Annotated in this window: 37 protein-coding genes; 20 read left to right on the forward strand and 17 right to left on the reverse strand. The window is 48.8% G+C overall.

Features of this window, described 5'->3' with window-relative positions:
- From NG795_RS20695 to NG795_RS20715, 5 genes are all read left to right on the forward strand, one after another.
- On the forward strand, positions 1-2305 hold a 2305-nt coding region (locus NG795_RS20695), incomplete at its 5' end, for a CHAT domain-containing protein (RefSeq protein WP_367290538.1).
- Positions 2306-2802: 497 nt separating this feature from the next.
- Positions 2803-3219 carry an element excision factor XisH family protein gene (locus NG795_RS20700; protein ID WP_367290539.1) on the forward strand — a complete coding sequence of 139 codons (417 nt, stop codon included), beginning with the start codon at positions 2803-2805 and terminating at the stop codon, positions 3217-3219.
- Complete coding sequence (locus NG795_RS20705; RefSeq protein ID WP_367290540.1) at positions 3207-3542, forward strand: XisI protein; 336 nt, start codon at positions 3207-3209, stop codon at positions 3540-3542. Before NG795_RS20700 ends, NG795_RS20705 begins: the two co-directional genes overlap by 13 nt.
- A 47-nt stretch (positions 3543-3589) precedes the next feature.
- Positions 3590-3940 (forward strand): hypothetical protein, encoded by a 351-nt coding sequence (locus tag NG795_RS20710; protein ID WP_367290541.1) that lies wholly within the window; start codon positions 3590-3592, stop codon positions 3938-3940.
- A complete protein-coding gene (locus NG795_RS20715; RefSeq protein WP_367290542.1) occupies positions 3937-5445 on the forward strand; it encodes a hypothetical protein in 1509 nt (502 codons plus the stop codon). Before NG795_RS20710 ends, NG795_RS20715 begins: the two co-directional genes overlap by 4 nt.
- 23 nt (positions 5446-5468) lie before the next feature.
- On the opposite strand, the gene NG795_RS20720 is transcribed toward NG795_RS20715, so the two are convergent.
- The 4 genes from NG795_RS20720 to NG795_RS20735 form a co-directional block, all read right to left on the reverse strand.
- Positions 5469-7613, reverse strand: a complete 2145-nt coding sequence (locus tag NG795_RS20720; protein WP_367290543.1) for a protein kinase domain-containing protein — start codon at positions 7611-7613, stop codon at positions 5469-5471.
- 136 nt (positions 7614-7749) lie between these two features.
- Positions 7750-10461, reverse strand: coding sequence for a putative bifunctional diguanylate cyclase/phosphodiesterase (locus NG795_RS20725; protein ID WP_367290544.1), 2712 nt, complete (start codon positions 10459-10461; stop codon positions 7750-7752).
- Entirely contained in the window at positions 10446-11252 is an 807-nt protein-coding gene (locus NG795_RS20730; RefSeq protein WP_367290545.1) for an alpha/beta fold hydrolase, read from the reverse strand. The genes NG795_RS20725 and NG795_RS20730 overlap by 16 nt, the downstream gene beginning before the upstream one ends.
- A 387-nt stretch (positions 11253-11639) precedes the next feature.
- Positions 11640-11906, reverse strand: a complete 267-nt coding sequence (locus NG795_RS20735; RefSeq protein WP_254565843.1) for a DUF6737 family protein — start codon at positions 11904-11906, stop codon at positions 11640-11642.
- A 45-nt stretch (positions 11907-11951) separates the two neighbouring features.
- Between NG795_RS20735 and NG795_RS20740 the strand changes: the two genes are divergently transcribed.
- Entirely contained in the window at positions 11952-12332 is a 381-nt protein-coding gene (locus NG795_RS20740) for a VOC family protein (RefSeq protein ID WP_367290546.1), read from the forward strand.
- A gap of 136 nt (positions 12333-12468) precedes the next feature.
- Positions 12469-13764, forward strand: a complete 1296-nt coding sequence (locus NG795_RS20745; protein WP_367290547.1) for a recombinase family protein — start codon at positions 12469-12471, stop codon at positions 13762-13764.
- Between the two features lie 95 nt (positions 13765-13859).
- Here NG795_RS20745 and NG795_RS20750 read toward each other — a convergent pair whose 3' ends face one another.
- Both NG795_RS20750 and NG795_RS20755 read right to left on the reverse strand, forming a co-directional pair.
- Positions 13860-14870, reverse strand: a complete 1011-nt coding sequence (locus tag NG795_RS20750) for a sensor histidine kinase (protein WP_367290548.1) — start codon at positions 14868-14870, stop codon at positions 13860-13862.
- 365 nt (positions 14871-15235) lie between these two features.
- Entirely contained in the window at positions 15236-16750 is a 1515-nt protein-coding gene (locus NG795_RS20755; protein WP_367290549.1) for a hypothetical protein, read from the reverse strand.
- 665 nt (positions 16751-17415) lie between these two features.
- Here NG795_RS20755 and NG795_RS20760 point away from each other — a divergent pair.
- Complete coding sequence (locus NG795_RS20760) at positions 17416-19044, forward strand: ArnT family glycosyltransferase (protein WP_367290550.1); 1629 nt, start codon at positions 17416-17418, stop codon at positions 19042-19044.
- Here the strand turns inward: NG795_RS20760 and NG795_RS20765 are convergent.
- The 4 genes from NG795_RS20765 to NG795_RS20780 all read right to left on the reverse strand — a co-directional run bounded on the left by NG795_RS20765 (position 19021) and on the right by NG795_RS20780 (position 21400).
- Entirely contained in the window at positions 19021-19149 is a 129-nt protein-coding gene (locus tag NG795_RS20765; RefSeq protein ID WP_367290551.1) for a hypothetical protein, read from the reverse strand. The genes NG795_RS20760 and NG795_RS20765 overlap by 24 nt on opposite strands.
- The gene (locus NG795_RS20770) at positions 19146-19424 is read right to left on the reverse strand and encodes a hypothetical protein (RefSeq protein ID WP_261197478.1); all 279 of its coding nucleotides are present in this window, start codon (positions 19422-19424) and stop codon (positions 19146-19148) included. Before NG795_RS20770 ends, NG795_RS20765 begins: the two co-directional genes overlap by 4 nt.
- Positions 19425-20021: 597 nt before the next feature.
- Positions 20022-20819, reverse strand: a complete 798-nt coding sequence (gene surE, locus NG795_RS20775) for a 5'/3'-nucleotidase SurE (RefSeq protein WP_367290552.1) — start codon at positions 20817-20819, stop codon at positions 20022-20024.
- 182 nt (positions 20820-21001) lie between these two features.
- Positions 21002-21400, reverse strand: a complete 399-nt coding sequence (locus tag NG795_RS20780; protein WP_367290553.1) for a hypothetical protein — start codon at positions 21398-21400, stop codon at positions 21002-21004.
- A gap of 472 nt (positions 21401-21872) precedes the next feature.
- Here NG795_RS20780 and pheS point away from each other — a divergent pair, with 472 nt between their 5' ends.
- Entirely contained in the window at positions 21873-22877 is a 1005-nt protein-coding gene (gene pheS, locus NG795_RS20785; protein WP_367290554.1) for a phenylalanine--tRNA ligase subunit alpha, read from the forward strand.
- A gap of 147 nt (positions 22878-23024) precedes the next feature.
- On the opposite strand, the gene NG795_RS20790 is transcribed toward pheS, so the two are convergent.
- Entirely contained in the window at positions 23025-24047 is a 1023-nt protein-coding gene (locus NG795_RS20790; RefSeq protein WP_367290555.1) for a hypothetical protein, read from the reverse strand.
- A 162-nt stretch (positions 24048-24209) separates the two neighbouring features.
- Between NG795_RS20790 and NG795_RS20795 the strand changes: the two genes are divergently transcribed.
- Positions 24210-25481 carry a hypothetical protein gene (locus NG795_RS20795; protein WP_367290556.1) on the forward strand — a complete coding sequence of 424 codons (1272 nt, stop codon included), beginning with the start codon at positions 24210-24212 and terminating at the stop codon, positions 25479-25481.
- Between the two features lie 639 nt (positions 25482-26120).
- Positions 26121-28241, forward strand: coding sequence for a catalase (locus NG795_RS20800; RefSeq protein WP_367290557.1), 2121 nt, complete (start codon positions 26121-26123; stop codon positions 28239-28241).
- A gap of 194 nt (positions 28242-28435) precedes the next feature.
- Here the strand turns inward: NG795_RS20800 and NG795_RS20805 are convergent, their stop codons facing one another.
- Positions 28436-32788, reverse strand: a complete 4353-nt coding sequence (locus NG795_RS20805) for an EAL domain-containing protein (protein ID WP_367290558.1) — start codon at positions 32786-32788, stop codon at positions 28436-28438.
- A gap of 1136 nt (positions 32789-33924) precedes the next feature.
- Here NG795_RS20805 and NG795_RS20810 point away from each other — a divergent pair.
- Both NG795_RS20810 and moaA read left to right on the forward strand, forming a co-directional pair.
- Positions 33925-34506: an Npun_F5749 family FMN-dependent PPOX-type flavoprotein gene (locus tag NG795_RS20810; protein ID WP_367290559.1), complete on the forward strand. Its 582-nt coding sequence runs from the start codon at positions 33925-33927 to the stop codon at positions 34504-34506.
- A 122-nt stretch (positions 34507-34628) separates the two neighbouring features.
- Complete coding sequence (gene moaA, locus NG795_RS20815; protein WP_367290560.1) at positions 34629-35705, forward strand: GTP 3',8-cyclase MoaA; 1077 nt, start codon at positions 34629-34631, stop codon at positions 35703-35705.
- A 471-nt stretch (positions 35706-36176) separates the two neighbouring features.
- Here moaA and rpsD read toward each other — a convergent pair whose 3' ends face one another.
- Positions 36177-36785 carry a 30S ribosomal protein S4 gene (gene rpsD, locus NG795_RS20820; protein WP_261207760.1) on the reverse strand — a complete coding sequence of 203 codons (609 nt, stop codon included), beginning with the start codon at positions 36783-36785 and terminating at the stop codon, positions 36177-36179.
- 156 nt (positions 36786-36941) lie between these two features.
- On the opposite strand from rpsD, the gene NG795_RS20825 reads away from it, so the two are divergent.
- On the forward strand, positions 36942-37541 hold the full coding sequence (locus NG795_RS20825; protein WP_367290561.1) for a hypothetical protein: 600 nt from the start codon (positions 36942-36944) through the stop codon (positions 37539-37541).
- Between the two features lie 77 nt (positions 37542-37618).
- Here the strand turns inward: NG795_RS20825 and NG795_RS20830 are convergent, their stop codons facing one another.
- The gene (locus tag NG795_RS20830; protein ID WP_367290562.1) at positions 37619-37786 is read right to left on the reverse strand and encodes a metallothionein; all 168 of its coding nucleotides are present in this window, start codon (positions 37784-37786) and stop codon (positions 37619-37621) included.
- Positions 37787-38784: 998 nt separating this feature from the next.
- Between NG795_RS20830 and NG795_RS20835 the strand changes: the two genes are divergently transcribed.
- Positions 38785-40323 (forward strand): slr1306 family protein, encoded by a 1539-nt coding sequence (locus NG795_RS20835; protein WP_367290563.1) that lies wholly within the window; start codon positions 38785-38787, stop codon positions 40321-40323.
- A 31-nt stretch (positions 40324-40354) separates the two neighbouring features.
- Positions 40355-41785 (forward strand): GTP-binding protein, encoded by a 1431-nt coding sequence (locus NG795_RS20840; RefSeq protein WP_367290574.1) that lies wholly within the window; start codon positions 40355-40357, stop codon positions 41783-41785.
- Positions 41786-41954: 169 nt separating this feature from the next.
- Here NG795_RS20840 and NG795_RS20845 read toward each other — a convergent pair whose 3' ends face one another.
- Positions 41955-42545, reverse strand: a complete 591-nt coding sequence (locus tag NG795_RS20845; protein WP_367290564.1) for a Uma2 family endonuclease — start codon at positions 42543-42545, stop codon at positions 41955-41957.
- Positions 42546-42600: 55 nt separating this feature from the next.
- Complete coding sequence (locus tag NG795_RS20850) at positions 42601-43191, reverse strand: Uma2 family endonuclease (RefSeq protein WP_367290565.1); 591 nt, start codon at positions 43189-43191, stop codon at positions 42601-42603.
- Between the two features lie 165 nt (positions 43192-43356).
- On the opposite strand from NG795_RS20850, the gene NG795_RS20855 reads away from it, so the two are divergent.
- The 4 genes from NG795_RS20855 (at position 43357) to NG795_RS20870 (ending at position 46384) form a co-directional block, all read left to right on the forward strand.
- Entirely contained in the window at positions 43357-43548 is a 192-nt protein-coding gene (locus tag NG795_RS20855) for a hypothetical protein (protein WP_367290566.1), read from the forward strand.
- Positions 43549-43723: 175 nt separating this feature from the next.
- On the forward strand, positions 43724-43909 hold the full coding sequence (locus NG795_RS20860; RefSeq protein WP_367290567.1) for a formyltransferase family protein: 186 nt from the start codon (positions 43724-43726) through the stop codon (positions 43907-43909).
- Positions 43910-44054: 145 nt separating this feature from the next.
- On the forward strand, positions 44055-45488 hold the full coding sequence (locus tag NG795_RS20865; RefSeq protein ID WP_367290568.1) for a BCD family MFS transporter: 1434 nt from the start codon (positions 44055-44057) through the stop codon (positions 45486-45488).
- Positions 45489-45577: 89 nt separating this feature from the next.
- A complete protein-coding gene (locus NG795_RS20870) occupies positions 45578-46384 on the forward strand; it encodes an inositol monophosphatase family protein (protein WP_367290569.1) in 807 nt (268 codons plus the stop codon).
- A 114-nt stretch (positions 46385-46498) separates the two neighbouring features.
- Here the strand turns inward: NG795_RS20870 and NG795_RS20875 are convergent.
- The coding region (locus NG795_RS20875; protein ID WP_367290570.1) for a ChaN family lipoprotein at positions 46499-46960 on the reverse strand (462 nt) is incomplete at its 5' end.

Raw genomic sequence — 46960 nt, forward strand, 5'->3', positions numbered from 1 at the left:
TGCCTACCAAACCCGCATCCGGGGAGAGCGAGGGGAGAACCTAGAGCGGGCAATTGGCTGCTACGAAGCCGCTTTAACCGTCTATACCCCCAGCGCCTATCCCGAAGATTGGGCAATGACGCAAAATAACTTGGCTTCTGCCTACAGTAACCGCATCCGGGGAGAGCGAGGGGAGAACCTAGAGCGGGCGATCGCCTGCTACGAAGCCGCTTTAACAGTCAGAACCCGCAGCGCCTATCCCGAAAAATGGGCAATGACGCAAAATAACTTGGCAGTTGCCTACGGTGACCGCATCCGGGGAGAGCGAGGGGAGAACCTAGAGCGGGCGATTCGCTGCTACGAAGCCGCTTTATCCGTCTATACCCCCAGCGCCTATCCCGAAGATTGGGCAACCACGCAAAATAACTTGGCAATTGCTTACGAGGAACAAGGGCAAGCCGCAGCAGCAATTCACTGCTACAAAGCCGCCCTCGAAATCCTTACCCCCTCCTGCTTCCCCCTCGACTGCCTCGGAACCGGACGCAACCTCGGCGACTTCGCCTACCACCGCCAAGACTGGGAAAACGCCATCCACGGCTACGACAACGCCATCCGCGCCGTGGAACAGAGTCGCGACTGGGCTACCTCCCCCCAGACTAAACAACAACTCCTCGCCAATGCCCTCCCCCTCTATGGGCGGATGATTGAAGCCTGCCTCCACCTGGAACGCTACGAACAAGCCCTGCTCACCGTCGAACGCAGCAAAGCCCGCACTTTCATCGAACTGCTCCACAACGCCAACCGCCTCCCGGAAAACGCCACCCCGGAACAACTGGAACGCTACGACCAACTCAACCGGGAAATCGCCGCCCTGCAATATGCCCTGGACGAGCAACCCCAACCCGACCCCAGCAACCCCCAACCGGGTCAGCGCAGCCTCGACCTGCCCAAAAGCGCCCCGCAAACCACCCCCCTCACCGACCTCCTCGCCCAACGCCAAGCCCTCCTCGCCGAAATCAACGACCCCACTTTTAACGAATTTGAAACCGTTAAACCGGAACTCCCCGACTTCAGCCAACTCCTCACCCCCACCAGCGCCATCCTGGAATGGTTCCTCCCTCAAGACCCCGACCTGGGAGCCTACGCCTTCCTGATCACCCGCAGCCAGGGCCAAACCCACATCCACCCCCACCGCTACAGCCCGGACCAACGCCGCGCCCTGGATGAATTCAACCAAACCTATAACCACGACTACCGCGCCGCCAGTTGGTACGATGCCCTAGAAGCACGCCTCGACCACCTCGCCCAACTTCTCGACCTCCCCCAACTGCTCACCCACTGCCCCAACCCCTGCGATCATCTCATCCTCATCCCCCACCTCTACCTCCACCTCTTCCCCCTCCACGCCCTCACCGTCCGCACCCAACCCGTAGGGGCGCAATGCTTGCGCCCTCCGGAATGGGGCGCAAGCATTGCGCCCCTACAGGATTGTTTTACCCAGGGGGTGCGGTATGCCCCCAGTTGCCAAATTCTCGCGTACCTCCTGCGCCGCCCCCGCACCGCCCCCACTGCCCCTTTCTTCGCGGTTCAAAACCCCACCCAAGACCTCGACTACGCCGATGTCGAAATTGACCTGATCCGTCCCCGCTTCCTCCCCAACCCCTACATCCTCAAACACAGGAAAGCCAACAAAGCCGTCTTCGAGGAATCCACCACCCGCGCCCAACTCCACAACAGCGCCATTGTCCATTTCGCCTGTCATGGCAAATTCAACAGCGCCAACCCCCTCAACTCTGTCCTCATCCTCGCCGGAGACAAACCTCTCCCCCCGAATGATGACCGCACCCGCACCCTCCGGGATGGTCGCCGCTTCGACACGGAACACCAGGGCCTCACCGCTGCGGAAATCTACCGCAATCTCAAACTCACCTGCCGCCTGGTCATCCTCTCCGCCTGCGAAACGGGCCGCCTCGATAGCGGCATCACCGATGAATATATCGGCCTCGCTAACGCCCTCCTCTACGCCGGGAGTGGCACCGTGGTGGATACCCGTTGGTGCGTGGATGATTTTTCCACCGCTTTTCTCACGATCCGCTTTTACCAAGAACTCAGCCAGAATATCCCCATCCCCCAAGCCTTAAAAGCGGCACAGACTTGGTTTCGCCAGGTCACAAAAGCCGATTTTTTGGGCTGGTGTGCTGAAAGTCTGGAAATGTCCCCTGATGATATGGGGGAATGTCGGCTGTTGCTGATAGATTATGATCAAGATCCGCCCTTTGCTCAAAGACGATACTGGTCAGCCTTTGGGGTGACTGGACTGCCCTAACGAAATGTTTTTCGTTTCCCTCACCCTAAATCCCTCTCCCAGAACGGGAGAGGGACTTTGAAATAAAGACCCACAGGCTGAAGGACTGAAGTTGATTAAAGGGAGATCTTGCACCATTCTCAACAACCGGCGGGGGATAAATCCCCCGCCTCATAGCTAAAGTCGTCTAAAGACGACTGCAAGTCTGATACGGTGGTGTTTTCAGTCGGTTTCAACTGACATCTTGCACCAGTGGCAACACCCGGCGGGGGTTAAAACGATTGGCGGCCTAATAGCTAAAGTCGTCTAAAGACGACTGCAAGCCTTATACAGTGGTGTTTTCAGTCGGTTTCAACCGACTTGATTCTGTTAGGCGGGGGTTTTAACCCCCGCCGGTTGTTGAGAATGGTGCAAGATGTCGGTTTCAACCGACTTAAGCTATTAGGCCGCCAATCGTTTTAACCCCCGCCGGGTGTTGAGAATGGTAATCACACTAGCTTAGGAAAAGCTATTAATCGATGTCTGCTAAAGATCAGTTTCATGAGATTGTTAAATCTGCTTTAATTGAAACAGGATGGACCATTACCCATGATCCGCTGTACTTGGAGTTTGATAACACTTCGGTTAAAATCGATTTGGCGGGTCAACAATTGATGGCGGCGGAACTGGGACTGACTAAAATTGCGGTAGAAGTGAAAAGTTTTCTTTCTCCTTCGACAATCTATGATTTTCATCTGGCGGTGGGTCAATCTGTGTGCTATCGCGTGGCCCTCAGAAAGCAAGACCCTGAGCGCACCCTGTATTTAGCTGTTCCCATTTTTGTCTATCAAGACTTTTTCCGTCGCCCTTTTGCCCAAGAAGTCATTCAAGAAGCCCAAATTAACCTATTGACATTTGAACCGGGTCAGGAGAGTGTTTTACAATGGATAAACTAGCAAATTATCGGCCAATCATCCAATCGGTTTTACAGCAGCACGCCCAATCCAAACCCTCCCACGGCGAAATTGAGGTTTATACGGCTTTTGATGAGCAACAGGATCACTATCAAGTGGTTCACGCGGGCTGGAGTGGCACTACTCGGGTTTTTGGCCCTCTGATTCATATTGATTTAATCAATGATAAAATCTGGATTCAGTATGATGGTACGGAGGTCGGAGTGGCGAATCAATTGGTGGATTTGGGCGTTCCCAAGACGGATATTGTATTGGCCTATCATGCGCCAATCATGCGCCAATATGATGGGTTTGCTATGGCTTAATTGACCTGATTTAACTTTATTATTAAACTTTGAAGGAGTGAATCCCGATGCCGAACTATATGCCCTCCCGTGCTGCTAAAACCGTTAATAATTTCTTACAGGTATTAGCTCACCTCAAACCGGATGCTGCCCTGAATGCAGAACTTCAGTCTAATCTACCGGAACTGGAACAAATTCTTACCCAGACGGCTGATAATCCCCTAGAATTAGCTATCTGTATTAAGGAATGGTGCAAACGTCATCACTTTGATTTACCGAGCCTAAAAACTCGGCTAGAAATTGGTGAAGATGATGATACGGATAATTCATTAGAAGGGGATAATCCTGATTGTGTGATTAATAAAGATGTGATTATTAAGGCCATTAAAACCACCCAATCGGATGAGCAGCCCCAATGAACAGTTCTTCAGAGTTAAAGATTTACGCGCCGAGTCTGTATTGGTTTTGCTATCACCTTCATCAAGGATTAGTGGTGGAAATTGAGATGGATAATCAGGCCGATTCTCAGGTTGAACCCGAGCCGCCTATTGATTTAGCCTGGGTGGAAACTGAATATCAACGCATTTTCAAGGCGTTTAACCTGAAGTGCCCGCTTGACCTCGTGAATCCCCAAAGTCCCCAAGGGTACAATCTCTTAAAATCTCATTATCCGACGAAACCCGCTCAAAAACGGAAACGGCAACAAAATTTCACAACATCCGATGGGTTGAAGGGATTTATTTATCCTCAAGTCATTAATGATACTTATGCCTTGAATTTACGGATTGCTTTTCCCGAAAAATATGGGGAAGATGAATATTTATGCAAAGATTTATCCAGGCTTAATCCTGAAAACTGTTTTCAAGGGAATCGCTACAGCCGAGAAGAGTTTTTAGGGCAAACCCTGTTACTGACGATTTATTTAAACCAACCCTGTCCAGTTAATCCTCGCGATTTAGATGAACCCGCCAAAAACTGCTGGTTAGCATTTTTCAAGCTCAAGGATGAGGCGGATTTTCCCCGGTTATATCGGGTGTCCCCTTGCTGCAATGGCTATCTCTACGAGTTTGGCAATCCCCGAGAAACTCTCGCTCAAAATCCCTACGGTCATTTGGTGGTTTGGTTCATGTTTGACTCATCCACTACGAAGATTTTGAACAAATTTTATTGGTCTCTCCCGGAATTCTTTCTCTATAGACATAAAATCAGCAAAAATTTTAGAAAGAGCCGCTACTTTTATTACAAAGCGGATCGGATTGTGCAGAGGAATGAGACTAGCTTAAACCAGTTAAACCAAAGCTATCTGAAGCGGGAAGAAATTACTCTGTTAACAGAAGAGGCGCTGCAAGTGTTCAAAAACCAACTCAAAACTCTCTTAAAATTATCTCTGTCCTATTCCCAGCAATTGCGAAATCTGGAATATGCTCACAATACGATCGCCATTAATCAGAAAAACTATCTCGCGATTCTGGACCAGATGGAACAATTGGCGCAAATGCCTCTAGGGGGGTTGCGGGTGTTTGGGGAGAAGGAGGCAGTCGCTTTTCAAGACCAAATAACTGCCGATCTCAACTATTTCCGCCACGGTTCCGGGTTGCTGGATACGGCGATCGCCTCGATTCGGGGTTTAGTGGAAATTGACCAGGCGGAACGCGATCGCCTCCTGCAAGACCAAAACCAAACCCTCCAAGACAACATTCAATCCATCGGTGTGGGGATTGCTGTGGGAGCAATTATCGCCTCGACTTCGGGATTAGTCTTGCAGTATCAACCGATGACGTTTCCCTGGGAGGACAATTATGGCGATCGCCTTCATCCGTTTGTGATTGCGATCGCCGTGAGTTTTGCCTTTAGCTGGATCGCCTGGAGGGGGATGAAATGCTTGCTCACTCGCAAGCGACGGCAAGATAAAAAGCTCACTTAGGAGGCGATCACACCCACGTTATCTTACTCCGAAGTGACGCGATCGGCGGCGAGGTTGAGTTGATATGAAATTCGTTCTCTGGCATTGGATATCACAATAATTTCATAGTAACCCGATTCGGGTAAAACTCCACTCCATGACTGTTGGTCAGAATCTTCCAGGAGTGGGTTGCTTGTACTATTGGGCGGATAGAGGGAGATCCGAACACCTTGACTCGCGTATAAAGATAAGCGCAGAATTTGACCCTCCGATAGATACGCAGTATAGGCTTTCCCCTCACCGGGTCCCAGGTTATTTCTCACTTGATGTCGAAATTGACCTCGGGAAAATTGAATGGGTTCGAGGGTTTTCCCTTGTTGTAAGGAGGTGAGTTGATCGGCAACGATCGCGTGCCAAATTTGGCCGATGGGTTGGTTGATAAAATCGACCCCTTGCTGTTCGGGAAACTGATGGAAAAACTGAGCATCGGCTAAATCATACAGGGCGCGACGACTGAGTTGCAATCGATTCACGGCCATTGTTAAGCGATCGCGTTGTTGGTAGTCATAAGTCCCCAAACCTTGGCGCGCTTGGTCGCTTAAAGTTGCCAGATAATCCAACAGTTCAGAGGCCAATTTATCCCACCGCGATCGCCACAGTTCATCGGCCGGTTCATGACTCAGGAGAATCCCCCGTTGGCTGGGATACCGTTCGTAAAAAACTTCATTCACCAAATCCACATAAAACTCATAGGAAATCCCCAGTTGCTCTCGGCGATCGCCCAGGGCTTCTTTCCGCTGAAATTCCTCTAGGGAATAACGAGAAGAAAATTCCGCTAAATCCGGATCAACATCTTCAAATAAATCCGGTTTCTCACCCGAACCTGTCGGTTGCATAGGATTATATTTAACCCACTGTCTGCCTCCCCACCAACCGGCACTTCCCGCCCCGACGACTAACATTACCACCAACAAGAACGTACCCCACCAAGGGAGTCCCCCCTGTCGAGACTGGGGAATTCCGGTCACGGCAGCAGTCCCTGTAATTTCTCCCACGGATGCAGGAAAGGGGGATAATGACCCCGAGTTGACATTTTTCGATGCCGCAATGCTCTCCGGGGGGAGTTGGGTGGGAAACACTGTCCCGGGTAGGGAAGAATTGGGCAGAGGTGGGGGGGCCGGGGGTTGAGACCGAGGGGCTAGGGTGCCAGTGGATTGGACCTCGGCGATCGCCTGTAGGACCTCTGTGGCGCTTTGGAAGCGATCGCCCACCCGACGGGCCAACATTTTTTTCAGGACCTGTTGCCAACCCGGTGGAATCTCCCCAAGTCCATCCTTCCCCCAATTCAACTCTTGGGGTTCAAAAAAGGGCTGGGGTTCTTCCCCAGTCAACAAAACCAACAGGGTCACCCCAAGGGCGTAAAAATCACTGTGGGGATACACCTGTCCTAACATCATCTGTTCTTCCGGTGCATATCCCACCTTACCCAGGCGGGTTGCCACAGGCATGGGAGGACTGGTAACCGGCGATGTGATCACCTGGGACTCCACCTGGGCCGCCACTTGTTTGACCCCACCAAAATCAATCAAAACCGGCAACTGGTCCCGATTTCTGAAAATGAGATTATCGGGGGAGATATCGCGATGAATCACCCCGCGCGAGTGGATGTAGTCCAAAACGGGTAAAAGTTGTTGCAGTAACTGGGTTACCTCGGCAACGGTAAATTTCTGCCCTTGCTGACGGCGTTGGGAGAGTAATGCCCGGTAGTTTTGCCCCTCGACATAATCTTGCACTAAAAACAACCGACTGCGACCCTCAACGGGCGATCGGCATAGTTCCCGGAATTTGGGAATCTGCGGGTGTTGGAGTTGATAGAGAACACCGGCTTCCCTGGCGAACAGTTCCTCTGCCTTTTGCTGGGCATAGGTGCCTTGAACCTTGGGGGCAAATTCTTTGAGAACGCACTGTTCGTTAAAACGGTTGATATCTTCAGCCAGATAAGTGCGTCCGAAGCCCCCATGACCGAGTTCTCGCACCAGTCGGTAGCGATCGCCCACAATGGTTCCCGCAGAAATGGCTCCTATTGAGATTCCCTGATCGCCGGGTCCCTTTAACGGTTCGCCACAGGACTGGCAAAAGCGACTTCCGGGGAAATTATCATGTCCTTTACTGCAAAAGAGGGGCTTCATCTGGGTTTCGCTCTCCCACAGGGGGTCCGTATTGCTATAACAATTCACCCTTGATTGTACAAAGTGTTTCCTTATAGAAGCTACCCAGATTCAATTCTTTTTTAAACTTTTACCTTCTTCTTTACTCGGTTCCCCTTTATCCTCCGGAAGGGCATTGACAAGGAGGAAGGGATATGCACTCTAAACTTTGGGGGGTGACATTTTGTGCCAGAAGCGTAGATGCGGCATGGGAGTCTAGGGGTTTGGAGAACAAATACCCCTGTCCAAATTCGCAGTTTAGGGATTGTAACTGTTCTAATTGGGCGATGGTTTCAATGCCTTCGCAAATGGTATTAATATTTGTATGCTGCGCTAAAAGCACAATGGCTTCTACAATCGCGACTCCCTTGGGATCTCGGCTCATTTGGTTAATAAAAGAGCGGTCAATTTTTAAGGTATCAATGGGAAACTGATGCAGGCGACTCAAAGAAGAATATCCGGTGCCAAAATCATCGATCGCCAACTGAAATCCCATTGCCTTGAGCTGGTTGAGAATCGTCCCTAAAGCCGGAGTTTCCTTTAAGGAAGATTCCGTAATTTCTAGCTTAATCGATGAAGCAGCTACCCCGACTTCTTGCAAAATCCGGTCCACACGCTCGACCATCCCTAATTGTTCTAGCTGCTTGCCTGAGAGATTAATGCTCATCGTCAAGGTTTGATAATGCGGGAATCGCAATTGCCACTCCCGTAACTGGCAGCAAGCTTGATGAAAAATCCACCAACTCATCGATGTAATTAGGCCGGTTTGTTCAGCGATGGGAATAAATTCAGCGGGAGAAACCAACCCGCGTTGGGGATGATTCCAGCGGACTAATGCCTCAAATCCGACAATTTCACCATTAATTAGAGAGACGATCGGCTGATAGTGCAAGCAAAATTCTTCTCGCTCAAGGGCAAGGTGTAAATCTTTTTCCACTTGCATAATCGCCAGCGATCGGTCTTGCATTTTGCGATCAAATACCACATACCGATCGCGCCCTCGACTCTTGGCGTAATACAAAGCTTCATCCGCAGCAGCAATTAGTTCATCAGGGCTTGTATCCAGTCGCGGGATTAGAGTCGCAATCCCTTGGCTCAGACTGACGATTTCTCGTACCGTAGAGGTCCGATGTTCCAGATTTGCTTCTGCCACCGCTAGGCGAATTTCTTCCGCCACTCGCACCGCCCCCGGGACATCTGTTGCCGGTAAGATCACCACAAATTCTTCCCCGCCATAGCGGGCGACTAAATCCCCTTGACGTTTCACCACTGAAGCGACTGCCTGGGCAATTTTCTTGAGGCATTCATCCCCGACTTGATGTCCATAGGTATCGTTATAACGTTTGAAAAAGTCTACATCAATCAAAATTACAGATAGGGGAGATTGCGATCGCATTAATCGCTTCCATTCCTGTGCCAACACCGTATCAAAAATCCGCCGATTGGCAATCTGAGTTAATCCGTCTGTGGTCGCTAATTTTTCCAGTTCCGCATTGGCGATTCTCAATTGTCGATACAGCAAGGATTGTTGGATCGCCGCTTCATGAAGGCCTTCATTCGCTTCAGATAACTCCTGAGAGCGGTCGAGTAATGCTTGCTGTAACCAGTAGCGATCGGTGATATCATCAATTACCCACAGCCGACCCGGAACATTGCGAATCCGAGTAGCGGTAATGGATATGCTCAACACTTTACGCTCAGGTTTTGTAAAGACCCACTGCCAATTCCGAATCTCCATCCCCGGGTCTTGGAACAGTTTAGCCGCTTGAACACAGAGGGCTTCCTGATTATCCGCATTTGTTCGCAGATTGGCCATTGCTAGGGCGATTTCTAAGGGTTTAACCTCTCCATGCTGCAAATCCAGGTGTTGCGCTGCACTCGGATTCACCCAACTTTGTTCCCCCTGATCATCGACAAAAATCACCCCTTGGGGAATCGTTTCCAGAATCGCCCCGAGGCGGATTGTCGTCCGTTCCAGTCGCAAGGTAGTGTCTTGAAACTGGAGTAACATTCGCAGTTCCCCACGCAGGGATTCCAGACAGCGCTTCAGGTCCGGAGTGAGGGTAACGTTGCGAGACCAAATGATTAAAATGCCCCCGCAGAGGCCCTCCGCCCCCTCCCTCATCGTAGGTTGCAAGGGCAAAACGGCCAAAGACTTTGTACCCGCAGCGATTAAACTGCGAATTGCCCCCGGGTGGTGGGGATAGTCCTGATAGTACAAGCAGCGATTCAAGGCGACTGCCTCGGCAAACAGTTGGGGAGAGGTGAATTTGTCTGATAACACCCTCTGAGGCAGACAGACGACGGCCTCAGCGGTAACTTCATCCACTTGTCGCAAGGCGATCGCCGCATCTGCATCCACCAGCTTCATCAGCAAGCTCAAGGTATGACTCAGAACCGTTTCGGGAGTCCCTAGCGCTTGATCGTCCGCCAATTGAAGTTGCATCGATTGCAACCCTAACTGCCACTCCACCTGGCGCAAAAATTTCCCCAGTCCTACCCCTAGAAAGGCCACCCCCGCTAAGGCTACACCATAGCTATAAACCCACATCCCCTCACCGGGTTGGAGGTCTAACAGGGACAATAAAGTGATTCCCATGATTGAGACCGGAACAATCCACACCGGGCGGAAAATTCCCACCATCACTAGGGTCAAGGCGACAGGCCAAACCGGGGTCCATCGGAGTAGCCATCCCACCAGCAACAGGACCAGAATCGACTCAAAAATTCTGGGTGCAAACCGGGGGAAGCAGTCTGGACGCAGTTGTTCGGGTTGAGAAAACTGAGTAAACTGCCGAAATTGAGTAAACCGAGTCAATTGGACAAACATGATGCGATCGCCCTCGATACAGCCTCTGGTGTACTTAAGTGGGGGAAGTGTCCCTCTGACTTGATGGGAATCAGTCTACTATTCGCGATTTTTTCAGCCATGTACTCCCCGACTGCTGCCGGTACTGCCGGATCATGGGTGGATTGGAGAATTACCGTGGGAACTTGCAACCGAGATAAGTCTCCCCGGTGGTCCGACTGAAAGATTGTTTTGGCAATACTTAATGCAATATCCGGACGCATCGCTAAGAGGGTTTTGGCAAAACCGATTCCTAATTCCGGTTTGTCCAAGTTCCCCATCATCAACTGGGCAAACCCGCTGGCCCAAGCATGATAATTTGAGGACATCGCCTGATACACTCCATCGAGATCCGATTGCTCAAATCCCCCCACATATCCTTGATCGTTCAGATAGCGTGGAGATGGATTTAATAAAATCAGTTGTCTAAAGCGTTTCGGTTCTGATAAGGCCGCCAGTACCCCTACCATCCCACTGACGGAATGACCCACAAAAATACAGTCTTGGAGTTTGAGCTCGTGGCACAAATCTAGTAGGTCCTCAGCATAGCTGTGCAAACTGCTGTACCGACGCGGACTATAGGCGGATAAATCCGAGTTCCCACAGCCGACTAAATCAAATAATACAATTCGATAATTTGGCTCAAATACCTTGACCAGGTTGCGCCACGCGGTTTGATCCGTTCCAAAACCGTGGGCAAAAATCATGGTTTCACTGCCCTGACCCCGCAGATTCACGTTATTTCGAGCAAGGATGCTAGTCGTAAGCAACATATATCTGTTTCCTTCACTGTTCTGACCTTTGAGGGAGTCCTCGTAGATGCACACTTCGCGTTCTCCAAGCCACTCGCCTGGGAAATCAGACTCCTACACTCACTGCGACAAAATCTCTCTATAAATTATTAAAACAAAATTAAGACCGCTAGAAAGTTAAGATAAATGTATTGAAGGCGACCGCATCTACTCCCCACTCCTTAGATAATTTTTCCCTTTTTTTTAGCCCTGATCACTTCTGCGATTGAGAGATTGGGGCCATTTATCAAAGGCCCCTCTATACCATTGGGTACAGACCCCCACCTCGGGCGATCGGCCAAACTAATCCCCTATAAGTATTGACAAAACTCTAATTTTATGATAAAGAGTTTAAAAACTTGACTCCCGTTATCCCTCCTTCTCCCCCGTTCCCCCTTCCCTGAACTGGGCCTCGTAACGGTCCAAAATCCCACTTTCAATCATCAACCTCGGCCAAACTAATAAGAAAAACCCCATCCAAGCCACCAAAGGGACTGCAACGATTGCCGTTACCCAAAGTTTGTGAAACACCAGCCAACTGCCCACAATCAAGGTAATCCCCGTTAACAAAATTGACCAAGGCTGACACCACCAGGGTTTATAATTCCAAGGATTCAAAGTCGGTTCTTGTGACATAAACCTCTAAAATCAACAACAAACTCACTTTGTTTTATCATAAATATGGAAATTACCCCTTATCTTCATACCGCAATCTTAGTTTCTGACCTAAATCGGGCCGAACAGTTTTATAGTAACGTCCTCGGACTGGAAAAAGTCGATCGCCCCTTTAGCTATGCCGGAGTCTGGTATCAAATTGGGCCGGTTCAACTGCATTTAATTGTCGATGAAACCCTCAATTTTGTCCCAACTAATCCCGAAAAACTCGGCCGCAATCCTCATTTTGCCCTGGGAGTCACTAACTTAGAAGCCGCCAAAGCGCATTTACTCGCCCATAACTGTTTAATTCAAATGAGTGCCTCCGGACGGGCTGCATTATTTACCCAAGACCCCGATGGCAATGTGATTGAATTGACTCAGGTGGAAGGAGATTCCCAAAAATAAATTATCCCAATTTCGCCCTTAAAGATTAACTGTACTCTTCAGCCTGCGGAGGCAGGCTTCTGCTGAGCTTGTCGAAGTGCGTATAGCCCCACCCTTTAGGGTGCGGGCGTTGGCATTATTTTGTGGATTTCCCTAAATGAAAATTATTGCCTATTTATATAGTGACCCGCTGTTAGAATCGCCTAGTGACCCAGCGATTTGGGGGTGGGAAGTCGATCGCGTGTATCGAGATTTAGGAACTCGCACCCATCTGCAACAACTCCTCAACGATTGTCAACAGGAAACCGCCGATTATTTATTAATTCGGCGCATCGAAGAATTGGGCGACTCCGTTCGAGAAGTCTGCGATCGCATGGCAGAATTGGAAGAACGCCAAATCCAAATTGTTGCCACCGAAAATGCCACCGCCACCCTAGATACCCCCCTCACCCGCAGCGAACTGTTGAAACTCCTCTCAGAAATTGAAAGCGTCCAACGGTCCCGGCAAATTCGCAAAGGGCACGCTAAAAATCGCCTGCAATCCATTCCCCCACCGGGAAAAGCACCCTTTGGGTATCGACGCGGTAAGGACCGCTATGCCCTCGATCGCGCTGCTGCGGCTATGGTTAAAGACTTTTTTGAACAATTTCTCCTCTACGGGTCCTTGCGCGGTGCCGTGCGCTATTTAGAGCGAAAACATAGCAAAAAAATTTCTGTAACAACCGGCAGGCGATGGTTAACGAATCCCACCTATCGGGGAGATTTAGCTTATAAAAATGGGTTAGTGCTGTCTAATACTCATGTCGCAATTATCTCCCGAGAGGAAGCGGCACAAGTCGATCGCCTCCTGCGCCGGAATCAACGAATGCCGCCTCGAACTGCTAGCGCATCCCGTTCTTTAGCCGGTTTAGTTGTCTGTGGGGAATGCCATTGTTCAATGGCAGTTTCCCAAGCAAAGGCACATCAGGGGAAGCGGGAATATTTATATTTGCGTCCCACAAACTGTGTACGACAACCGAAATGTAAAGCGATTCCTTATGAAGCGATTTTACAGCAGGCGATCGCTCAAGTGTGCCAGGAGTTGCCTCGCGCCGTTGCGGGATTAGAAATGGGACAAATTGGGGGAGTTAAACAGCAGATTCAAGAGGCGATCGGCACCAAGGAACAGATTCTCACCCAACTGCCACAACTGCGCCAAGACGGTATCTTAGATGCAGAGACAGCGGATTTGCGTCGTTACAAACTCAGCACAGAAATTTCCGCACTTCAAAGTCAACTGGCGCAACTCCCCCCCGTCAACCTGCGCGAAACCGCCCAAGCTGTTTCTCTGCCTCAATTTTGGCTTGATTTATCCGAAACCGAACGGCGATTCTACTTTCGGGAATTCATTCGCAAAATTGAAATCTACCGCCAAGGTAAAGCATGGCAGTTGAAAATTATCTTTATTTTCTAGGGGTTCGGGTGGGATGAAAGGGGAGAAAAAATAGGGTTCAATGAATTAATATTTCATAAACAAACCCGGTTTTTAACCGTTACTCAACCAACCACCTAAACCTGAACCGCCGGTTTTTCTGACTCCGCCCCATCTTCAGATGCCTTGGGTTGAGAAACGGGCAGTTCTATCCGAAAGGTACTGCCTTCGGTGGGTTGGGAAGTACAGACAATCTTGCCGTGATGGTTTTCTTCAATAATTTTCTTAGAAATCGATAATCCCAATCCCGTTCCCACTCCCATTGCTTTCGTGGTGAAAAATGGCTCAAAAACCCGAGTTTCGACATCCGGCAGCATTCCCGGACCATTATCGGAAATGGTAATCGCAACTCGGTTATTTTCTAAGGCTTCCGTGGTAATAAAAATTTTTCGTTTTCCTGGTTTTCGTTCGAGCTTTTCTCCCCCAGCAGTTGCGGAATTATCGGTTTCTTCCAGAGCATCGATCGCATTATTAATCAAGTTCATGAAAACCTGATTCAGTTGATTAATATAACATTCTATTTTAGGAAGTTTTCCAAATTCGCAAACTACCTCAATGTTTTGTTTATAGCGATTATTCAGCAGGACTAAGGTACTTTCCAATCCTTCTTGGATATCCGCAACTTTCATATCCGGTTCATCCAGGCGATAGAAATTACGCAGGGTCAGCACCAAATCCCGAATCCGTTCTGCACCCACTTTGAGAGAACCCATAATCCGAGGCAAATCTTCCAGAACGTAATCCAGTTCAACCTCTTCTAAGATTTCTTCTACTGCTTCGGCATTGTCCGGGTATCCTTCTTGATACGCTTCTAAAACCTTAAATAAATCTTCGACGTGTTCTTCGACATAAGGTAAGTTTCCATAAATAAAGTTAATTGGATTATTAATTTCATGAGAAATTCCCGAGACCATTTGCCCCAGCATCGACATTTTTTCCATTTGTAGCAAATGTTGTTGCAGTCGATGCAGTTCTTGTAAACTATCTTGGAGCTGTTGATCTTGGTCCGTTAATTGTTGAGTCAGTTGAGCGACTTTTTGCTCTAATTCACGGTTGCGGTCTTCTAGTTCTTCAATGCGATCGGTCATTATGGACAGCCCCCTGTCACATCAACACTCCAAATTATATCAATTTTTACCCTCCTATTTTGTTGGCAAGGGAGAGTCACAGGGAAGGAATCCCGAAGAACGTTTGTAGTAACCCCTTCAGGGGTTGCCTCTTAAGTTTGTAGTAACCCCTTGATGGGGTTGCCTCTTGAGTTTGCAGTAACCCCTTGATGGAGTTGCCTCTGGAGGAGGACTGAAGTCCCGGAGTAGGGGAAAGCAGTGGGGAATCCAACCGAGGATGGCACCGATGCACCCTCGGTTGGATTCCCCGGGATGGGAGTTGGGGATGGTGCCAGGGCCAAAAAAAGAGCGGAGGTTTGAACCTCCGCTCTTTTGCACCAATGCTTTTACAGCGATCGCGACGAGTGATCATCGGTGGGATACGATCCTTTCCCGGCATTGCGAACATTCACAATCTTACCCATGAGATCAAACCAAAAACTTGACCCCATCGAAATTGCGAGCCCACTGAGTAACCATCCCGCCAATTGCTTGACAAAGGGAACCCGCCAGTGGAGATTTTGAGTCTGTTGTTCTCTGACTGTGACTTCACTCCACCCAATGGGTAAAGAGATATCCTCAAGGGATTTTCTGAGTTCTTTCTTGACTTGCTCTAAATCGTCAGCGGATTGAATCGGTTGAGCATTAACAATACTCTGAGCATTTTGAGTCACGGTTGCCCGTAAAACTGGGTCTTTTGATAAGCTACTCACAATATAGATGGTATCAGCATTGGCGATCGCAGCGACCAAACATCCGATAATAATTGCAATCCCTCTGGCATTGCGTTTGTACACACCCGAGGAGCGTTCCATCGAGCGATCGAACCATATTTCGATTTCTTGCTGAAATGTATTCAGCGTATCTTGAGCCCCATCGTTCTTCTGTTGAGCGCGTTTAGCTAAGACTCGTAAACTGTCCTTGAGAGATTCGGGTAATAAGTCGATGACTTTCTCTAACTCTTTGAATGCCGATTCAATCCCTTGATAAGCCGGACTATTTTTATCTTCAAAGACGTCCTGAATCTCCAGATAAACTTCTCGATACCGGGGCAGACTCGCAATAATCTCTCTCGGATCAGGCTTCAAATTTTTTAACAAAACCTTCTTGCCTGCCTCTCCATAAATGCGCTTGGCGACTGCGCTGATTCGCTCCAGCAAAAATTCCGGACTTTCCCCTTCCCCTTGTGCGGCCAAAGCTAGTCGCAAGTTGTCCACAAATAATCTAAACCGTTCTTCCATTAATTCAACGAACATAGCTAACGTAATTTCTTCTTGAGAATATTTCGTCACCACTTCATTGAAATTCTGCCCGCACTCTCTTAGCTCTTTGTTGAAAATCCCCGTATGGACTTCACTTAGGTTGGCAGATTGACTTAAATTAAAAATCTCTTTTAACTGCTCTTGCTTAAATTTTTCTATCCGGGCAATACTGATAGCATGAGAAACTTTTTCAACCCCTAAAATATCCATAAGAGTCACCGCAAAAAAGTCTGGACGGATGTAAGAAGGTCCTCCTTCATTCTCTCCAAACACATTCTCGGTATGGGTCATTTTTTGATAAATTTTCAACAATCCAGAACTGATTGTTCTGAATCCTTGGGCCATAGCTCCTTTGGCCTCTTGATTGAGGTCTTTGATTAAGGGGTGAGCATACAGTGCATTGGCAAGAAGTCGAGCCTTTCGGCTTTCTTCGCTTTCTTTAGTGCCTCCCACCATCACTTCAATGGATTTTTTTAAATGATCGGCTCTCCACTGCAGCAGGGTGGTGATTAGCTCTTGAATTTCTGAAGCCAATAAACTCAAAATCAAATAAACAAAAATTAGCCCGATCGCAAGGTCTAAAACAAAAGGAATGTTCATGATGAATTATCATTCAGGTAAATGCAGGACTGACTCAACTGGTTTAAAGTTGGTCATCGATTACTATACGGACTGACTCTTAAAAAATCGGGCAATTTACAAAAATATCAAGATATTTTAGGGGGAGATGCAGAAGTTCAAGGTCCCGACTTCAGTCGTTCTTAATGTTCGTAGTAACGACTTCAGTCGTTGCTCGCGTGTCACGGCTTTAGCCGTGACACGCACAATTGGCGGCTTAAGCACCTGCTTAGGCACTGGAGGTAGACCATTCAAAGTGGCGTGACGAAAGCTGAAGCTTTCGTCACGAGGCAACGACTGAAGTCGTTACTACGAACGGGGGAAACTACTGAAGTCGTTACTACGAACGGGGGAAACTACTGAAGTCGGGAGGTTGAACTTTCGGCGTCATCTCCCCCTCGGGACTCTTGACAAATTTTTAAAATCCGGTTGGGGATGTTAGATTTGCGAGTAGGGATGGGGAACTCTGAAAGCAGTTGACCCGGACCCTCGGGACCCATAAAAATCCGTTAAAATTCTCTAAGCCTTGCACGGTTTGGAGAGGGTCCGCTTCTGAAGGGTTAGAACAGCTCAACGGGATTGCTCCCGGTTGCCACTACCCCCAACTGCCGAAACGCCGTATTTGCTCTGGTTGCTCTTAAAACACCATGTACCAGGAAATTTTCACCCTGCACGAGTCAAATGAGAAAACAATTCGGACCCGACATTGGGGCGAACAGCTCTGGGTCCTCCTGCTCCTAATCGCTGCGATTCTCCTCTATCAGATGGATCTCGGTATTCTGCCGTTACGAGACTGGGATGAAGGCATTGTTGCCGGGGTTGCCCGGGATATTTACGAAGGGTCGTTAGATTGGCTCTATCCGACGAGTGCGGGAGAACCCTATTTTAATAAACCTCCCCTCCTCCATTTGCTGATTGCCTGGGCTTATTTTTTCGGTGGGGTGAATGAATGGACGACGCGCTTACCAGGGGCGATGCTATCGGCGTTATCGGTGCCGTTGCTGTATGGAATTGCGCGGGAAGTGTTTCGTCTGCGATCGCCTGCTATTTTCTCGGCTTTGGTCTATCTCACCCTCTTGCCGGTGCTCCGCCACGGACGTCTCGCCATGCTGGATGGGGGGGTGCAATGCTTTTTCTTATTAATGCTCTGGTGTCTGTTGCGATCGCGCCGGAATTTGCGCTGGGGCCTCGGGGTCGGCATCGGTTTAGGTCTGATTTGCATGACAAAAGGCATGATGGGGGTCTTACTCGGGACCATCGCCTTTGCCTTTACCCTCTGGGATACCCCTCGCCTCCTCCGTTCTTGGTACCTGTGGATTGGTATCGCCTTGGGAATGACCCCCGTTACGCTCTGGTATCTGGCGCAATGGCAGCATTATGGGGATGCCTTTCTTTCTGCCCATTTTGGCATCCAGTCTTTACAACGGGTTTGGGAACCTGTGGAGAGCAATGCGGGCCCGCCTTGGTACTATCTCTTAGAATTGTTGAAATATTCCTGGCCTTGGTTCTTGTTTTTACCCCAAGGGTTACAGTTAGCTTGGGAAAATCGCACCCTGAGTTGGGCCAAATTAATCGGAGTTTGGACCAGTATCTATTTTGTGGCGATCACGGTGATGGGGACTAAATTGCCTTGGTATGTTTTCCCCCTTTATCCAGCAGTTGCGATCGCCTGTGGGGCAAAACTGGCTCAAGTCTGGGCCGATCGCAAAACCACGGAACCGTTCACCCGTGACCCCCTGTATCCGGTAGCTTGGATTGGGATTCTCGGCACGATCGCCGTTGTATTGTGGGGGTCAAGCTTTTATTTCGGCATCATGGAACCCACCTATGGGACCTATTTGCCGGTGTTGTTAATTGCTGTGGCGTTAACCCTGAGTCTCTCAGCGTTGCTGATTTATCACCAGGACCGACAATTTGTGCTGATTTTGTTCTGGGGGATGTTTGTTTCGCTCTGTTTATTCGTGAGCTCTCCCCATTGGATTTGGGAACTGAATGAAGCTTATCCGGTGAAACCTGTGGCAGAGGCGATCGCCCAACAGACTCCCCCCGGTCAAAAGATTTACACCTCGTTCCCCTATAATCGGCCTTCGTTAAATTTTTATAGCGATCGCCAAGTGATTCCCGCTACCCCAGAGCAACTCCAACAGTATTGGCGAGAACAGGAACAGCCCTATTTCCTGGTGGAGCGCCCGACCCTAGAGGCTCTCAACCTCGGTCCGAGCCAAATTCAGAATGCCAATGAAGGTTGGCTATTAGTCTCCCGCGAGTCTTTGTAAGGCAATCCGCAGAAAATAGTCGCCCCAAACTCTGAATCTTGGGGCGATCGCTGTGGTGGTGAAGCCGGGGAGTTGTTCTGGACCCATCCCCAAAACCGAACTCATTCTCCAGACTCGGGCAATGAGTCCCTGACCTCCCCACTTTCTTCCATAAACTGCCCGAAGGGAGGGCGATCGCCGCTCCAATTTTCTAAGCTGGCAAAGGTTACACTCGCCACCACTAGGCCCGCCAACACCGCCCAAATCGAAGGGCGTTTTTTAATTCCCACATCCCTGAGAATACGAGCCACTGGGCTGCTCTGACGTCGCAACAGCCGCGACACGGACAATTGTTTAAAGGTGAAGGGGTCTCTAACGTAATGACCGCTCCAACTAATCACTAATCGAGCTTGACAATGCGGGCAGGTATAGAGTCCGCCTAAAATCTCCCCTGGATTTCTTTGTCCAGAGCGATTGCATACGGGGCACAAGACAGAGTGACTCTCGAAGATATGCGCGTTCATTCGACTTTCCCGTTTTCCCAAAACCGTAATGGATCAATTGTGGTCAACACAACACCAGTGGCGTCGCTTTGGTTGTCAAGGCAAGCTCAGGGCTTGCCTGAGTTATCCCGCTCTTTTGCTACTCCCTTCACCGCTTCGGATGGGCTAGAAGAGGAATGGAGTGGGATAGCTTTGGTTCTTTAATTCTTAGTCTACTGTGCTTTTCTTTGTGGCGTAAATCTGCTGTCATATATCTCAATACATCAGCACGCGATCGCTGCCCTATTTTCAAAGAAATTTAGCGTTAACCATCAGGGATCAACCCCATATCCGTCCAGGGATTACAAAACTTTACAATCAATCAGGTTTTACCTAACTTCATAAAGTTGATGCAGCCTCCACAGGGATAGCGATCGCCTCTCTAATAGCATTCCCTTATTCCATAACCGGCTATCACGTCCGGCATTCACCCCCAGGAATCCCGACTCACCCCGGTTATTTCCACGGAAATTCCCATCCCTGCAACAACTCCACCCCCACCGGAGAGGTCAAATTGTAATGGAGGGGCGTCAGGGTAATGTAATTTTTGCGAATTGCGTCCACATCTGTGGGTAACGTCGCCTCCAATTTCGGGTCCAAAGTCTGTTCCACCTCTTCTAAGACTTCCCCGGCTAACCAATAATAAGTCTTTCCCCGAGGGTCAATCCGCTTTTCAAAAATATCCACATAGCGGCGAATCCCTTGGCGAGTCAGGGCCACCCCTGCGAATTTCTCGGCAGGGACTGCCGGAATATTGACATTCAGCAACATGGACGCCGGTAACGGGTTTTTTTCCAAAAATCTCAGGAGAGAAACGGCAAATTCTGCCCCGGGTTGGAAATCTTGGGTTACATAACTCGCTAGACTAAAGGCAATACTGGGAATGCCTTCGATGGTGCCTTCCATTGCCGCAGAGACGGTCCCGGAGTAGAGGATATCCGTTCCTAAATTTTGCCCTCGGTTAATCCCAGAGAGGACGAAATCTGGGGGACTGTCCAATAAAGCCCACAGGGCCAATTTAACACAATCTGCCGGGGTCCCTGAACAGGCCCAGGCTTTAATCCGGGGGTCAAATACCGATTCCACCACTTCCGCGCGGATGGGATGATGCATGGTTAATCCATGTCCCGTGGCAGAACGTTCGCGATCGGGACAAACTACGGTCACTTCATGGTTTGCACCCTGAAGGGCCTGGGCCAAAGCATAAACCCCAGGGGCGTAAATGCCATCATCATTACTAATTAAAAGTTTCATTCCGGAAAAGAAAACCAACAACAACCTGTCTGTATCATCTTGACTCAATTTCAAGAGCAATGGTTAGAATGGAGAGTTTCGGGGTGAATTCCCCCAGTTTCAAAATCAGATTTAAACAATCCAATCTTAGAAAAAAGCGACTGCATTCTGATAAAATCTCCCCCAAGAAAGCTCCTTTTTTTCTACTCCGACGAGAGTTTATAATTCAGGGGTTCACAAAAAGTTTCTACCCCCGTTTCCAAAACGAAAATAATCACAGGGGTTGCTAAGATGGGCGGACAGAGACGAGATTGGGTCAGGGATTCCATGATTTGATTGAGGTTACCTGCCTCTAACGCAGTGCGGAGGTCCGTTTGACACAGAAAAGCACGACATCGTTTGGCAACCCCTTCTAACCACCGTTCCGAGGTATCCGGTTCTTGTCCGGCCTGAATCGCCAGCCCGATCGCCGCATCCTCTATATCTCCCTCACAATCCTCGATCGCATCTAAGGCAACGAGAGCATCGGGATAATTGGCTAATTCAGACCGATACCGGGCAATGTCTGCAAAGGATAGGACGATGGTCATCAGTTCGTTCATACAAGTGGACATCTTTCATTGTGCCAGATCCCACGAAGTGCAATCTGGCAGGGTCCAAGGTTCAGTGCCTCTACACCTCCAGTCCCCTCCCCTTGGCAAGGGGAGGGTTAGGGTGGGGTTCTTTTGGCGTGGCGATTCCCTACGGGATAGCTGCGCTTACTGCGCCTGTATGGAGACCTCTTTACTTCCTGTGTCTTCGTGACGCGCGATCGCCTAAGAGGGACCCCACCTGACGCCTCCCCTTGCCAAGGGGAGGGGACCGGATGTGTTCTTCCTGTGTCTTCGTGACGCGCGGTAAGCAGAGCTATCCCGTAGGGAATCGCCCAAGAGGGACCCCACCCTAGCCCTCCCCTTGCCAAGGGGAGGGGACCGGAAGTGGGGACCTCCTCCGGTATCGATGCTCTAGGCTGATTCGGGGTAACCCTTTGCGCTAAACTCGACATGGCGGGAAATATGGATTGAAACTCGTGGCATGACTACTCAGCTTAGTGATTTAGAGAACCAACTAGAAAACCTGCGTCAGGACGCAGTGGGGGCAGTCGCCTCGGTGAATACCCTTGATGAACTCGAACAACTGCGAGTCAACTATCTGGGCAAAAAAGGGCAGCTTTCTCAAATCTTGCGCGGAATGGGAAAATTAGAGGCTGCGGACCGACCCCGAATTGGTTCTCTTGCCAATGAGGTCAAGGAAGCGCTGCAAAGCCAACTGGAAGGGCGGAATCAGGATTTACTCCAGGCCCAAATTCAACAGCAACTCGCGGCAGAAACTCTCGATGTGACGATGCCGGGAGTGTATCGTCCCCAGGGTCGGATTCACCCTTTGAATGCAGTGATTGACCGGGCGATCGATATTTTTGTGGGGATGGGGTACACCGTCGCCACGGGTCCAGAAATGGAAACGGACTATTATAATTTCGAGGCCCTGAATACGCCGCAAGACCATCCAGCGCGGGATATGCAGGATACCTTCTATCTCCCCGATGGTAACCTGTTGCGGACTCATACCTCGCCGGTACAGATTCGCTACATGGAAAAACATGAGCCGCCGGTGCGGATTGTGGCCCCCGGACGGGTCTATCGCCGGGATACGGTGGATGCCACTCACGCGGCAGTGTTCCATCAGATTGAAATTTTGGCTATAGATAAGGGAATTACCTTCACGGACCTCAAAGGGACGTTGAAAGAGTTTGTCCGCCAAATGTTTGGGGAAGATTTACCCTTGCGCTTCCGTCCCAGTTATTTCCCCTTCACTGAACCATCTGCCGAGGTGGATGTGCAGTGGAAAGGGAAATGGTTGGAGGTGTTAGGATGCGGCACGGTTGATCCGAATGTGTTAAAAGCCGTGGGGTATGATCCGGAGGTTTATACAGGATTTGCCGCTGGATTCGGTGTGGAACGGTTTGCGATGGTGTTGTATCAAATTGATGATATTCGCCGGGTTTATAGCAGTGATTTACGCTTTTTGCAGCAACTTTAGGGCGTTTAAATCATTGGGATAGGAAGTGCGGAGTGGGAGCGAGATGCTCTATTTTAGAGTAGGGAGCGAGAACTGGAAAAGGGAGCGAGACGCTCCCACTCCCAAAATAATTATCTAAATTCTATATCGCTTTTACCGGGCAATTCTTTAAGCCAGAATTGCTTCTATACCCTGGCGCACCTGCTGGATATTCTGGCGTTGTTCATTGATCCAGGCTTTTTCGGCTTGCCATTGTTCGGGGGTTTCCTGCTGATACCGTTCCTGCTTTGTGAGCAATTCGTTATAAAAGGCGATTCGTTGATCGATAGCCTCAATGGCTACTTGGGTTTGATCCGTGAACAAAGTCTGAATTATATCTATCAGAATCAGAAATAAATCTTCACAGAATTTTTCAAAGGCTTCCAGATTCATACCCATCATATCCTGTTTGGCCAAATTATTTAACGCTTCATTATAAAGAGTGGGAAAATTAATAATTTTACTGGGTAAACTGTTCCGGGACTGACTAAACTGTTGTTCCAGTTTCCTCCGGGTTGAGTTAATCTGCTCTTGCCAGGTTTTTTGAGTCGATTTATCCAAGCGATTGATACAATCGTTGAGGGTGTTAGATTCGATTAATTTTAATTCTTGATTCATCAGCGTTAACTTCGATTGAGTGGTTTCGATGAGAGTTACTATCAAGGATTCTAGTTCATGCCGTAATTCCTTGAGCAAGGCATCTTTTTCAAAAAAATGAATTCCTTTTTTGAATTCCTTCTTTTTGTCATCAAAAAACCATTTATTCCGGAGTTGAGTTGCCCTTTTGCTCCCAAAGTCATGAATTTCTGTAACAACTTCCGTTTGGCATTGCTGTCCTAACTGACGAACTCGGAAACTGGCACCAGTCAGTTCACCCAGATGGTCCCAGATTGCTGGTTTAGGGGCCTGAAGAATGTTGTATTTACTCAAGCGAACATCATCCGCATGAGCCAACTTCGTCAGACCAACTTGGGTCAAGCGTTGCAGGCGTGCTGCTGACTGCTGAAGCTCTTTCAAACAGGGTTGCAGGGATTCAGAGAGCTGTTTTGCTGAGTCCTTAATCTCTACTGAGCTAGATGGATCCATCTCCACCTGCTGGACAGACTGGGTAATAGCCTGAAAGGTCGCCAAGGTCGCCATGTATTCATTCATATCAGAGCTTTTCCTTATTACTCATAACGATTATAATAAAACAATCATCACTAAATCTAGCCCAATTTGGTAAAAATTATGATAAGGATAGAGGCAAAGATAATTGGATCCATTCGGATAGTCTGCGGAAAGGTTTCAGTCAATCAGGATGTACAATTTATTTTGCCTGACGGCTTATTCGTCTTTCCTTCCAAGATTCAGGCGGCGATCGCCTCCGGAGCCTATGAAGTCGTCAAGAATAGTGCGGGGACTGCACTGGGTATCGCACAAGACAAGGCGACGGGTCAATTCGTTGCTCATGCCATTGGGATGAGCGCGCAGCCATTTTTAGCATTAACGCCTCTACAAATAGGATTAACTGGGATGCAAATGGCTCAAAACCATCTTGATTTTCTGAAAATCTCCAGGATGCTTAATGATGTGCTAAATACTGTAGCAGCACTGCAAGCGAGTACACCTTTGATTGGATTGGATCCGGTAGCTGGGGTAGTATTGGCAGCGGTTAACATCTGGCAAGCCTTGAAGTGGCGGGAAGATATTAAGAAACTACATTTACAAGTTAACAACGGTTTCATTGACCTGAAACACGCATTGAAGAACCAAAGGGCAGAAATTCTTCAACGCATTGAGCAAATACCTAAAGATATTCAATTTAAAAATCATGAAATGATTTTATCTCAATCTTATGAGGAATTTAAAGAAGCTATTGTTTGTTTAAATCATGCTTTAATAATGACCGATATGAAGCATAAAAATGATAATTTCACTCTAGCCAAAGGAATGTTACACAATGCTCTAGTCACTTATAATAATCCAAATTTATACCAACAGACTTCGGCGGCTGGACAACTGCGCCGGATGGAGTGCAGTTGGTTGATTGACCAGACCATTACTACAATCTACCAACTCCAAGGCCAGCATGAAGTGGTAAGTGCGCGCCTATCTAATTTACGCAAAAAAATCCGAGACAATTCTCTCCAAATTATCGATCGCTGCGAATGTGACAATGAACTCGATTTTCTGTTTCCGGAAGTCATGCGGATTCATACCCAGGATTTACCCTTATTAGAATCTTGGCAAAATCAAGTGGATTGGATGAAAAGTCTATCGCCCTCCGAACTCAAAGAATTAGCCAGCTTAGAATTACCGGATGAGGAGAACTCAGGCGCGACAGCAAATACGAATCCGGCTGAACCGCCCGTGGAACTGTCCTTTTATGAAACATTAAAGCAAAAATCGCATTACGATTCCCTGCGGGATCAACTTCGCTTTATTGTGAAACCGGAATTGCGCCAACATCATGAGTCTTATGTGTTTCAGCGCGCCAATGCTACGGGATATCCGGCTTTAGCGCCCTCAAATTGGCAAGAAGTACCCGATTTGACAGTGGCAAATCTTTATCATTATTTTAAACAACAAGAGCGCTACGCCTAAATAATCGGCAATACTTTAAACAGGAAGGGCGATCGCATTTTGGGGTGAGTTAGGTTGCGATCGCTTTTTAAATCCGTGAGGCAGAGACTCCGGCCCGACTCGGTTATTCCTTTAGATAGATGACAGATTGTTTCTTTCCCTCCTATGCTCGATATCGTCCAAAAGAATAACAAATTTGCCTTAATCTAGCCGGAGAAGTCACTGATGTAGCAATCTCCTTCTCTGACTATTGTCTGTTAATAGAGAACAGGCGATCGCCTGAGCGGAAGCTAACCACCAAGAGCAGTACCCTGGGTATTTCTCCCCAATCAATCTGCCCTTTATCTGGGAAAAAACTTAAAAAATCAAAACTTGTTGACAATAGATCCAAGCCTACGTTACCCTTTAGAAAACGAAACAAGGTAAAAATAATTTCTCATCATCAGTAAAGAGAATCACATTTCTATACTGGAAAATATCCAGATTACTGCATTTGTGCTGAGTTTAGAATGAGCTGAATTTTTGGGTGTTTACGCTGTGCGAAAACCCTGTTTTATCAGAATCCCTTAATAAAGGGTAACTTTTTGCTTAGGAAACATCTCGGTGTTTCAATCAATCTGAATTCGTTTCACTGAATCCTGTTAAAGGTTAAAACCGACCATGAATCAAGATAATAATTTTGAAGACCAGAAAAATGAAAGTTTAGAAATGTTTCGCCGGGAGACGGGCGAAAACTTGACCACAAACCAGGGAGTTCTAATTGATGACACCAATAATTCCCTAACCGCTGGCGATCGCGGTCCGACGTTAATGGAGGACTTCCATTTTCGCGAAAAAATGACCCACTTTGACCATGAACGAATTCCCGAACGGGTGGTTCATGCCCGGGGTTCTGCGGCGCATGGTTATTTTCAAGTGTATGAATCGATGGCGGAATACACCAAGGCGAAATTCCTCCAAGACCCTGCGGTGAAAACGCCGGTCTTTGTCCGCTTCTCGACGGTGGTTGGGTTCCGGGGTTCAGCCGATACGGTTCGGGATGTGCGAGGGTTTGCCACTAAGTTTTATACCGAAGAAGGGAATTATGACTTAGTGGGTAATAATATGCCGGTCTTTTTCATTCAGGATGGGATTAAATTCCCGGATCTGGTTCATGCGGTTAAACCGGAACCGCACAACGAGATGCCCCAAGCTTCTGCCGCCCATGATAATTTCTGGGACTTTATTTCCCTGATGCCGGAATCGATGCACATGATTATGTGGGTGCTTTCCGATCGCGCTTTACCCCGCAGTTACCGGATGATGGAAGGGTTCGGCGTCCATACCTTCCGCTGGATTAATGAGCAAGGTAAGGCGCACTTGGTGAAGTTGCACTGGCGTCCGCCTCTGGGAATGCACTCCCTAGTCTGGGATGAAACCCAAAAGCTGGCAGGGAAAGACCCAGATTTTAATCGCCGTGACCTTTGGAATGCGATCGAAATGGGACATTATCCAGAATTTGAACTCGGAGTCCAACTCGTTGCGGAGGAAGAAGCAGATAAATTTGACTTTGATTTGTTAGACCCGACCAAGCTAATTCCCGAGGAATTAGTGCCGGTGAAAATCATTGGCAAAATGACCCTCAACCGCAATCCCGATAACTTTTTTGCGGAGACTGAACAAGTGGCGTTCCACCCCGGTCATGTCGTCCCGGGAATTGATTTTAGCAATGACCCGTTGTTACAAGGTCGTTTGTTCTCTTATACCGATACCCAGTTAATTCGCTTGGGTGGCCCGAACTTTGCAGAACTCCCGATTAATCGTCCGGTTGCTCCCACTCATAACAATCAGCGCGATGGGTATTCCCGCCAAACCATTGATAAGGGTCAGGTAAATTATTTTCCCAACTCTCGGGCAGGGGGTTGTCCGATGGCGAACCCGGAGAATATGCGCGCTTATAAGCACTATGCAGAAAAGGTGGAAGGCGTGAAGATCCGCAAACGCAGTGAGAGTTTTCAGGATCATTTTAGTCAAGCAACCTTGTTCTGGAATAGCTTATCCCAGGTGGAACAGGATCACCTCGTTTCTGCTAGTCACTTTGAGTTAGGGAAGGTGGAAGACAAGCAGATTCAGGAACGGATGGTGGATCTGTTTAATCATGTGGATCATGAATTAGCCAAGCGGGTCGCCAAGGGAATTGGCATCTCACCTCCTACTGAACCTGCTGTGGAAAATCACGGTCGCCGTTCTCCCTCTCTGAGTATGGAGAATACGGTTAAAGATACGGTGACGAGTCGGCAGGTGGCGATTTTAGCTGCTGATGGGTTTGATGGAACTCAGTTAATGCAAATGAAACAGGCATTACAGGAGGCCGGAGCAAGTGCCAAGATTGTCTCGAAGTTTGGCGGGATGATTACCAGTGCATCTGGTGAACAAGTGAAGGTGGATAAGATGTTTATCGCCACGGGTTCGATTATGTATGATGCGATTTATGTTCCCGGGGGACGAGAAAGCATTGAGACGTTGAAGCAGGAGGGAGACGCGATTCATTTTATTAATGAGGCGTTCCGGCATTGTAAGGCGATCGCCGCCACGGGTGAGGGGGTGGAATTACTCAAGGCATCGAGTATCCAAGGAGTGAGCTTATTAGAGTCTGACTCCAATGGACAGGTGCGATCGGAGAAAGGGGTGGTTACTCTAACCGGAGGGTCGGACTTCCAGTCAGCAGCCGAAACCTTTATTCAGGCGATCGCCCAACATCGTCACTGGGTCCGAGAACAGAAAGAAAAAGTACCCGCCTAAATCGGATTATCCCCCGTCGGGTCGCGATCCAGATGCGCTAAGGGAACTCCAAAAAATAAATCATCCCAATGTTCGTAGTGACTCCTTTAGGAGTCATCTTTAGAGAAACCCCTGAAGGGGTTACTACAAACATTGGGATGATTTATAAAATCCCAATGTAGGCTCACAAGGGATTGATCGCCCCCGGTGGTCTCTTATAACAGTCCTTGGGATTGTTCTAGCAGTCGGGTGGCATTGAACGCACTCAGGGGAGCACTAAACAAATATCCCTGCATTTCATAGCAGTTGAGATTCAGCAAACAATCCCGCTGGACGGCAGTTTCTACTCCTTCCGCCACCACATTCATATTCAGCTTTTGTCCTAGAGTAATAATCGCCGAGACGATCGCCGCTTCTTTGGCATTGAGTGCGACATCCCAGACAAAAGACTTGTCAATTTTCAGGGTTTGGAAGCAAAATTTTTTCAGATAATTTAAAGAAGCATACCCAATTCCAAAATCATCGATCGCCGTGGAAATTCCCATTGTGCGAAACTGACGCAAAATGCTATCGGTCAAATCCGGGTCATGCATCGCCGTGGTTTCGCTAATTTCTAACCCCAACCAATGGGGGTCTAGCTTCGCCTCTCCCAGCATTTGGGAGACAATTTCGGCTAAATCCGGATGGTGGAATTGACGAGTGGAGAGATTCACCATCATCCGAATCGGAGGTAATCCCGCATCCTGCCATGTTTTATTTTGGCCGATCGCCTGCTGCAACACCCACCACCCCAATTTGATAATCTCACAGTTGTCTTCTGCGATCGGAATAAACGTATGGGGAGGAACTAATCCCAAATGCGGGTGTTGCCACCTCACTAAAGCTTCCATCCCAACCACTGCGCCGGTTTTAAAATTTACCTGGGGTTGGAATTCCAAAAAAAATTCTTCTCGGGTTAAAGCCTCATGAAGTGAGTTATCCAAAACCAGTAACTCAGAGGCTTCTGAACTCATGGCAGGAGAGTATATCTGGTAATGATTCCGGCCCTGTTCTTTGACGCGATAAAGGGCTGTATCCGCATTTTTAATTAAAGTTTCCGGGTCATCTCCATCCCGGGGATAAAGGGCTAAACCAATACTCCCCGTAATATAGAGTTGGTTACCTTCAATCTCAAAAGCGGGACGGAGACATTCCAGCAGTCTTTGAGCAATCTGGGCGGCATCTTCTGTACTGGTAATTCCTTCTAACAACAGAATAAATTCATCTCCACCCCAGCGGACGATAATATCACTATCACGCAGACAACTTCGCAAGCGTGAGGCAGCGGTTTGGAGGAGTTCATCGCCGACAGCATGACCGAGGGTGTCGTTAATGATTTTGAAGCGATCGAGGTCCAGAAACATCACCGCCAGTTGGTCTTTTTCCTGTTTGGCAGTTTCGATCGCCATTGGCAGGCGTTCATCCAATAGTTGCCGGTTGGGTAAACCCGTGAGACGGTCATGATAGGCTTGATGGCGAATCATTTCCTCTTGGTGATGACGTTGCAGTGCACCGCCTATACTCGCCGCGATCGCACTTAAAATCGAGACTTCGCTTTTGGACCAAGGACGATCAACCTCAATGTCATCAAACCCGATGTATCCCCAAAATTCATTATTCACCAGGATCGGAACCATCAAACTCGATCGCGTTCCCTCTTGAGCAAACAGTTGTTGTTCGGCTGGATTCAAATTCTGAGCAATCAAACTGACCGTTTCACCGACTAACAAGGTATCGAGGAGGCTTGAGCGTAACTGGACGACGGAACAGGCCCCATTTTTAAAACCGACCTGGGGAGTTCGGGTCCACTCAAACCGAATCCACATTTTACAATGTTCCCGAGAGGTACAGTCGGAACAAGAGGACAATTTTGAGTTAGGGTCTGAGGGATTGCCGAAGCTGTAGGCGGTGGTGGGATTAGATAACTCACAGATATAGACGCGATCGACCCCTGCCGCTTCTCCGAGGGTAGCCAAGGCATCCAATGCCGCTTGAGCAGTGTTGCTATTGGTCAACAGGTGATTCATGGCTTGGGCGACCCCCAGCAATAAGTTATCCCGTTGGTGCAGTTCTGCCTCAGCTTGTTTGCGCTGGGTGATATCAACCACGGTGCCTTCATACCCGATGATTTCACCGTTGGTATCGCGAATGGTCCGCGCACATTCAGAAATCCAGATGATGCGGCGATCGCGGCGATAGACTTGGGACTCAAAGCCCCAGACGGTTTCTTGTTCTTGTAACAAGCGGCGAAACTCGGACCGGCGCTGGGGGTCCACATAGAGTTGATGTTCGATATCCGTCAAGACTTGGATTAATTCTTCCGGGGAATCATATCCATAAATAGCGGCCAACATGGGATTGGCGGTGAGGTATTGACCACTGGGAGTGGTTTGAAAAATCCCCTCCACGGCATTTTCAAAGATGCTGCGATATTTGCGTTCCGCCTGCCGCAGGGCTTCTTCAGTTTGCTTACGTTGATAATAACTGGAGAGCATTTGGGCAATGACCCGCAGGAGTTGAGCATGGCTGGCGGACCAATGGGGTTGAATTTGGCGATCGTCAAATCCTAGAAATCCGACTAATCGTTCCTCCTGGGAAAAAAGTGGGACAATGAGCAACGATTGGATATTTTGAGAGAGAAAGAAGGCTTTTTCGGCATGGGCGGCTTTTGGTAGCCAATGGACATTACAGATATCTAAGATTTCCAGGACCGTGAGTTGGTCCATCAGCCAGGGGAAATCCGCCGATTGCAGGTTTTGGCGGTTCTGGATTTGGGAGATCGCCGCAGTGGAACACCATTCATAAGTGTTGCTAAATTGACATCTGCGATCGTCGAACTCAAAAATATAGGCCCGTTCTACTCCGGCGGCAATGCCAACTCGGGCGAGGATTTTATGGAAGTTGGGTTCGCGGGTGGAGACGAACAAGCGGGAAATCTGAGATAATGCCGCTTCGATGACCAGTCGCTGATGGAGTTGTTCTTCGGCTTCTTTGCGTTCGGTGATATCCCGAGAATTAACCACAATTCCTTGGATGCTGGGATCATCGAGGCGGTTATTGGTTACGGATTCTAAGTAGACCCAAGTTCCATCGGCATGGCGAAACCGATATTCAATGGGTTTTAAGGATAAGGAGAGGTCCGGGCGATTGTTCAGGGTGAGGGGGGAAAAATCTGCCATGATTTTGGAGGGGTGTAGGTTATTGAATTTGCAGGGGTGTAGCGATCGCTTGGAGGGGGTGGCTTTGGGTCGAGGCATGATCACTTCGCGAACCATTGCCACATCTTCGGGATGGACATAATCCAGGAGGCAGTGACCCAATAAGCTATCGGGTTGATATCCTAAAATGCGATCGAGGGAGGGTGACCCATATAAAATTTTCCCGTCTGCGGACAAAATGGCGATGGTGTCTGAGGAGTTCTGCACCAAAGCGGCAAACCGTTCTTCTGCCCGTTTGCGATCGGTAATATCTTTAACCGTGCCTTCATAGGCAATGATTTTGCCCTTGGCATCCCGGATCGTCCGCGCATTTTCAGAAATCCAAATGATGCTGCCATCTTTGCGATAGCACTGAGATTGGAAGTCCCACACCGCATCTTTTTCTTGTAACAGGTCGTTCAGTTCCTGCCGTCGCGAGGGGTCCACATAAAGCTGATGTTGGATATCCCGAATCGAATTCATCACTTCTCCCGGTGAGTCGTACCCATAAATATGCGCCAGGGTCGAGTTAACCAGGAGGTATTCCCCGGAGGGGTTACTTTGAAACATTCCTTCGATGGAACGCTCAAAAATATTCCGATATTTTTGTTCGGCTTTTCGTAAGACTTCTTCTGCGCGTTTCTGGAACAGTACCGAGCCCAGTCCCCGGAGAAGTTCCGAAACCTGTTCAACGATCCCCCAATCTTCTGGGTGGGACTCCACCATGAAGAAGACCAGGACGGTAAGAATTTCCCCGTTGGCGAGAATTGGTACACCCAGGGCCGCTTTGATGCCCAGTTTTCGGGCGAGTTTCACCCGAGGAAAAATGGCCTGGGGCAGTTGAGATACATCTTTGGCCCATTCTAGCTTTTGTTGAACCCAGACCCGTCCAGGTAGACCAATTCCGGGTAAAAAGGTTAGGGTTTCGCTTTGTTTGCGGAATTTTTCAATCTCTGGCAAGGGTCGCCCGAGGGCATTGATTTTTCCGGCATACCATGCGGGACTACATTCAAGGTATCCGCCTTCGGAATTCAAGGACCAAGCTTCTCCATAATCCCATCCGGCAATTTCGCAGACTTGTCGCAGGGCCAAGCTTAATGCGGTGTCAAAATCCTCAGCTTGTGCAACGCCGAGGGTCAGTTGTTGTAAAACAGAGGCGCGGCTTGGGTTCATAAGTTCTTTGCTGGATTCCCGTTTGCTGATGTCTTGGCACAAGCCAAGAATCCCGCAAATGCTGCCTTCTAGGTTTTGCATGGGTCGTCGTCTCACGCTATTGGTTTGGGATAGAGAAATTGGCAGGTAGGATGGGGATAGAGTCGATGTAGATTGCACAATTAAGTGGTTTTTCCTGCCTTGGGCTTCGCGGAGGAAGCCGGTCCTTAAAACTCTGGACTCACCAGATGCGGTCGGGCTGGGCTGCCGGTGAACAGGGTTGAGGAATCTGAGGGTCCGTTCAGGTCGCCTCTTGTCTGGGGAGAATCCTACTGGAGTCGGCATTCAGACAGTCCCCTGAATACTGTTCTTCCCTTCGGCAGTCCAGCACTTGTGTGGTTTGAACCGTTGGCAGCAATCCAGCAAAATTTCCCTTGAACTGATTTGGGTCTCTCAAGGGCTAAATTGGAAGCAGCATCATCCCTCCCGGGTAACGAGAACCATTGAGGGAACGGTTCCAGCCAGGGCCAACTTGAATCGGTTTGGTTTCCGATTGCAGTATGGAAATTTTTGGGCTCAACCAAGGCACCGACTGCATCTGAATGAGACATCTGAAGGGCCAATGCTAACTGACAGAGAAAGGTTTTAACTTCTCTAAAAGAATCTATCCTATATGTCGATGTAATTTCGGCAACAAATTACACAAAAAAACAACTATTTTTAACTTAATCTAAAGAACTAGACCCTTACCTCAAAAGGGAATTTTTGGCAATATTTAATTTTTCAAAAAAACGTAAACTTTTGTCAAGAAAATGTTGGGGAAACTCAGCCGTGGAAGAGCAGGGAAGGCAAAAGTTATCCCCACAATTGCTGGAAATGATGGGAGAGGGTTGGGACTCCGGAGCATGATTGCTCTAGCTTTGGGTGCGATCGAGTGAGCAGGTTTAAAAATTTTTGCAATCCATTTAATTTCAATCAAGTCGGTGAAATCCGGCGATAAATGTCAGGAAGGAAAAGCTTTTCACCCCCCATGTACCCCAAGAAAACCGCTCCCCTTCCTGGTCCTGAACTTTTGCATTCATTAAGTGAATGTTTTCCTGATTTCCTCCCTCTACTCACCTTTCAGGCCCAGGGGAAACCCCCAGTAAGTCAGGGACTTGTTGTTATTTGTAGTGTAAGTCAAGCCCAGTCACTTCGGTGATTTCTACAGATTTAATTCATAATCGGGGAGGGGCATCTGGGGTTTAAGGACCGATCGCCTTTGCCGTCGCGATAGAATAAAACAAAAACTAATCTGAGTGCCGTCTCCTTGAATCATGTCTCTTGCACCGTGGCGATCGCCCCTATCCCATGCCCTTCAGCGCAACCGTAGCCGACCCGAATCGCGCTACTTCCAACTCGCCACCATCCGCCCAGACGGAACTCCCGCTAATCGCACCGTTGTCTTTCGCGGCTTTTTAGAGGAAACCAACCAACTCAAAATGGTCACCGATGCCCGCAGCCAAAAAGCCCAGCAAATCCCCTCCCATCCTCATGGCGAAGTCTGCTGGTACTTCCCCATCACCCGGGAACAGTTCCGTCTCCAGGGTCACTTGAGCTTAGTAGACCCTCATACCCCTAACCCCGCTTTGCAACAAGCCCGTTGTCGGGAATGGCAGCAACTTTCCGACAGTACCCGACGCCAGTTTTCTTGGCCGGATCCCGCTGCACCCTGTGGCGAGCGCGATGATTTCTTTTCCCCAGTCCCGGATACCAGCCAACCCCTAGCCCAATTTTGTTTACTTTTACTCGATCCCATCACCGTGGATTGGTTAGAATTACGAGGAGAACCTCAAAACCGCTGGCTTTATCAATTCAATGGCGATCGCACCTGGTCTCAGCAAGCCATTAATCCCTAAAAATCAGGCTCACCCCCAATTATAAAAAGTTTTGACAGCAACTCATCAAAATTTTGATAGGTGAAACCCCAGACCTGAATGAGAGTCTGAAAGGGTCTTCGTTAGAATAAGCAAGATATCCGATGAAAGCATCTAGGGGTCAAATGGGCAATTTTGTTGAAACCAACCCGTTAAAAAATACCACTCGGACCATTGAAGTCCCCCCACAGCGAAATCGAGTGGATTATCTGAGGATTAGTTTAATTGACCGCTGCAATTTTCGCTGCCAATACTGTATGCCAGAAGGGGCAGAACTTGACTATATCCGGCAACAGGATTTACTCACTCGTGAGGAACTCTTAACGTTACTGAAAGAAGTATTTATCCCTGTCGGATTTACGCGGTTTCGGTTAACGGGAGGGGAACCCCTAATTCGGGCGGATGTGGTGGAAATTGTCCAGGCGATCGCCAATCTCCCCCAAACTCAAGATTTAGCCCTAACCACCAATGGCTTTTTCCTAGCCCAAAAAGCCCAACTCCTCTATGATGCCGGACTGCGCCGGATTAATATCAGCCTTGATTCGCTAGAAGCGCAAACCTTCGACTTCCTAGCCGGAACTCGCGGCACCAGTCGCTGGCAACAAGTTTGGGATGGAATTCAGGAAGCCTATCGGGTCGGATTTAACCCCTTAAAATTAAATGTTGTGGTGATTCCCGGGGTCAACGATCGCGAAGTTTTAGATTTAGCTGAATTAACGATTGCCCGAAATTGGCACGTTCGCTTTATCGAATTCATGCCGATCGGGAATGGGGAATTATTTGGCGACTGCGGTTGGATTCCCTCAGAAGAACTCCGCCAACGCATTCGCGATCGCTGGGGATTAACAGAAGGACAAGTCACCGGAAATGGTCCTGCGGATGTGTTTCAGATTCCCAACGCCAAAGGCACCGTCGGATTTATTTCTCAGATGTCCGAATGTTTCTGCGATCGGTGTAACCGAATGCGTTTAAGTGCCGAAGGCTGGTTAAGGCCCTGTCTCCTCAACGAAACCGGCCAAATCAACCTCAAAACCGCCCTCCGCCAGGGTATTCCCCTCCCAGATATCCGCCAGCAAGTCGCCCATTTACTCGAACTCAAACCCGAAATCAACTACAAACAGCGAGACTCCGGCACCGAAACCGGCAGCTACAGCCGTACCATGTCGCAAATTGGAGGATGAGGCATGGGGAAGAAAGTTTGTAGTAACGACTTCAGTCGTTACCGCCGTACCCTATCGCAAATCGGAGGATCAGGGATGGGGAAGAAAGTTTGTAGTAACGACTTCAGTCGTTACCGCGTGGCGTAAGCGTTAGCTTACGTCACGCCTCTTTGGATGCTCTGCCTCCAGTCCCCAAGCAGGCTCTTCATCCGCCAATCGTGCGTGTCACGACTTCCGCCGTGACAGGAAAGCAACGACTGAAGTCGTTACTACGAACATCTCCTTCATCCCCCATCCTTCATCCTTCATCCTTCATCCTTCATCCTTCATCCTTCATCCTTCATCCCCCATCCTTCATCCTTCATCCTTCATCCTTCATCCTTCATCCTTCATCCTTCATCCCCAAACTAAAAGCCCCCTTGCTGACGGGTTTGGGGGCTTTAAAAAATCTCTAATTAGGCTGCGCGGTAAGAAGCAGCGAGACTTGAAACGTTAGGCTTGTCGAGAATAGTATTCAACCACCAGGAGCTCATTAATTTGTAGCGCGATCCATTCCCGCTCAATCACTCCATTGACCTTGCCTTCGAGTTTGTTCTTGTCAAACTCCAAATGGCTCGGCATATTGGCTAATCCAGGAGATTGCAAGTTAGCTTGGACCATCTGGCGAGATTTTTCCCGATCGCGGATGGCAATGATGTCTCCGGGACGGCAATTGTAACTGGGAATATCCACAACCCGACCATTAACCGTGAGGTGACCGTGATTGACCAATTGCCGTGCCGCTGGAATCGTCGGTGCCATTCCCATACGGAAAATGGTATTATCCAGACGCATCTCCAGCAGTTGTAGCAGCACTTGACCCGTAGAACCCGTGACGCGACGGGCGCGACGGACATAGCGCAGCAGTTGCTTTTCGCTCAGACCATAGTTAAAGCGCAGTTTTTGCTTTTCTTCTAAGCGGACTGCATATTCCGAGCGTTTTTTGCGGGCTTGCCCGTGCTGTCCTGGGGGATAGGCGCGCTTAGGAGTTTTGCGCGATAATCCGGGCAGTTCTCCTAAACGGCGTACTATTCTCAGTCTCGGGCCTCGATATCGTGACATTCCTTTTCCTCGTCAGTTGTTACACAGTTTTCCCAGACTCTCTAGTATAGATCTTTACTAGGTTCAGTTTCAAGTCTAACTTTAGATGACTTTGTGCTCAGAAACATCGGTTGAGGGTCAAATGTCCTGTTTTTTGTCATGAGGAGTCTTTAAATAATGATGATTCGCAAAATTCGCAGTCGCCTGGGGAGTAGCGCCCCAGCACAACGGTGGCGCAAGGGTGGACTGTTGGGGCTTTCATTAGTGGCTCTAACGGTGGGCCTGATTCCGTTAAACCCAGCACCGGCAGCCGCGAGAAAAAATGCTTATGATCGCTGTGCTGCTGAGTTACTCGATCGCCAACTCCCCCCAGAGACTGTGGCCCTTGCCTGCTCTGCGGCCCTTCGTCCCGAAGAACTCTCTAAATGCGTTGAAGAGATTGATAGCCGCACAGATATTTTGGCCGAAGATGCCCTAACTCGCTGTCAGGAGGTGCGTCGTCCTCTGGAGTTGGCAACCTGTGTGGTGGATATTAGCGATCGCCGGGATGAATCTGAGGCCCCTTTAATTCTCGATTTCTGTCGCCGCAGTTTATTACCCACGCAATTTTCTCGATGCGTGGTGGGGTTACAAAATCAAATTGATTTGGTCACCTCTCAGGCGATGTCGGTTTGCATCGATACTCGCGATCGCGTGGATTCACCCTTGCCTAATTTTATCCCCGGCAGGGAACCCCCAGCCCCCACTCGCCCCTCGCCCAATCTTCCGTCTACTTAATCCTCACCCGTTGCCGCAAAAAAAGCCCTCATTCCCCTTGAATAAAGGAATGAGGGCTTTTTTGCTGATGACGAAGATTAGGAGTGACAGTCACAACCGGAGTGTCCACATCCAGTTCCATCCGCATGACCATTGGCACAGGCATCAGAACAGTAGGGCTTGCCATCTTTCATGACGGCTTTATCCGTCGGAACCACACACAGGCAGGATTCACAGGCGCATTTCATTTGAGTTACGGTCGTCATTGCTCGACTTCCTCCATTAATTCTGAATTCATCTTAACACATGAACAGCTATTCAGGTATTTTCTTTGCTTTTTTTTCAGAATTGGAGGGGGCTTGGGGGAGGTGCTGAGACCAAGAAAGGCTGAAACCCTTTAGTAGCAGGGGATTTAAAAAAGTTTTGCTTTAGGGGTTGTCAAAACACTTAAGTTCAGGTTATAGTAACTTCAGTGACGCGGGATAGAGCAGTCTGGTAGCTCGTCGGGCTCAATACGCAAGTTAACTAAACGCTTAATAGTTAGCATTGCGATGGGCTGCATACTAAGGAAACTGGTATGCGATAGCCTCTCAAATTCGGGGAAGCCGGTAGCGCGGTAATCCCGAGCCAAGCTCTGAACAAGAGAAGGTGTAGAGACTCGATGGGAGGCACCCTAACAGTTAAAGCTGAGGGTGAAGGGAGAGTCCAGACCACAAACTGGAAAGATACCGGGCAACGAAAGTTGTAGATGGTACGCATAACCCGAAGGTCGGTGGTTCAAATCCGCCTCCCGCCATTACTAAAAATAAAACCCTGTAATCGTAAATGATTGCAGGGTTTTGTTTTTGGTCCTGGGTTGGGGGTTGAGAAACCGGGTTTCTTCCCAAAATTGATGGCAAATAGCAATCATCTGGGTTAGAAACCCGGTTTCTGGTTCTGGGTTGGGGTTAGAAACCGGGTTTCTTCCCAAAATTGATGGCAAATAGCAATCATCTGGGTTAGAAACCCGGTTTCTGGTCCTGGGTTGGGGGTTGAGAAACCGGGTTTCTTCACAAAATTGATGGCAAATAGCAATCATCTGGGTTAGAAACCCGGTTTCTGGTCCTTGGGTTGGGATCGTAAAATCCGCACTGTAAGAGTAGAGTTGGAAGTGCAACCCCAACCGTTAAAATGGAGATAGAAAAGAAGGGCGATCGCGTATCGGAAACTGTTTGCCCCCGGTTGCCCCACGAATGAACATCTATAAAGAAAGTGGGATAATTTTATGGCGGTTAAACTGCAAAGACCTATTTTAATTGGCGGTTTGGGCTTATCCTTTGGTCTGTGGCTGATGGAAAGTTTGAATCACTCCTGGGGAGAAGCGGGGGAAATTGGGGTACTCGGCGCGATCGCCATTGGAACCGGATTTTGGCTGTTCAAAAAACGGGAACCCGCGAAAATAACACCGATCGCCGCTGAATCAGTCACCGCAGAGATGCTGGAAAAAGCCAAAACTCAAGCGGGATTGGTAATAGCCAAGATAGAGGCAGAGGCAGGAGATGCCCAAATCATTGCTGACTTAAGAACTCGCCTCGGACAACTCTCACCGGATGCAACTCGCAAGGCACTGCATCTGGCGATCGCCGGGGGTAAAGGGACCGGCAAAACCAAAGTCATGCAATGGTTACAGTCGAACTGGCAGTCCCAAACCGATAAAACCCTAACCTTTACAGAAATTCCCGCCTTGTTTACGGTGAGGGATGCAGAGGAAGGATTACCCTTACAAGAAACTGCGGCATGGAAACAGGCGATCGCGGCAGATGTGGTGGTATTCTTAACCAGTGGTGACTTAACCGACTCGGAATTTCAAGCCATTCAACAACTCACTGTAGCAGCCGTCCCGGTTTTAGTCGCCTGGAATAAAAAAGACCAGACTTTACCGGAACAACAAGCGGGAATCTTGCAGCGTGCGATTGATCGCCTGGGTTTAACATTAAATCCTGAGAATGTTGTAGCAATTTCGGTTGCACCAAATCCGGTGAAAGTGCGGCAGCATCAAAGTGATGGGACAACGGTTGAGACAATGGAACAACCGGAACCGGAAGCGACTGGCTTAATGACGCGGTTGCAGGAAATGGTAGCAAAAGAAAGCCAGCAGTTTGTAATCGCCCAAAGTTACCGGCAGGCAGTCGCCTTAAAAGCGGAAGCACAACAGGTATTAAACCAACTGCGTCGCGATCGCGCCATGCCAGTCATTGAGAAATATCAGTATATTTCCGCTGCGGCAACCTTTGCCAACCCAGTAGCAGCCTTAGATTTGTTAGCCACAGGTGCGGTTACTACGCAATTAATTGTGGAATTAGGAGAGATTTATCAGCATCCTTTTTCCTTTGACCGAGAAAAGGCGATCGCTGCTGCAATGGGGGAACAACTGGTAAAACTGGGAGTGGTGGAACTGTCTACCCAAACCATTTCCGCCATCCTCAAAAGTAACGCCGTCACATACATTGCGGGTGGAGTTGTCCAAGGGATTAGCGCCGCCTATTTAACACGGTTAGCGGGTTTGAGTCTGATTGAATACTTCCAAGCGCAAGACGTGAGTGCAGAGTCCGGGATTAATTTGGAACAACTGAATCAGACCTTAAAAACAGTGTTTCAACAGAATCAACGGATTGCATTTTTGCAAGGATTTGTCAAGCAGACTGTGACGCGATTCGTACCCGAATCGAAAAAGTCGGAAAGCCTCACTGCACAAGTGAAGGCTTTGCAGGAGAATAGAATAGCAGAGAGTGTAGCGATTCCGAACCTTGAACCAAGCACCTAAAACCCCCAACCCCTCCCCCGCTTCCGCCGGTTTGAATGGTTCAAACCGGCAAGATACCCAATATCTGAACCGAGCCCGCGCCAGCATTCGGCAGGCGCAGTCGTTCTATTCGCAACATCGGCGATCGCGACTCCAGAGTATGGATGTCAAACAGCAGGCAGCGATGCAGGCACAACTCGATCGCCTCTCGGCTACTTTAGAACGACTCGATGGCGGGATGATTCGCATTGCCGCTTTTGGGTTAGTCAGTCGGGGTAAATCTACGGTATTGAATACCTTGATGGGTCAAAAAATCCTGACAACGGGACCGATTCATGGGGTAACCCAATGGCCGCGATCGGTGCAGTGGGATGTGGGGGGTAATCTGGCGGTAGAGTTGATTGATACCCCCGGATTGGATGAGGTTGAGGGTCAAGTGCGATCGGAGATGGCGCGCAATATTGCTGGCGCTGCGGATTTAATTTTATTTGTGGTGTCTGGGGATATTACCCGGACGGAATACGAGGCACTCTGTGAGTTGCGGCGGACTCAAAAGCCGTTGATTTTAGTGTTTAATAAGATAGATTTGTATCCGGAACAGGACCGGCAGGCAATTTATCGACAATTACAATATTTTGCCTCTGCCAAGCAGAAGCGGAAACAGGCATCGGTAGAGATAGAGGATGATTGGGTGGAAGCGGAGGAGACTTTGGGCGATCGCCTCCCCCATCAAGAGGATATTGTCATGGTAGCGGCAGACCCGGCCCCGTTGCAAGTGAGGATAGAATGGCCCGATGGGCGGGTGTCTTACGAGTTGGAAACGCCACCCCCACAGATTGAGGAATTGAAGGACAAGATTTTGCAGGTGGTGCAGGAACAAGGGCGATCGCTGTTGGCGATTAATGCTTTAGTGCAGGCGAAAGAAGCGCAGGAAGAGTTAGCGAAAGCGAGTATCAAATCGCGAGAAGAACAGGCAGAGACGTTAATTTGGCGATTTGCTCAGTATAAGGCAGCAGCGGTGGCATTGAATCCGTTGGCGTTGTTTGATGTCTTGGGAGGTGCGATCGCCGACTTGCTGTTAATTCGGGCATTGGCGCGGTTGTATGGATTACCCATGACAGGATATGAGGCGGGTAAGTTATGGCAGCAAATTCTATTTAGTAGTGGCGGGGTACTACTGAGTGAGTTGGCGAATGGATTGTTTATGGGATTTGGCAAGAGTGCAGCGGCAATTATCGGTGCATCAGGAGATGTAGGGGGAATGACTGGGTACGTTGGCGCTGCGATCGCGCAAGCATCCGTAGCCGGATTTGGAACCTATAAAGTCGGACAAGCTGCACAAGTCTACTTAGAACAAGGCTGTACCTGGGGACCATTAGGTGCCAATACCGTCATTCAGGATATTTTATCCCAAGTCGAACCCAACACCGTATTATACCGCCTCCGAGAGGAATTGCAGCAACAATTAGAGGTGAACAATTGAATAAATCCCGCACCCTGGAAGGGTGGGGCTATACGAACAAAGCCCGCCTACGCGGGCTACTTTTAAAAACCTTTTTAAAAGCCAATTTTATATCATTTTCGCCCAATTCTAACTCCCCCCCTTAGCAAGGGGGGGCTGGGGGGGGTTCCCTCCAAATCCCGCAACAATCCTAATACAAAATCAGCCCTAAATCCAAAACAAACCCAGGCAAAACATCTTCCCCAGATAAAGATTGAGGAGACTCAATAATTTCCACATCTTGCCCAGGACGATAAATTTCTACCCGAAGATTTTGACGGTCAATTAACCAACCTAACCGCACCCCATTCTCCAAATATTCTAACATTTTATCTTGTAACGCTTTCAAAGAATCAGTGGCAGACCGTAACTCCACAACAAAATCAGGACATAGCGGCGCAAATTGCTGCTTTTGTGCCTGCGTCAACCCATCCCAGCGATCTTTTTGAATCCAAGAAGCATCCGGCGATCGATTTCCACCTTTAGGCATTTTGAACCCAGCAGAAGAGTCAAAAGCCACTCCTAAATCATTCGTATCTGTCCAATTGAATAACTGCTGAATCAGTCTACCATTCCGATTGCCCGTATCGCTGCCCGTCGGAGGCATAATGATTAATTCTCCCGTTGCCTTACGTTCAAAGCGTAAATTGCGGTTGTTTTGACAAAGTTGAAAAAACTGCTCATCGCTTAACTCCAGAGTTAATTCTAAAGGTATAAACGCTTCAAGGGTTGCCACTTCCATAGTTTGATACTAATCCTTTATTTAAGTTAGGGCCAGAAGACCGCACGAGTTGCTGTCAATACAAAATCGGACCTAAATCTAAAATAAACCCAGGCAAAACATCTTCCCCACTTAAAGATTGAGGAGACTCAATAATTTCCACATCTTGCCCAGGACGATAAATTTCTACCCGAATATTTTGACGGTCAATTAACCAACCTAAGCGCACCCCATTCTCAAGATATTCTACCATTTTATCTTGTAACTCTTTCAAAGAATCACTGGCAGACCGTAACTCCACCACAAAATCAGGACAAAGGGGCAAAAATTTCTCTCGTTCCTCGGGGGTTAAGGCATTCCACCGCGTGATATTCACCCAAGACGCATCCGGGGAACGATTTCCTCCTTTGGGTAATTTAAAACCACCATTTGAGTCAAACGCTTTCCCTAAATTATTCTGACGACTCCACCCTTGCAACTGGTAAGAGAGTTCGATGTTACGATTGCTGGTTTCTCCTCCCGTCGGTGACATAATGATTACTTCTCCCGTTGCCGTCCGTTCAAAGCGTAAATTGCGGTTGTTTTGACAGAGTTGAAAAAACTGCTCATCGGTTAAATCTAAGGTTAATCTCACCGGTGTAAACGGTTCAAGGGTTGCCACTTCCATAGTTTTATCCCAATTGTTTATATAGGGCAGTTGTGCCATTTCCTGTTGATATCTATGTTAACCCATTTGGCACAGACGGCAACGGGGGCGAGATTGAAAAAAGGCTCTTTTGCAAATGGGCTAAGTTCTGGTAAAATTAGCTCGGGGGATAGGGAAGTATGAAAGATGAATGTCCAAACACTCATGACCAATGACCAAGGACTGAACTCCGAGTCTAGCCCTAGGTTTATTTCTCCTGGGTTGCCGCCTCGCTTTATGGCGGAAAATCCTCCTGCCGATCGCCCGATTCGGTTGGGGATTATGGCATCGGGGAGTGGGAGTAATTTTGAGGCGATCGCTCAGAGAATTACTCCCTAAAAACTCCAGGCAAAAATCAAAGTTCTAATTTACAATAATCCCCAAAGCCCAAGTCTTAGAACGAGCGAATCGAGGGCAGGTTCCGGTGGTTTTCCATAACCATAGGGACTATCAATGTCGAGAAGATGTAGATACAAAAATGATTGAAACCTGGCGGGAGTATGATGTATAATTAGTGAGAAGGGCAGGTTGGATGCGGATTGTGACGCCGGTTTTGATTGATGCATTTCCCAGTCGCATTTTGAATCTGCACCGGAGTTTATTGCCCAGTTTTAAAGGCGGTCATGGGGTGGAAAAGGGAATAAGGGAATGGGAGAGGGTGGCGATCGCTGTTTCTCCCACCCTGGAACTGGGCCAATAAGTATCAGAAATTCGGCTAAAAGTCAAGCCTTCGCGCATTAAATATTCAGCCTAACTTGGGGCTACCTTGCTCCTCTATCTCTCCGGCCCGGATTATCCTAACATGATGAAAGCAGAAGCTGTTGTTAAATAATTCGGAATTCGTTATGGCAACTGGCAATATATCCGAGTCCACATCCGCCCCATATCCGGAAACCCTCAAGCCCAGAATTGACTTAGCAACCATGTTTCGCCTGGGTTTATTTCAAATGGGTCTGGGGATCATGTCCTTACTGACCCTAGGGGTGATTAACCGGGTGATGATTGAAGAACTCCGAGTCCCGGCGTTGATTGCTGCTGGGGCGATCGCCATGCACCAGTTTGTCAGTCCGACTCGCATCTGGTTTGGTCAAATGTCCGACTCAAAACCCTTACTGGGCAGCCATCGCACTGGCTATGTCTGGATGGGTGCCGCCCTATTTACGGCCATCTCCTTCATTGCGGTACAAATTGTGTGGCAACTCGGCAGCAGCTTGGAGGCCACCGGATGGAGTCAGACCACCTACCTCTGGGCGGGAGGGCTGGCCCTAGCCTTTGGAATCTACGGTCTGGCCCTGAGTGCCAGTTCGACCCCCTTTGCGGCCCTCCTGGTGGATGTCTCCGATGAAGATAACCGCTCTAAACTGGTGAGTATCGTTTGGTCGATGCTGATGGTGGGGATTATTGTTGGGGCGATCGTCAGTAGTGGTTTACTCAAGCAAATCACCCTAGATACCCCCATCGAACAGCTACAGGCATCGGTGAACCGTTTATTTATAATTGTCCCGGCGATCGTGCTCGTCCTCACCGGGATTGCCACTGTGGGAGTCGAGAAAAAATATTCCCGCTTTGGTTCCCGCTCAAATGGAGGAGACCGAGACGACCAAATTGGCTTGGGTGAGGCCCTGCGCGTCTTGACTGCCAGTCGCCAAACGGGGATATTCTTTACCTTTCTGCTGGTGATGAGCATCAGTCTGTTCATGCAGGATGCCGTCATGGAACCCTACGGTGGGGAAGTCTTCGGAATGGCGATCTCAGAAACGACCCAACTGAATGCCTTCTTCGGGATGGGGACCCTGATGGGGATTGCATCGACAGGTTTTTTAGTCGTTCCGCGCCTGGGTAAGCAAAACACCACCAAATTAGGCTGTATCTGTGCTGCCGTCTGTTTGGGACTGATTATGATGGCCGGATTTACAGAAAAACCAGAAATGTTAATGGGGTCCTTACTCCTCTACGGTTTAGCATCGGGTATTATTACCACGGGTGCCATTAGTTTGATGCTGGATCTAACTGCCGCAGAAACTGCCGGGACCTTTATCGGGGCCTGGGGATTAGCCCAGGCGATCGCCCGAGGACTGTCTACCCTTGCTGGGGGTGCGGTTTTGGATGTGGGGCGCTTGCTCTTTGGTGTACCCGTTTTGTCTTATGGTCTCGTGTTTGCCACCCAAGCTGCGGGGATGATTCTAGCGGTTGTCCTCCTGCGACGAGTCAATATTCACGAGTTCCGCGAGAATGCCAAAGATGCGATCGCGGCAGTGATGGCCGGTGAATTAGACTGAAGCACCCGGGAATTCAAGCGCCTATCCGCTCATTTCCCTTGATTCAATCGGCTATTAGCAACTGTACATTCGCAATTTATCACAAACCAATGACTGATTTTTGGGATCAAGTTTTACACTTTGCGGAGACGACCGCGAATAAGGTCGGTAAAGAGCTAATGGCTGATTTCGGCCAAGTGCAGGCAGTAGAAAAAGCCGATGGTAGCTTAGTCACGCAATCGGACAAATGGGCCGATCGCGAACTGTGCGATGCGATCGCCACTCGCTTCCCGGAACATGGGGTCCTCAGCGAAGAATCCAAACATCTCTTTCCCGATACCGAATGGTGTTGGATTATCGACCCCCTAGACGGCACCACCAACTTCGCCCGCCGTATCCCGATATGGGGGGTGTCTCTGGGACTACTCTATCGCGGTGTCCCCGTCTTCGGGTATGTCCATTTACCGCCCCTCCATCAATCTTTCCACGGGTTCTGGTCCGGCACAACGGGACTGAAATTACCCCAGGGGGCCTTCCTCGATCGCCGCCGGATTCACAGCAGTTCAGATCCACTGGATCCTAATCAATTTTTTAGCTTCTGTTCCCGCAGTATCGGCCACTATCAACCGGATTTCCCCTGCAAAATTCGGATGTTAGGCGTTGCCAGCTACAATTTCCTCACCGTTGCTGCCGGGATTACCCTTGGAGGAGTAGAAGCAACGCCCAAAATCTGGGATATTGCCGGAGTTTGGCCGATTATCCAAGCTGCCGGTGCCGTCTGGCATTCCCTATCCCCGGAACCCATTTTCCCCCTCACCCCCGGTACCCACTACGGCGATCGCTCCTTTCCCACTCTCGTCACGGCGCAACCCAATCTCATACCTGTCTTTGAACCCTTTGTCAAATCCTTGGGATAGGGGAGATGGGGAGGATGGGGGAGATGTTCGTAGTAACGCCTTCAGGCGTTATCCTCTTATGTTCAACGTTTCGACTTCAGTCGTTTCTTCCCCATCCCCCATCTCCCCTCATCCTCAGTGCTCCCAAAAATAGTCCGCAAGGGGTCGATCGCCCGTTGAGCGCAGTTCTTCGGGAATATCAAATAATAAAGAGCGCTGCATAAAGGGTTCCATTCCGAGGCGATCGCCCACTCGTCTTTCCACCCGACTGGGAATGCCATACCCATACACAATATGCCCTTTTCCCGCCAGAACCACCACCTGAGTCTGAGGATTTTCCCTCACAAAGTTGGCGATCGTTTCAGCCATTGTTTCATCCCACAGCACTTGCGCTAAAAAGAAATTCTCAAACTTCAAACTCGACCCATGTGCCGCTGCTTGGTGCTGTTCAAACACCTCACGGATCATCTGCTGATAGTTGAGATTATCCGTCTTAATTTCCGCAAACGGGGGAATATATCCCACATTCCGCAGGTAAAATAGGAGAGTTGAGGAATATTTTAAAACCATGACAGACATAGCATCTGACATCATAGT

Origin of the sequence: Laspinema palackyanum D2c (assembly GCF_025370875.1) — a bacterium.
GTDB lineage: Bacteria > Cyanobacteriota > Cyanobacteriia > Cyanobacteriales > Laspinemataceae > Laspinema > Laspinema palackyanum.

Excerpts from the sequence above, each read along its gene's own strand:
- NG795_RS20850 (WP_367290565.1), bottom strand. The coding sequence starts at position 43,191 with ATGGAAGTGGCAACCCTTGAACCGTTTACACCGGTGAGATTAACCTTA.
- surE (WP_367290552.1), bottom strand. The coding sequence starts at position 20,819 with ATGAAACTTTTAATTAGTAATGATGATGGCATTTACGCCCCTGGGGTT.
- NG795_RS20800 (WP_367290557.1), top strand. The coding sequence starts at position 26,121 with ATGAATCAAGATAATAATTTTGAAGACCAGAAAAATGAAAGTTTAGAA.
- NG795_RS20845 (WP_367290564.1), bottom strand. The coding sequence starts at position 42,545 with ATGGAAGTGGCAACCCTTGAAGCGTTTATACCTTTAGAATTAACTCTG.
- NG795_RS20855 (WP_367290566.1), top strand. The coding sequence starts at position 43,357 with ATGAATGTCCAAACACTCATGACCAATGACCAAGGACTGAACTCCGAG.
- NG795_RS20715 (WP_367290542.1), top strand. The coding sequence starts at position 3,937 with ATGAACAGTTCTTCAGAGTTAAAGATTTACGCGCCGAGTCTGTATTGG.
- NG795_RS20760 (WP_367290550.1), top strand. The coding sequence starts at position 17,416 with ATGTACCAGGAAATTTTCACCCTGCACGAGTCAAATGAGAAAACAATT.
- NG795_RS20720 (WP_367290543.1), bottom strand. The coding sequence starts at position 7,613 with ATGAAGCCCCTCTTTTGCAGTAAAGGACATGATAATTTCCCCGGAAGT.
- NG795_RS20810 (WP_367290559.1), top strand. The coding sequence starts at position 33,925 with ATGTCTCTTGCACCGTGGCGATCGCCCCTATCCCATGCCCTTCAGCGC.
- moaA (WP_367290560.1), top strand. The coding sequence starts at position 34,629 with ATGAAAGCATCTAGGGGTCAAATGGGCAATTTTGTTGAAACCAACCCG.
- NG795_RS20755 (WP_367290549.1), bottom strand. The coding sequence starts at position 16,750 with ATGAACATTCCTTTTGTTTTAGACCTTGCGATCGGGCTAATTTTTGTT.
- NG795_RS20765 (WP_367290551.1), bottom strand. The coding sequence starts at position 19,149 with ATGAGTTCGGTTTTGGGGATGGGTCCAGAACAACTCCCCGGCTTCACC.
- NG795_RS20870 (WP_367290569.1), top strand. The coding sequence starts at position 45,578 with ATGACTGATTTTTGGGATCAAGTTTTACACTTTGCGGAGACGACCGCG.
- NG795_RS20750 (WP_367290548.1), bottom strand. The coding sequence starts at position 14,870 with ATGACCGATCGCATTGAAGAACTAGAAGACCGCAACCGTGAATTAGAG.
- NG795_RS20825 (WP_367290561.1), top strand. The coding sequence starts at position 36,942 with ATGATGATTCGCAAAATTCGCAGTCGCCTGGGGAGTAGCGCCCCAGCA.
- NG795_RS20705 (WP_367290540.1), top strand. The coding sequence starts at position 3,207 with ATGGATAAACTAGCAAATTATCGGCCAATCATCCAATCGGTTTTACAG.
- pheS (WP_367290554.1), top strand. The coding sequence starts at position 21,873 with ATGACTACTCAGCTTAGTGATTTAGAGAACCAACTAGAAAACCTGCGT.
- NG795_RS20700 (WP_367290539.1), top strand. The coding sequence starts at position 2,803 with ATGTCTGCTAAAGATCAGTTTCATGAGATTGTTAAATCTGCTTTAATT.
- NG795_RS20780 (WP_367290553.1), bottom strand. The coding sequence starts at position 21,400 with ATGAACGAACTGATGACCATCGTCCTATCCTTTGCAGACATTGCCCGG.
- NG795_RS20730 (WP_367290545.1), bottom strand. The coding sequence starts at position 11,252 with ATGTTGCTTACGACTAGCATCCTTGCTCGAAATAACGTGAATCTGCGG.
- NG795_RS20740 (WP_367290546.1), top strand. The coding sequence starts at position 11,952 with ATGGAAATTACCCCTTATCTTCATACCGCAATCTTAGTTTCTGACCTA.
- rpsD (WP_261207760.1), bottom strand. The coding sequence starts at position 36,785 with ATGTCACGATATCGAGGCCCGAGACTGAGAATAGTACGCCGTTTAGGA.
- NG795_RS20835 (WP_367290563.1), top strand. The coding sequence starts at position 38,785 with ATGGCGGTTAAACTGCAAAGACCTATTTTAATTGGCGGTTTGGGCTTA.
- NG795_RS20865 (WP_367290568.1), top strand. The coding sequence starts at position 44,055 with ATGGCAACTGGCAATATATCCGAGTCCACATCCGCCCCATATCCGGAA.
- NG795_RS20790 (WP_367290555.1), bottom strand. The coding sequence starts at position 24,047 with ATGAATGAATACATGGCGACCTTGGCGACCTTTCAGGCTATTACCCAG.
- NG795_RS20735 (WP_254565843.1), bottom strand. The coding sequence starts at position 11,906 with ATGTCACAAGAACCGACTTTGAATCCTTGGAATTATAAACCCTGGTGG.
- NG795_RS20710 (WP_367290541.1), top strand. The coding sequence starts at position 3,590 with ATGCCGAACTATATGCCCTCCCGTGCTGCTAAAACCGTTAATAATTTC.
- NG795_RS20830 (WP_367290562.1), bottom strand. The coding sequence starts at position 37,786 with ATGACGACCGTAACTCAAATGAAATGCGCCTGTGAATCCTGCCTGTGT.
- NG795_RS20745 (WP_367290547.1), top strand. The coding sequence starts at position 12,469 with ATGAAAATTATTGCCTATTTATATAGTGACCCGCTGTTAGAATCGCCT.
- NG795_RS20725 (WP_367290544.1), bottom strand. The coding sequence starts at position 10,461 with ATGTTTGTCCAATTGACTCGGTTTACTCAATTTCGGCAGTTTACTCAG.